General features: G+C 30.6%; 50 protein-coding genes (2 of these 50 running past the window's edge). 48 read left to right on the top strand and 2 right to left on the bottom strand.

Annotated features, from left to right (window positions below; genetic code table 11):
• The 13 genes from CLOPA_RS17145 to CLOPA_RS17085 all read left to right on the top strand — a co-directional run.
• Window positions 1-587, top strand: partial view of a pseudouridine synthase gene (locus tag CLOPA_RS17145; protein ID WP_015616693.1) — the 3' portion only. The gene continues 94 nt to the left of window position 1, outside the view; 587 of the gene's 681 nt are visible here — the last part of the coding sequence; its start codon lies off the left edge, out of view; its stop codon occupies window positions 585-587.
• Window positions 588-988: 401 nt separating this feature from the next.
• Window positions 989-1,531: a DUF5317 domain-containing protein gene (locus CLOPA_RS17140; protein ID WP_015616692.1), complete on the top strand. Its 543-nt coding sequence runs from the start codon at window positions 989-991 to the stop codon at window positions 1,529-1,531.
• 71 nt (window positions 1,532-1,602) lie between these two features.
• Window positions 1,603-2,091 (top strand): hypothetical protein, encoded by a 489-nt coding sequence (locus CLOPA_RS17135; protein ID WP_015616691.1) that lies wholly within the window; start codon window positions 1,603-1,605, stop codon window positions 2,089-2,091.
• On the top strand, window positions 2,072-2,734 hold the full coding sequence (locus CLOPA_RS17130) for an accessory gene regulator ArgB-like protein (RefSeq protein WP_015616690.1): 663 nt from the start codon (window positions 2,072-2,074) through the stop codon (window positions 2,732-2,734). Before CLOPA_RS17135 ends, CLOPA_RS17130 begins: the two co-directional genes overlap by 20 nt.
• 1 nt (window position 2,735) lies before the next feature.
• Window positions 2,736-2,861 (top strand): cyclic lactone autoinducer peptide, encoded by a 126-nt coding sequence (locus tag CLOPA_RS17125; protein ID WP_015616689.1) that lies wholly within the window; start codon window positions 2,736-2,738, stop codon window positions 2,859-2,861.
• Window positions 2,862-2,918: 57 nt separating this feature from the next.
• A complete protein-coding gene (locus CLOPA_RS17120; RefSeq protein WP_015616688.1) occupies window positions 2,919-4,607 on the top strand; it encodes a bifunctional diguanylate cyclase/phosphohydrolase in 1,689 nt (562 codons plus the stop codon).
• Between the two features lie 301 nt (window positions 4,608-4,908).
• Window positions 4,909-5,997 (top strand): iron-containing alcohol dehydrogenase family protein, encoded by a 1,089-nt coding sequence (locus CLOPA_RS17115; protein WP_015616687.1) that lies wholly within the window; start codon window positions 4,909-4,911, stop codon window positions 5,995-5,997.
• 47 nt (window positions 5,998-6,044) lie between these two features.
• Window positions 6,045-6,764, top strand: a complete 720-nt coding sequence (locus CLOPA_RS17110; RefSeq protein WP_015616686.1) for a type 1 glutamine amidotransferase domain-containing protein — start codon at window positions 6,045-6,047, stop codon at window positions 6,762-6,764.
• Between the two features lie 212 nt (window positions 6,765-6,976).
• Window positions 6,977-7,657, top strand: coding sequence for a ribose 5-phosphate isomerase A (gene rpiA / locus CLOPA_RS17105; protein WP_015616685.1), 681 nt, complete (start codon window positions 6,977-6,979; stop codon window positions 7,655-7,657).
• Between the two features lie 279 nt (window positions 7,658-7,936).
• Window positions 7,937-8,641: an ABC transporter ATP-binding protein gene (locus CLOPA_RS17100; RefSeq protein ID WP_015616684.1), complete on the top strand. Its 705-nt coding sequence runs from the start codon at window positions 7,937-7,939 to the stop codon at window positions 8,639-8,641.
• A 2-nt stretch (window positions 8,642-8,643) separates the two neighbouring features.
• Window positions 8,644-11,994 carry an ABC transporter permease gene (locus CLOPA_RS17095; RefSeq protein ID WP_015616683.1) on the top strand — a complete coding sequence of 1,117 codons (3,351 nt, stop codon included), beginning with the start codon at window positions 8,644-8,646 and terminating at the stop codon, window positions 11,992-11,994.
• A gap of 350 nt (window positions 11,995-12,344) precedes the next feature.
• On the top strand, window positions 12,345-12,941 hold the full coding sequence (locus CLOPA_RS17090; RefSeq protein WP_015616682.1) for a zinc dependent phospholipase C family protein: 597 nt from the start codon (window positions 12,345-12,347) through the stop codon (window positions 12,939-12,941).
• Window positions 12,938-14,086, top strand: coding sequence for a glycosyltransferase family 4 protein (locus CLOPA_RS17085; protein ID WP_015616681.1), 1,149 nt, complete (start codon window positions 12,938-12,940; stop codon window positions 14,084-14,086). The genes CLOPA_RS17090 and CLOPA_RS17085 overlap by 4 nt, the downstream gene beginning before the upstream one ends.
• A 209-nt stretch (window positions 14,087-14,295) precedes the next feature.
• On the opposite strand, the gene CLOPA_RS17080 is transcribed toward CLOPA_RS17085, so the two are convergent.
• Window positions 14,296-15,354 (bottom strand): 3D domain-containing protein, encoded by a 1,059-nt coding sequence (locus CLOPA_RS17080; protein WP_015616680.1) that lies wholly within the window; start codon window positions 15,352-15,354, stop codon window positions 14,296-14,298.
• Window positions 15,355-15,954: 600 nt separating this feature from the next.
• Complete coding sequence (locus tag CLOPA_RS25675; protein ID WP_015616679.1) at window positions 15,955-16,107, bottom strand: hypothetical protein; 153 nt, start codon at window positions 16,105-16,107, stop codon at window positions 15,955-15,957.
• 478 nt (window positions 16,108-16,585) lie between these two features.
• Between CLOPA_RS25675 and CLOPA_RS17075 the strand changes: the two genes are divergently transcribed.
• The 35 genes from CLOPA_RS17075 to CLOPA_RS16905 all read left to right on the top strand — a co-directional run.
• Entirely contained in the window at window positions 16,586-16,927 is a 342-nt protein-coding gene (locus CLOPA_RS17075) for a hypothetical protein (protein ID WP_015616678.1), read from the top strand.
• Between the two features lie 209 nt (window positions 16,928-17,136).
• Complete coding sequence (locus tag CLOPA_RS17070) at window positions 17,137-17,727, top strand: hypothetical protein (protein ID WP_015616677.1); 591 nt, start codon at window positions 17,137-17,139, stop codon at window positions 17,725-17,727.
• Between the two features lie 194 nt (window positions 17,728-17,921).
• The gene (locus tag CLOPA_RS17065; RefSeq protein WP_015616676.1) at window positions 17,922-18,275 is read left to right on the top strand and encodes a DUF6514 family protein; all 354 of its coding nucleotides are present in this window, start codon (window positions 17,922-17,924) and stop codon (window positions 18,273-18,275) included.
• A gap of 580 nt (window positions 18,276-18,855) precedes the next feature.
• Complete coding sequence (gene acpS, locus CLOPA_RS17060) at window positions 18,856-19,230, top strand: holo-ACP synthase (RefSeq protein WP_015616675.1); 375 nt, start codon at window positions 18,856-18,858, stop codon at window positions 19,228-19,230.
• A complete protein-coding gene (locus CLOPA_RS17055) occupies window positions 19,231-20,730 on the top strand; it encodes a bifunctional ADP-dependent NAD(P)H-hydrate dehydratase/NAD(P)H-hydrate epimerase (RefSeq protein ID WP_015616674.1) in 1,500 nt (499 codons plus the stop codon). It abuts the gene before it with no gap.
• A gap of 299 nt (window positions 20,731-21,029) precedes the next feature.
• Window positions 21,030-21,635, top strand: coding sequence for a germination lipoprotein GerS-related protein (locus CLOPA_RS17050; protein WP_015616673.1), 606 nt, complete (start codon window positions 21,030-21,032; stop codon window positions 21,633-21,635).
• 34 nt (window positions 21,636-21,669) lie between these two features.
• A complete protein-coding gene (gene alr, locus CLOPA_RS17045) occupies window positions 21,670-22,830 on the top strand; it encodes an alanine racemase (RefSeq protein WP_015616672.1) in 1,161 nt (386 codons plus the stop codon).
• Between the two features lie 119 nt (window positions 22,831-22,949).
• Complete coding sequence (locus CLOPA_RS17040; protein ID WP_015616671.1) at window positions 22,950-23,270, top strand: CopG family ribbon-helix-helix protein; 321 nt, start codon at window positions 22,950-22,952, stop codon at window positions 23,268-23,270.
• Window positions 23,236-23,586: a type II toxin-antitoxin system PemK/MazF family toxin gene (locus CLOPA_RS17035; RefSeq protein ID WP_172638624.1), complete on the top strand. Its 351-nt coding sequence runs from the start codon at window positions 23,236-23,238 to the stop codon at window positions 23,584-23,586. Before CLOPA_RS17040 ends, CLOPA_RS17035 begins: the two co-directional genes overlap by 35 nt.
• 297 nt (window positions 23,587-23,883) lie before the next feature.
• Window positions 23,884-24,705 carry a transketolase gene (locus CLOPA_RS17030; RefSeq protein WP_015616669.1) on the top strand — a complete coding sequence of 274 codons (822 nt, stop codon included), beginning with the start codon at window positions 23,884-23,886 and terminating at the stop codon, window positions 24,703-24,705.
• 85 nt (window positions 24,706-24,790) lie between these two features.
• Window positions 24,791-25,753: a transketolase family protein gene (locus CLOPA_RS17025; RefSeq protein WP_015616668.1), complete on the top strand. Its 963-nt coding sequence runs from the start codon at window positions 24,791-24,793 to the stop codon at window positions 25,751-25,753.
• Window positions 25,754-26,141: 388 nt separating this feature from the next.
• On the top strand, window positions 26,142-27,194 hold the full coding sequence (locus tag CLOPA_RS17020; RefSeq protein ID WP_015616667.1) for a LacI family DNA-binding transcriptional regulator: 1,053 nt from the start codon (window positions 26,142-26,144) through the stop codon (window positions 27,192-27,194).
• Window positions 27,195-27,383: 189 nt separating this feature from the next.
• Window positions 27,384-28,472, top strand: coding sequence for an ABC transporter ATP-binding protein (locus CLOPA_RS17015; RefSeq protein WP_015616666.1), 1,089 nt, complete (start codon window positions 27,384-27,386; stop codon window positions 28,470-28,472).
• A 58-nt stretch (window positions 28,473-28,530) separates the two neighbouring features.
• Window positions 28,531-29,946: an ABC transporter substrate-binding protein gene (locus CLOPA_RS17010; RefSeq protein ID WP_015616665.1), complete on the top strand. Its 1,416-nt coding sequence runs from the start codon at window positions 28,531-28,533 to the stop codon at window positions 29,944-29,946.
• Between the two features lie 100 nt (window positions 29,947-30,046).
• Window positions 30,047-30,976, top strand: coding sequence for a carbohydrate ABC transporter permease (locus tag CLOPA_RS17005; protein ID WP_155242007.1), 930 nt, complete (start codon window positions 30,047-30,049; stop codon window positions 30,974-30,976).
• Window positions 30,977-30,997: 21 nt separating this feature from the next.
• Window positions 30,998-31,870 (top strand): carbohydrate ABC transporter permease, encoded by an 873-nt coding sequence (locus tag CLOPA_RS17000; protein ID WP_015616663.1) that lies wholly within the window; start codon window positions 30,998-31,000, stop codon window positions 31,868-31,870.
• Between the two features lie 6 nt (window positions 31,871-31,876).
• On the top strand, window positions 31,877-33,196 hold the full coding sequence (locus tag CLOPA_RS16995) for a CehA/McbA family metallohydrolase (RefSeq protein WP_015616662.1): 1,320 nt from the start codon (window positions 31,877-31,879) through the stop codon (window positions 33,194-33,196).
• On the top strand, window positions 33,183-35,243 hold the full coding sequence (locus tag CLOPA_RS16990) for a DUF5054 domain-containing protein (RefSeq protein ID WP_015616661.1): 2,061 nt from the start codon (window positions 33,183-33,185) through the stop codon (window positions 35,241-35,243). Before CLOPA_RS16995 ends, CLOPA_RS16990 begins: the two co-directional genes overlap by 14 nt.
• Before the next feature lie 30 nt (window positions 35,244-35,273).
• Window positions 35,274-36,458, top strand: coding sequence for an MFS transporter (locus CLOPA_RS16985; protein WP_015616660.1), 1,185 nt, complete (start codon window positions 35,274-35,276; stop codon window positions 36,456-36,458).
• 430 nt (window positions 36,459-36,888) lie between these two features.
• Window positions 36,889-37,740 (top strand): YitT family protein, encoded by an 852-nt coding sequence (locus tag CLOPA_RS16980; protein ID WP_041711571.1) that lies wholly within the window; start codon window positions 36,889-36,891, stop codon window positions 37,738-37,740.
• Between the two features lie 323 nt (window positions 37,741-38,063).
• A complete protein-coding gene (gene ftsE / locus CLOPA_RS16975) occupies window positions 38,064-38,747 on the top strand; it encodes a cell division ATP-binding protein FtsE (protein ID WP_015616658.1) in 684 nt (227 codons plus the stop codon).
• Entirely contained in the window at window positions 38,737-39,642 is a 906-nt protein-coding gene (gene ftsX, locus CLOPA_RS16970) for a permease-like cell division protein FtsX (protein WP_015616657.1), read from the top strand. Before ftsE ends, ftsX begins: the two co-directional genes overlap by 11 nt.
• 344 nt (window positions 39,643-39,986) lie before the next feature.
• Window positions 39,987-41,195, top strand: coding sequence for a S41 family peptidase (locus CLOPA_RS16965; RefSeq protein WP_172638652.1), 1,209 nt, complete (start codon window positions 39,987-39,989; stop codon window positions 41,193-41,195).
• A 283-nt stretch (window positions 41,196-41,478) separates the two neighbouring features.
• Window positions 41,479-42,792, top strand: a complete 1,314-nt coding sequence (locus tag CLOPA_RS16960; protein WP_015616655.1) for a PDZ domain-containing protein — start codon at window positions 41,479-41,481, stop codon at window positions 42,790-42,792.
• 153 nt (window positions 42,793-42,945) lie between these two features.
• Window positions 42,946-44,967 (top strand): excinuclease ABC subunit UvrB, encoded by a 2,022-nt coding sequence (gene uvrB / locus CLOPA_RS16955; RefSeq protein ID WP_015616654.1) that lies wholly within the window; start codon window positions 42,946-42,948, stop codon window positions 44,965-44,967.
• Window positions 44,968-45,001: 34 nt separating this feature from the next.
• Window positions 45,002-47,824 (top strand): excinuclease ABC subunit UvrA, encoded by a 2,823-nt coding sequence (gene uvrA / locus CLOPA_RS16950; protein ID WP_015616653.1) that lies wholly within the window; start codon window positions 45,002-45,004, stop codon window positions 47,822-47,824.
• A 67-nt stretch (window positions 47,825-47,891) separates the two neighbouring features.
• Window positions 47,892-48,368 (top strand): FHA domain-containing protein, encoded by a 477-nt coding sequence (locus CLOPA_RS16945; protein WP_155241933.1) that lies wholly within the window; start codon window positions 47,892-47,894, stop codon window positions 48,366-48,368.
• Window positions 48,369-48,375: 7 nt separating this feature from the next.
• Window positions 48,376-49,590: an FtsW/RodA/SpoVE family cell cycle protein gene (locus tag CLOPA_RS16940; RefSeq protein ID WP_015616651.1), complete on the top strand. Its 1,215-nt coding sequence runs from the start codon at window positions 48,376-48,378 to the stop codon at window positions 49,588-49,590.
• Entirely contained in the window at window positions 49,583-51,034 is a 1,452-nt protein-coding gene (locus CLOPA_RS16935; protein ID WP_015616650.1) for a peptidoglycan D,D-transpeptidase FtsI family protein, read from the top strand. The genes CLOPA_RS16940 and CLOPA_RS16935 overlap by 8 nt, the downstream gene beginning before the upstream one ends.
• 88 nt (window positions 51,035-51,122) lie before the next feature.
• Window positions 51,123-51,734, top strand: coding sequence for a metal-dependent hydrolase (locus CLOPA_RS16930; RefSeq protein ID WP_015616649.1), 612 nt, complete (start codon window positions 51,123-51,125; stop codon window positions 51,732-51,734).
• An 11-nt stretch (window positions 51,735-51,745) separates the two neighbouring features.
• Window positions 51,746-53,623, top strand: coding sequence for an excinuclease ABC subunit UvrC (gene uvrC, locus CLOPA_RS16925; RefSeq protein ID WP_015616648.1), 1,878 nt, complete (start codon window positions 51,746-51,748; stop codon window positions 53,621-53,623).
• A 238-nt stretch (window positions 53,624-53,861) separates the two neighbouring features.
• Window positions 53,862-54,794 carry a UDP-N-acetylmuramate dehydrogenase gene (gene murB / locus CLOPA_RS16920; RefSeq protein WP_015616647.1) on the top strand — a complete coding sequence of 311 codons (933 nt, stop codon included), beginning with the start codon at window positions 53,862-53,864 and terminating at the stop codon, window positions 54,792-54,794.
• Window positions 54,795-54,827: 33 nt separating this feature from the next.
• Window positions 54,828-55,748 carry a ketopantoate reductase family protein gene (locus CLOPA_RS16915; protein ID WP_015616646.1) on the top strand — a complete coding sequence of 307 codons (921 nt, stop codon included), beginning with the start codon at window positions 54,828-54,830 and terminating at the stop codon, window positions 55,746-55,748.
• A gap of 393 nt (window positions 55,749-56,141) precedes the next feature.
• Entirely contained in the window at window positions 56,142-57,026 is an 885-nt protein-coding gene (gene rapZ, locus CLOPA_RS16910) for an RNase adapter RapZ (protein WP_015616645.1), read from the top strand.
• A protein-coding gene (locus CLOPA_RS16905; protein ID WP_015616644.1) for a gluconeogenesis factor YvcK family protein crosses the window boundary here: on the top strand, window positions 57,023-57,671 show its 5' end (the start). It continues 698 nt past the right edge of the window; the window shows 649 of its 1,347 coding nt (coding positions 1-649); it begins with the start codon at window positions 57,023-57,025; the stop codon falls past the right edge of the window. Before rapZ ends, CLOPA_RS16905 begins: the two co-directional genes overlap by 4 nt.

The following is a 57,671-nucleotide window of genomic DNA, read 5'->3' as shown; positions in this document are numbered from 1 at the left end:
GACTTTGTGAACTGGGGCAATGGGTAGAGGAGAAGGATATTATCCTCATTGATAATAAGCCTATTCCTATGAAAGATAAAATTTATATTGCATTAAATAAACCGGTGGGAATTACCTGTACGGCAGCAAAGGAAGTAGAAAGCAATATAATTAATTTTATGAATTATCCAGAATATATTTTCCCTGTTGGCAGATTAGATAAAGCATCTCAAGGGTTAATATTAATGACAAATGATGGGAAGCTAGCCAATAAAATTTTGGAGTCAGAAAATAAACATGAGAAAGAATACATAGTAACTGTTAATAAGCCCTTTGATGATTTTTTCATGAAAGTAATGTCTGAAGGAGTGAAAATTTGTGGGGTTAAGACAAGACCTTGCAAAGTGAGCAGAGTTAAAGGAGATACTTTTCGTATTATTCTCACACAGGGACTGAATAAACAAATTAGAAGAATGAGTAAGGTTTTTGGATATACAGTTGTGCAACTAGAACGTATTCGAATTATTAATATAAAAATTGATGGTATAGATATGGGTAACTGGCGTAATCTTACAGAGGAAGAAGTAGCAGAATTAAAGAAACTGTAATATTCATTAAAAAAATTCAATACGGTTTTCAAGCTAGAATTATACAAGGTCAATTGTACTATAACATTAAAAATAAAGATTTCTGAGAATATTTGCTTGACGTAAGCAAAAGTTTAATAATAATTTCTAACATACATATTAGCATGATTTTTGGATAATTTAGCAATTTAAACAGCAATTTCTATGTGAAATTTTTAATCTAGTGTTAAATCAAAGTAAATTAATCACTAATGAGTATTATAAAATAAAAAAGAAATAGCATTTAATAAAAAATACTGTTATAATATAGCTAATTAGAGCGAAAATAACAAGTTCATAATCTTATAATTATACATGAAATTATTTAATAAAAATAAACTATCAATATTAAGAATATGACAAAAGATTGAGGGACATGTATTATGCTAGAAACTATACTCATAGCTATGTTGGCGGCAAAAATAAGAGGGTACAAGCTGAAACCATTTTTTATGTCTTGGGAAGTATATCCTGTATTAGCATTTATGGTTATATATATTTTTTTAAATATGACAGTGTTCTTTGAAAATTATAATTTTATAAAATTTGCTGGTATATTAGAACCCATTTATATCTGTACATTTTTAATTTTAATTATTAAATATAAACAATATTTCAGCGCCATTATAGGGTCAGCTTGCATTATTACAGGCACTATACTAAATAAGATAGCAATTTCAGCTAATGGTGGTAAAATGCCTGTGTTTCCAACATTATCATATTTAACCGGTTATGTTAAACCGGATGTCTTCATAAAAGTTAAGGATATACATGTTCTGGGAAATGAAGCCAGTAAACTAAAATTTTTAACTGATACTATTGATTTAGGATACAGTATTTTAAGTATTGGAGACATATTTATAAGACTTTTTACTTTTATAATTATTTTTAATACCATAAAGAGCATTAATAAAATTAAAAACTAAGTTCCTAAAAATACATTTTATATTGGTCTTAAAAAATAAGATTTTAACGATTTACTGAGGAGAAGAAGAATATGTTAAAAGTATCATTCTTAGAATTTATAATGAGAGGAATTCCTGAGGGATTATTATTATTTTTAGCAGCTTATGCCTTTACAAAAAATAAGATTCAATTAAACAGATACTTAATTTCCGTTATATTACTATCTGTTATTGTATATCTTATTAGACTTCTTCCAATTGAAAATGGAGCAGATTCTATGCTAAACCTAATTGTTTTTATTACATTGGCAATTTTTGCAAATGGATTTCCTGTTATTCAATCTATCAAAGTATGTATTGTCATAATGCTTCTTGAGTTTATATGTGAATTAGTAAATATTTTTTTTCTTCAGTTTATATTGGGAAAAGATTTAAATTTTCTTTTTAGAGATCAAATATTAAAAATATTATATAATAGCCCATCATTGCTGATTTTTGGTTGTATAGTAATAGTGTATTATATTAGATTATGTAAAAGAAAAGAGTTGAAATATATTTCATATGGAAAAGTTAACGAATAATATTGCTAATAAAGTTGCAGCAGAATTAAAGCTTGATAATAATAGTAGAGAGATAATTGCCTATGGGATGTTTGCTTTAATTCATATAGCTCTATCTATAATTCTTGTTATTATTTTTGGTCTCATGTTTCATGTTACAATAGAGGCACTTATTGTTTGCTTTTCGGGGAGCATACTGAGAAAATATTCTGGTGGTGCTCATGCAAGTTCCCCAGGTAAATGTGCTACTATAGGTACTATTATTTGTATTGGACAAGCATTGCTGTTATTATATTTATTTGGTTCTGTAATTAATCTTAAATTATTGTTATTTCTAGGCATTGTGATTTTTGTATGGTCTTATTATTTAATTTATAAATTAGCTCCGATAGACAGTCCAGCAAAACCAATAAAAACAAAGGAAAAAAAAATCAGGATGAAAAAATGGTCTGCTTTTGTTTTAAGTACTTACATGATAATTGTTGTGATTAATGTTGCTATCTATATTTTCTTCAGAGATACGAGGTTTTTGATTTATTCTCTATGCATATATGGAGGTACAGCTTGGCAGATATTTACTCTTACTAGAGTTGGACATAGCACAATGAATAAAATCGATGCTTTTTCAAATCATATATTAATAATTAAAAAAGGAGGTAATTAAAATGAAAAAAAGATTATTAACTTTGCTTGCTTCTGTTGCAACTGTAGTTGCTGCTGTGGTAGCTTCATCAGCATGCTTTATATTTTTTTATCAGCCAGAAGAACCAAAATGCTTAAGAGAAGAGTAAAGAGGGGTCGGTTTTACCGGCCTTACTATTTTTAGATTAATATAAGGTAGTGAAAGTATGAATAAAATTGATAATAAAAGAAAGCAGATAAATGATATAGTATCTGTAGTAAAATTAACTTCGCTATTATTTTCAGGTATGGGATTCTATAACTTTATTTTTAATAAGTATAAAATAAATATAAGTAATTTTAATTATACATTAACAATAGATGTAATCTTATTTGGAGTACTTGTATTAACTCTGGTTTACTCTATATGGGCATTTTCTACCACTAAGAAATTTAATGAAAAATACGTTGCTAGAATTCAGATAATTGAAAATTATTCATTTGTTTTAATATTCTTTGTTATTGTATTTCTTACAGGTGCACATAAAAGTGAATTTAAATTTTTATTTTTATTTATTATAATAACCACGACTATACAATCTGGAATAAAGCAAGGAGTAATAATTGCCTGTATTTCTTCAATCATAGTATTAATAGTAGACCTAGTATATGGTCCCTATTCAGGTGAAAATATATATTTTGAAAAAGATTTGATAATGGCGGGTGTTTTTATACTTACAGCATGGCCTCTTGGGTTCTATGTAAAAACTGAAAGTGACCATATCAAGAAACTTGAAAGCCTGGCAAATGAAGATGGACTTACTGAAGTGTACAACCATAGGTATTTTCACGAGGCTTTAAGAGAGAAAGTAACATCATATGAAAAGGATAATAAGCCTATTTCGTTGATATTTATAGATATAGATCATTTCAAAAATTATAATGACTTATATGGACATCAAAAGGGTGATGAGGTGCTTAAAATTATAGGATTATTGTTAAAGAACAATGTGAGAGATGGGGATGTTGCAGCAAGATATGGTGGAGAGGAATTTGCTATTATACTGCCTGATACCTCAGAAGAGGATGGAATAAAAATAGCTGAAAATATAAGATGTAAAATTGAGGAGACTCATTTTGATGGTGAAGAAAATCAGCCAAAAGGGAAGCTAACTGCCTCAATAGGGATATCTACTTTTCCTGATAAAGCTAAGAGTGATGTTGAACTTATAAAGAGCGCAGATGATGCACTTTATAGAGCTAAATTCTTTAATAAAAACAGAGTTGAAACCTATCATTCTATACTGGATGAGTTAAAAGAGGACATAGAAGATAGGCATATAGATCTTGTTACGTCTATAAAGACATTAATAAGTGTTATTAATGCAAAAGATAGATATACTTACGGTCATGTTGAAAGGGTAGTTATTTATAGCAGATTACTTGCAGATAAACTTAAACTTAGTGAGGAAGATAAGAAAAAACTAATATATGGAGCTTATATGCATGATATTGGTAAAATCAATATTTCAAAAGAAATTTTGATTAAAAAGATGCCATTGACTAAAGAACAATGGGAAATATTAAAGCAGCACCCGGAAAATGGAGTGGAAATTATAAAGCCTGTTGAATCACTGAAGAATATTTCTCCACTAATATTACATCACCATGAAAGATATGATGGGAAGGGTTATCCTGGAAACCTAAAAGGAGAGAATATACCCTATCTTGCCAGGGCTTTGACAGTTGTGGATAGTTTTGATGCCATGACATCTAACAGGCCATATTCAAAGGTAAAAACTTATGACGAAGCAATGGGAGAATTAAAGAAATGCAGCGGTACTCAATTTGATCCTTCTATTGCTAATGCATTTATAGAAGTTATTAAAGAAAATAAAGATAATATTAATTATTAAAAAAAGAGGGGCTGTTTCACAATATATCTATACATTGTGAAGCAGCTTCTTAACTATTTTACTACTAAAAATAATTATTAAAATCTGATTTTTAACAAATAAATGAGGACGTTCTCAAATTTAATGAATATTTATTCCTTTTGAGGCAGCCCCACTTAAGTTGTAATACAAATATGAATTAGTTATAATAATTATGTGAGTAAGATAAATTAATAATTTTAAATTTCTGAAAAACAAATTTTATTACAAATAAAGTATTAAAAATTAGTAGTTAATTAAAAATAATAGAGGGATGATTAATATGAGTTATAGTGTTTTTTTACCAAGTTACAGTATAGGAACAGATGTTTATGATAAAATAAAGGAACTCTGTCCAAGTTACGGTAAAACTGTAGTTGTTATTGGTGGCAAAACTGCTATGGAAAAAGCAAAGGAAAAGATAAAAACTGCTGTTAAAGACAGCACACTTGAAATTCTGGATTTCATTTGGTATGGCGGAGACTCTTCTTTTGAAAATGTTGAAATGTTAAAAGAGAATCCTTTAGCACATAAAGCAGATATGATATTTGCTGTTGGTGGTGGTCGTGCGATAGATACTTGTAAAGTGCTTGCGCATCATTTAAATAAACCTATATTTACCTTTCCTACCATTGCTTCCAACTGTGCACCTTGTACATCCGTATGTGTTATGTATGATAATAAAGGTGTTTTTAAAGAGTTGTATTTTAGAGATAAACCAGCTAATCACACTTTTATATGTACCCAAATAATTGCAGAAGCACCTAAAGTATTTCTATGGGCAGGTATTGGTGATGCTTTAAGCAAAAAATATGAATGCACTTTTTCCTCTCGTAATGATGAACTTGAGCATTTCAATGCATTAGGAGTTCAAATTAGTAAAATATGTACGGAGCCTTTGTTGAAGAATGGTAAAAAGGCTTTAGAGGACTGCAAAGCAAATATTGCAAGTTATGAATTAGAACAGGTTGCTCTTGACATTATTATTAGTACAGGGCTTGTTTCCAATCTTGTTATTAATGATTACAATAGCTGTCTTGCTCATTCTATATACTATGGTATGACAGTATTAAAACAGATTGAAAAAAATCACTTACATGGAGAAGTTGTTGCCTATGGCGTATTGGTATTGCTATTGTGCGATAAACAATTTGATGAACTAGATAAAGTGTACAAGTTCTGCAGGAGTGTAGGTTTACCAACAAGACTTGCAGATCTGGAGGTTACAAAAGAGGAACTGGAACCAGTAATCAATAAAGCCTCACAAACAGGAGATATAGTTCATGTACCTTATGAAATTACTTATAAAATGATAGAGGATTCAATCTTGGAATTGGAGAAATATGATTATAAATATACAAAAGCCTTGTAAATCACACTTAGATTTTTACATTTGTGAAAACTAAGGGGGTGTAGATTATGAATAAAAAAATTTTGATTCCCATACCAGATGAAGGTTTCTGTCCTACAGAAGTAGCTGTAGCATGGAGGGATTTTTATGAAAATGGATTTCAAGTTACTTTTAGTACGGAGACAGGTAAAATAGGAAAAGCTGATCCGCTACTTTTAAGTGGTGTTATTTTTGGTAAATTAGGAGCAAAACCAGAAGCAATAAGCGCCTATGAACAACTTAATGAGGCCTCTGAATTTCTTAAACCTATTCAATATTCAGATATTACTGTTAATGATTATGACTGCATTTATTTACCGGGTGGACATGCAAAGGAAATGCGTCAGTATTTAGAAAGTGAAATATTAAGAGAAAAAGTATTGAGTTTTTATAAACAAAAGAAATTAATAGGAGCTATTTGTCATGGACCTATTATACTTGCAAGAACAATTGATCCAAAAACAGGCAAAAGTATTTTATATGGCCATAAAATCAGTGCTTTGCCAAAAATATTAGAGAGAGGTGCATATTACGCTACCTTCTGGAAACTTGGAACCTACTATCGTACATATCCTGAATATGTAGAAGATGAAATAATTAGGGTATTAAAAAATAAGAAGGATTTTATAAGGGGAAAATCCTTGACTAATCCTTTTTGCGTTGAAGATAACCAAATTATCTCAGCACGTTGGCCCGTTGATGTACATTTTATTTGTAAGGTCATAGTAAAAAGATTAACAGAAAGTTAATTAAAGACATTATTAAAAAATTATTGTTGTAAATTACAATAGCTTTTAGTAATGTTTTTTAGTATATACATAAATTAAAAAATAAATTTATATAAAAAAATCATAGAATATGAAATTTAATTTCATATAAAAAGTGTTGACGAAAAAATAATATTATACTATTATGAATTATAGAATATAAATAGAATTTTTAGATTAAGGAGGAAAAACAGTTGAATGGTGACGATTTAAAAAAAGAATGTGCAAAAGAAGCTCTAAAATATATAAAAACAGATACAGTAATAGGTCTTGGTGGAGGTAGTACTATATCTCATCTAATAGGCTATATAAAGGAAAACAAAGCTTTAAAAGTTAAGGTGGTTACGCCTTCCTTTAAAACGAAATTGCTTTGTATAGAAAATGGATTAGAAGTTTTGCATACTTTTTCTGTGGATAAAGTATCAGTGGCCTTTGATGGTTGTGATGAAGTGGATGAAAATTTAAATGCATTAAAAAGTGGTGGTGGAATTCATACTAGGGAAAAATTAATTGCAAGTATGTCTGAAAATTATATACTACTTGTAGATAAAGCTAAATTTTCAAAAACATTAACCTTTAAACATCCAGTAGTATTGGAAGCCATACCAGATTCTTTGAAATATGTTGAAAGAAAGGTTAAAGAATTAGGTGGAATACCAACACTTAGAACCAGCAGTGCTAAGGATGGAGGAACGATAACTGAAAGTGGAAATTTCCTGATTGATGTAGCTTTTAAGGATGTAAAAAATATTGAAAAACTTGAACAGGACTTAAATGATATTACTGGAGTTATTGATATTTCCTTATTTACTAAAGTAGTTACTAAGGTTTTAATTACTGATGAAGAAGGTACTAGAGTAATTTCTAAAAATTGATTAGACTTATACTGAGATAACTAATTTGAGCTTAATGAGAGAAGTGACTTTCATTAAGCTCAAATTTTTTTATAATTAGTGCTTTTTTATGTATATAGGTTGCAATTAAAATTATACATTTTATTAAATTTAGGATAGTCCCTTTTAAATTTCCTATGTTAGCTTGCATATAATTGGGAACGATATCAATTACATTTTAAAATTGACTAGTATAATAAGGTAAATGTTGAGGAATTTTATTATTGATGAATACATCATAAGAGTGGGGAGAAATGTAATATGAGAAGCTTCATAGAACTAAAAAATGTGAAGAAAAGTTATAACATGGGAGAAGTAGTTATTAAGGCTGTGGACGATGTTTCCTTCTCTATAAATAAGGGAGAATTTGTAATAGTGCTTGGTGCTAGTGGAGCAGGAAAATCTACTATACTCAATCTACTAGGAGGCATGGATCATATCACCGAAGGAAGTATTTATGTAGATGGAAATGAAATAAGTAAATATAATAAAAAAATGTTAACAAAATATAGAAGAGAAGATATAGGCTTTGTGTTTCAGTTTTATAATTTAGTGCAAAATTTAAATGCAGTAGAAAATGTAGAGTTAGCAGCAGAAATATGTAAAAATCCAATGGAAGCGGTACAGGTACTTAGAAATGTTGGTCTGAAAGATAGATTACATAATTTTCCTTCACAGCTTTCAGGAGGAGAGCAGCAAAGAGTATCCATAGCTAGAGCATTGGCTAAAAATCCAAAACTGTTACTATGTGATGAGCCTACAGGAGCTTTGGATTATAATACAGGTAAGGCTATACTGAAATTATTAGTTGATACATCACAAAAATATAATATGACTGTAATAGTTATAACTCATAATTCGGCTATAGCACCAATAGCAGATAAAGTAATAACTGTGAAAAGTGGTAAGGTTGAAAATATAGAAAAAAATCCAAATCCAGTATCCATAGAAAGCATAGAGTGGTAATTATGAAAAAGACGGTTTTAAAAAATTTATTTAGAGATATAAAAAAGACTTTTTCAAGGTTTTTATCAATAGTAATAATCATAACTGTTGGTGTATCTTTTTATGCAGGGGTAAGAGCTACTAGTCCGGATATGAAAAAGTCAGGAGATTATTATTTTTATAAAAATAATCTTATGGATTTTAAAGTCATTTCTACCCTTGGCATTACTAAAGATGATATAGCGGAAATTGAAAAGTTAAATGGTGTAACAAAGGCAGATGGTTCTTATTCTATGGATGGAGTAGTTGAAAAGGATAACCGTTCAATAGTACTTAATGTTAATTCATTACCCAAAGAAGATAGTATGAATAAAATAAATATTCTTAAGGGGAGAACAGCTAAAAATGATAGAGAAGCTGTAGTTGAAGAAAAATTTCTTGAGAAATATAAATCTAAAATAGGTGATAAAATAGTACTTCAATCTGATAATGATAGTGATATAAAAGATAAGCTTAAGAATAATGAATTTCAAATTGTAGGTACAGCAGAGTCACCACTGTATATTTCTGCTCAGAGGCAGCTGAGTTCTGTAGGAGATGGGGATGTAAACGGGTTTGTATACATAATTCCTGAGGATTTTAAAAGTGATGTCTATACAGAGATGTATGTGAGATGTAATAGTGAGGAATCTAAAGCTAGTCTTTTAAGTAATGATAAATATAAAAATGTAACATCCGGAATAGAAAAAGAGCTTGAGGGTATAGGGATTAAAAGGAATGAAATAAGATATGCTCAGGTTTTAAGGGACGCTAATGATAAAATACAAGCAGCGGAAGATAAACTAGGAAATTCAAGGCGAGAAGCAGAAGATAAAATTGCAGAGGGACATAGACAGCTAGATGACGCAAAAGTCAAATTAGAACAGGGAAAATCAGAGTTTCAAGAAAATCAAATTAGTTTTGATAAAAAAATATCCTATGGTGAAAAACAAATATCTCAGGGCAAAAGTCAAATTGAAGCTGCAGAGAATGAGATAAATTCAAATACAGTAGATATACAAAATGGCAGGCTACAACTTGCTAAGGCCAAAAATCAGCTTACTGAAGCTGAAAATAAGTTAAATGCAGGTAAACAGCAAGCTGCTGCTAGCATATCAGAAGGAATGGAAGTAAAAGTGGCAGAAGCAAAAAAGTATATGGATTCTTTACCAATTAATCCAGTATATATAGCGCAATATAATTCTTTAAATGAAATTTATGAGAAAGACATAAAGGGAAAAGACTTTGACAATATGTATGATGCTTTAAATAATGATGGAGCCGTAAAACAGCTTAATGAATATTTTGATATAAAGAGTTTAAAGATTACTTTTGATAAAGCCTATTTGGATATAAGTTCAGGTAGGAAGCAAATAACTGCTAAGAATAAGCTGCTACAGGATGGAGAGGCAAGGCTTGCAGCAGGAAGAGCGGAGATTGAGGAAAATAAAAAAAAGATAGCTGATTCAGAGAGAGAGCTCAATAAAGAAAAAAAAGAGGGAATTATAAAGCTCAATGACGCAAATGCACAGCTTGTAGAGGGGCAAAAAATTATTGATGAAAATACTCAAAGGTTAAATAGTGAGGAGTCAAAAACAAATTCACAGATTAACTCTGGAGAAGCCCAGCTTCAGCGTAATAGAGATAAAATTAAGAATATAAAAAAGCCAGAATGGTACGTGCTTGGAAGGACTCTTAATGTAGGCTATGAAAATTACAGGCAGGATAGTCATAGAATTGATAATATAGGAAAGGCATTTCCACTAATATTTTTCTTAGTAGCTGCTTTGGTTAGTCTTACAACTATGGCCAGAATGGTTCAAGAAAATAGAATTGAGATTGGAACATTTAAGGCCCTGGGATATTCTAGACTTGCTATAGTTTCCCATTATTTAATATATTCACTTTTAGCTAGTGTCATAGGCAGTGTAATAGGAATATCCTTTGGTTTCAGATTATTTCCACCACTTATAATGAATGCTTATAGTTCTCTTTACACAATTCCTTATGCATTAATACCATTTAACACAAAACTTGCAGTAGAGTCATCCTTAATAGCTGTATTATTTACAAGCTTAGCAGCTATAGCAGCAACCTTAAGTGAACTAAGAGAGGTACCAGCTTCATTAATGAGACCAAAGCCTCCAAAATCAGGTAAAGTTATATTATTAGAGAAAATAACTTTTTTATGGAAAAGACTTAGTTTTACAAGAAAAGTTACTGCAAGAAATATATTTAGATATAAACAGAGATTTTTTATGACAGTAATAGGAATAGCTGCTTGCACAGGCTTGATGATAACGGGTTTTGGACTTAAAGAAGGCATAACAGGTGCTATGAATAAGCAGTTTAGTGAGATATATAAATATAATATGCAGGCTAGTTTTATTAAAAGTATAGATAGTGGAGAAAAAAATAATATAAAGAATAAGATTATTAAAGATAATAATATGAAGTCTATACTATTTACTTATTCAAAAAATGCTTCTGTAAATAAAAAATCTGGTAGTGAAGATGTTTATATAATAGTACCTGAAAACAAAGGTAATCTTAATAAATATATAAATCTTACTATGAAAAACAATAGTTTAAAACTTGAAGATAATGGTGTAATAATTACTGAAAAGCTTTCTAAACTTATAAATAAAAAAATAGGGGATAGCTTTCAAATTACCATAAATAGTAAAGTGATAAATGCTAAAATATCGGCTATAACGGAGCAGTATGTTCAGCATTATATTTATATAAGTTCTGATTACTATAAAAAAATCGCTGGAGAAGATATACAATTTAATAGTTTTTATGGACTCCTAAAGGATACTTCAAACAGTGCACAAAATAATACATCAAAAATATTAACTGATATAGACGGCATAGGATCCGTAAGCTTTAAAAATAATCTTCAAGTGAATTTTAATAAAGGTATAAATAGTATAAATTCAGTAGTATTGGTGCTTATAGTATCAGCAGGAATTTTAGCTTTTGTGGTAATATATAATCTTACAAATATAAATATTAATGAAAGAAAAAGAGAACTAGCTACCATAAAGGTCTTAGGATTTTACAATAATGAATTGGCATTTTACATATACAGGGAAAATATAATATTAACCATTATAGGTAGTTTAGTAGGAATAATATATGGAATTCTCATTAATAGGCTTATAATAAGTACTGCAGAAACAAATGTAATGATGTTTTTAAAGACAATTAATCCAATTTACCTTTTGTATTCTGCTATGCTTACAATATTGTTTTCCTTTGTAGTGAATTTAGTGATGTATAGAAGATTTGACAGAATAGATATGATAGAGTCACTTAAAAATGCAGAATAAAATTTTGTTTTTCAATTAATAGTATTTATAGATATATAAGAAGCTGTGCATAGAAGGCAGCTTTTAACTATTCTGATATTAAAAATAAGTATTAGAAGATGATTTTTAATAATTAAATAAGCCATTCTCAAATTTACTTAATATTTATTCCTTTTGAGAGGGCCTTATTTGCGTTGTATAAATTTATAAAATATTACTTTTATTTAGTAAAAATAAATACAAATATACACATTAATTTGATTGTTAACTATTTTTTTAAATTTTTATCAAAAACTTAACATAAATATGTAGTCAAAAGGCACCTATATAAATATTATTATATTAGGAGTATAAAGAAAGAGGGATTAAAGGTGATAATAAATACACATATATTATTTTCTAAAATTGTATATAAACATTGTTTAAAAGAACTAAATTTTAAATTAAACAAAAATATTTTTATGTATGGAAATATTAAGCCTGACATTTCTCCTGATACCTTTAAAAGTTCCCATACTTTAAAGGATAGTATAGGTATTGTGTCTGAATATTTTAATGAATTATCTAATAATAAATTAGATATTAAGCAGTTCTCAATGATTCTAGGGATGATATGCCATTATACAGCAGACTATTTTTGTATATATCATACTGAAGAATATAATAAAAAAAATATTTTTAAACATATAGTCTATGAAATAGCTCTTCATGTTAATCTAAGAATTCTTCTTATAAAAGGTAAACTAAAAATAATTGATAGCAGAAGTATACCTCAAAGAAATGTAGTATCAATTATTTTTAATATGCAGGAAAAGTATTTTCAAAAAAAGAGGTGTTTTTTGACGGATATAATTTATGCGCTATCAACCATCACTATGGTAACAGAATCAATAATTTATTTTAATATTAATGAATTTGAAAATATAGAAACCTATAAACTATCAAAAAATATAGGAGGGATAATATGAAGATAGCTGTTTTTACAGATACTTTTTTGCCTCAGATAAATGGAGTTACTAATACCTTAAATAATCTTATGGAATATTATGAAGCAAATAATATTGAATATTTAATATTCGCACCAGATAATGATATAAGGAAGAACGAAAATTATAATATACAAAGATTCTTTAGCATAAAATTTTTTCTCTATCCAGAATGTAGAATAGCTTTTCCAAATGCATTTAGATTAAATACCTCATTGTCTAGTTTTAAACCAGATATAATACAAATTATGACTGAGTTTAACATAGGGAGAGCAGGATTGAGGTATGGAAAAAAACATGGAATACCAACTATTTCTAATTATACAACCAATTTTTCACAGTACTTAAATTATTATAATTTAGATTTTTTAAATAATTATATATGGAATTATATGAGATGGTTTCACAATCAAAATGATTTAACTTTATGTCCATCAGAGGAAATAAGAAGGTCTCTTAAAAAGGAAGGAATATCAAATACAGGTATTTTTTCAAGAGGTATAGATTCTAAAAGCTTCAATCCAAAGCTAAGAAGTGAAGAGTTAAGGAATCAGCTTGGTATCAATGATAAATTAGTGTTTTTATATGTAGGAAGAGTTTCACCTGAGAAGGATTTAGATATTTTAATTGATGCTTATAAAGAAATTTTTGAGAAATATAGAGATAAGATAGCTCTCATTATAACTGGAGAAGGTCCATACTTAGAAAAGTGTAAGAATGATTTTCCTAAAGGTACCATATTTACTGGCTTTAAGAAGGGAAAAGAATTGGCACAAATTTATGCATCTAGTGATGTTTTTGTTTTTCCTTCCTCTACAGAAACCTTTGGGAATGTAGTACTTGAAGCTATGGCTTCTGGTATTCCAGTTATAGGTGCTGATGCTGGTGGAGTTAAAGAGATTATTAAACATGGAGTTAATGGTCTTAAGTTTAAGGCAAGGAATGTTAACGAACTAATTAACTCTATGGCAGAATTAATTCAAAATAAAGATTTAAGGAATACATTAAAGATAAATGGCAGGAACACTGGATTAAATAGATCATGGAATAAAGTTTTTCATGGGCTTATGGATAATTATAATGACGTTTTAATTAGCAAAAAGAACAATAGTGTTATTAGTGCTTGATATGTTTTAAAGAAAGCATTAGTATAATGGTCATAGCATAGGCAGTGGATACATTAGGAATATAAATATAACATATATCTGAAAGTTTTTATATAAGAGAATTTTTACACCTAAGAATAATAATGCTATAAAAACATAATAAGAAAGCACATAGATAGTATAAAAGAAATCTATGTGCTTTTTTCTTCAATAGAAGTAAGGAAATTTTGTTAATTTCCAACAATATAAACTTTTACAGATCTTCTGCCCCAATTATTTGCCTCATCATTTGAAGGTAGAAATAAGTCTATTATATTTCCCTGAATAGCACCACCGGTATCACAGGCAATAGCATATCCATAACCTTCTACGTATACTTTAGAACCTAAAGGTATTACTCTAGGATCTACGGCTATAGTACTGTAGCCATTTGGATTTCTGCTTGTTCTATAACCACTTGCAGTAAAACCATCATCTGAATAAGCAGTAGCTTCCATATCTAGTACTTTTGAGAATCCTATTGGAGAGGAACCACCACGATTTATTGCAATAGGGGAACTTGTACTATTAGGATTGTTGCTAGCTATTTGTTTAGATGCGTTTGCAGCTTGCTGTGCTGCTAATTCTCTTGCCTTTTCTGCGGCTTGTGCAGCAGCTTCTTCTGCTTTTTGTTGTGCTATTAAAGTATTTTCTTTTGAAGTGGCTTGAGCAAGCAATTGATTTTGTTGTTTTATATCATTACTTAGATTAGCTAGAGTAGCTTCATTACTTGATTTTAAAGCTGATAATCTGTTGTTTTCATAATTCAAAGCATCTTTTTGCTTTGTTATGGTATCCTTCTGTTCCTGTAGCTGAGAAGCAAGATTATTATCGTATTTCATTATTGTAGAGATTGAATCTACAGATGATATGAAATCACTCAAAGTTTTAGAACCTAGAATTACGTCCAAATAGTTACTGCCGCCACCACTTATATATAGCGCTCTCAGCCTCTTTTTAAATAAGTCATCCTGCTCTTTTGAGTGCTCCTCTAGATCTTTCAATTTAGCTTCTGTACTTTTGATATTCTCATCAATTTTATTCATATCACTTTTGTTTTTATCGACACTTTTTATAATATCATCGATTTGTTTATTTAAAGTATTAACTTTTCCCTGTATTTGTTTCTTATTATCTTGAGTTTGTTTTAGTTCAGCTGATTCATCAGTGGTCGGTGCAGCAAATGCATTACTGCTTATGGTGATAGTTAATACTAACATCATAACGATAGACACCGCTTTTTTATTCAATATCCTGTTCCTCCTTAGACTGGTTATCAACCTATTTTTGTGTTTAGAAATTGTTACTGTTTTATATTATAACACAAGATGGTATAAAAATAATGTAAAAAAATGTAAATGAAATTAAAGCATCATTGTAAATATTTTTTTTTGGCAGAAAATATTTTGTTTATAAATTGATTTTTAGTTTTGCGAAGTTCCCATCATAGCTAGTTTTACATAAAAAAAGTATAAGTAGTTTTTGTAATAGAAAAATTAAAAATTATTTAGAAAATAAAATTAATTTTTTTTGTAAAATTAAAATTTTTCTTTAACATACGACATTATATTTAGTGAGTAAACGTTTTCTTAAATTTAATTATATCAATTAGCATTATATATGTCAATATTTTAACTGGAGTAGTATTAAGAGTCTATATTTTCAAACTTGAATAGTAGAACAAAATAATTGACATATCAACTAAATCAGAGGAAGAAATTGACGTAGAAATAGAAGAAATAGTATAGATAATAAAAACACTATGAATTCATAGTGTTTTTATTATCAGATTTATTTATAAGCTTTCACGGGAGATATTTTTATACATGTCTCTGTTTTAATTTACCATATTATTTTTCATTAACATGATTTTTTATAGTTGATGTCCATTGATTGTCAGTAGCTGTTTTTTCTTGTTTATGAGAAGAATTTATTTTTTCTGGTGACTCTTCAGGAATTGATGCCCACTGATTATTAGTAGCTGTTTTTTCTTTCCTTACCATGGATAAAGCCTCCTTTTATTTTTTACAATCAGTAAAAATTATTAATAATTATAGTTTGCTTTAAATAAAAATTTTAATTCAAAGAAATATATGTAAAATGATGTTTTTAAAATAAAAATAGGATACCTAATTTAGATATCCTATTTTTATTTTAAAATTTTAGGTTGATTTTATGGTGGTAATATTATGATAAAAGTTAGCTCATCCATAATTCTTGACAATATATATTTTTTTAAACAATAGTGAGTAAAAATATTTTAACAAAATTAATATAAAATTTGATAGATGAATACTAAAGAATAGATTATTATTAGAAAAATAAGAATACAATTTAAATTTTAAAATTCCTATAACTAGCAACATTTCTATTTGGTGGAATAAAATAAGTATAAAATATGAAAAAAGGGTTATTTTAATAATAGACACAATATACAGAATTTAGAATATTATACCTTTAATAATATAAGGGGGTTATATAATGAAATTTCCCATATTAAGTAAAAATAGTTCTTTAGATGTGGATAATGATAAATATACTCTAGAGGAATTATCTAAAAAGTTAGAGATTGAACAAAAAGAATTGGATAATGCAATAAAAGGTGGAATGAATAAGGGATATATTGCAGAAGAATTATTTGATACTATGCAGATGTGCCTTGGAATGCTTAATAAATTATCTCAAGAAGGTATAGATATGAGAAGGGTAGCACTAAGACATGAGAAAAAATTAATTAAACTTGGATGGCGTTGGAAGGGATATATTGAATTTAACACTATAGTAATGGAGCAGAAAAATCTAAAGAGAATAAATGAAGATTAAAATTATTAAATGTACAATTAATAATTAAAAAATCATCACTATCAAATTGTTATATATAAATTTGATAGTGTTTTTATTTACCTATAAAAATTACAAATTTAAATGAAGTCTTGTATTTATTTGAGTAAAAAAATTTTTAAAGGGAAGTATATAATATTATTTAAAACAGTGGATGTAGTTGAAATTAAGAGAGGATGTGCTGCATAATTATGAATAATAAAGATTACATGGGGAAACTTTTTAAAAATTTTTACGATTTTATTTCTTTAGCTGCTTCCAGGGAGTTAGAATATGTTATTTTTGATGCAAGATATACCACTTACTTTAATAATAAGATGAAAGAGCTATTAAATGATATTAAAAAGCAAGATGAAAAAGATTTGGAATTTTCTATAATGTTTAATACAAAAGGTGAAGTTGCAATTATTGATTCAAAAATTGTAGGCAAATACATAGGAAATTACTATAATATTCAAATGGAACAGTACTATAAAGGTGCAAAGCTTAACAAAATAGTATGGGATATAATAAATGGCAAAGATAAAATAAAGCAAGATTTTATAGTTGTTTCCTATAAAATAATTTATACAGTTTTAAATGAAATATATATGGATATAAAATATAATGGAAGAATTTTAGATGAATATAAAAGTGGATATGGCTTTGGTAATTATATGGGAAAAGACATTTCTATAATCATTATTAGCATATTGATATTAGAAGACATATGCAGTTATATAGGAATTGAAGATAGGATTTTATTGGGATATTTTAAAAAAATATATGATGAAAATATATAGAAATCGACATTAATCTTATTAAAAGTATAAGATTAATAAGATATAAATATATATTATATTGTTTTAAAGAAATATTTATAATAATACTGTCATTTTAAAAGGATAAATAATTATTACCCCATAGCACAAATTGACACTTTTCTCTAGTTATCAGTGTTAGTATAATTTTAACAAGTACTGGGGGGAATATTATAATGGAGATAGTGGATACTTTTAGTAAATCAACGTTAAATGGGGACACTGAATATAAATATGAGTATAGAATAACAAAATCTAATATAATTCTTTATGATTATGGTGTAAATAGTGATGTACAATCCTATGGAATTGAAATTGAAAGAATGGATATTGTAAATGGAAAAACTGTTAATTTAGAAAGAGACGGTGTATATAACATAAGTCCGCAAAGATATAAAGTACAAGAATTAGTGAAATTATTATATAATAACGATGTATCTCCAATAAATGCAATTGAAATTATTGGAGATTATGTTGATGAATATATTGTTGATTTTGATGATGCACTTAAATCAATTTCTATTGGATAGAGAGGGAAACCTCTCTTTCGTTTTTTTATTAATTATATTTTTACAAATAATAGCTTTATCATAGCTTGTCATATATATTATAATAAATTTATCCGATAACTAGTAGCTGTAACACTTCACCGCACTCTGTGAAAGTGATTCACACAAAATCAAAATTTTGGTTCTCTACTTGCACTCTGTGAAAGCGAACAAATACAAAATAAAATTTTGTTTTGCCTGCTTGCACACAGCGAAAGCGATTCACACAAAATCTAAGATTTTGGTTCTCTGCTTTTCTAAAAGGTGGAGATAGCAGCCACACGTTCCTGGATAATTCATCTAAATTTAGTGGGAATGCAAACTCCCACTAAGTAGATCAATTGATAATCAAATTTGAAATAGAATAACATTTGTACAAGCAGTAATATAATATAGGCATATAAAGGTAAATAATATGTTGAAGCTGTGACATATTATTTATGTGACATCTGAAGACAGATTTTGTGAAAAAATTTGTTGCTGATGATGTATGATATAAAATGGACTAACATAACAACCTAATTAGCTATTTTTTAAGATGTCTTAAATGGGAGGATGCTAAATGATATTAGGAGTAGGCGTAGATATAGTAGAGATACAGCGGATAAAAGAAGCTATAGACAAAAATTCATTATTTTTAGAAAAGGTATATACTGAAAATGAAATTGAATATTTAAGAAGTAGAAATTTTAGACCAGAATATGCAGCAGGAAGATTTGCGGCCAAAGAAGCTATAGCAAAGGCTCTTGGAACTGGCTTTATGCAGTTTAGTATTCGTGATATAGAAATAGACAGAAATGTTAAGGGGAAACCATTAGTAGTATTAAAAGGTAAGGCAAAGCAAATAGCAAATAAATTTGGAAAGTATAAAATACATTTAAGTATATCTCATAGCAAAGAAAATGCAATAGCATATGCTGTTTTAGAGGTGATTTAATTGAAGTTTGCATCAAGTGATGTCATGAGAAAAATTGACAGCTATTGTATAAACGAATTAGGTATTTCAGAACTTATCTTAATGGAAAATGCCGCTTTAAAGATTATAAATAATATAGATTTAAAAAATAATATGTCCTTTACTGTAGTTTGTGGTTCTGGAAACAATGGAGGAGATGGACTAGCAGTAGCAAGACATTTAATCTCTCTTGGTAAAGCGGTACAAGTATTTTTTGTTGGTAACATAGATAAAATGAGTGACTCCTGTAAAGTTAATTATTTAATTTTAAAGAATATGAAGATCAATATTATTAATATTATAAGTTTAGAATATATTGAGGCATTGAATTTAGCTGTGGCCCGTTCAGATATTACTATAGATGCACTTCTTGGCACTGGTATAAGTAGAGATGTACAGGGAATCCATACCTTGGTTATATCTGTTATAAATGAAAATACAAATTTCACATTAGCTATAGATGTTCCTTCGGGACTAAATAGTAATAATGGCAATAAAATGGGTAATTGTATTATAAGTAATAAAACTGTAACCTTTGAATTTTATAAGAGTGGATTTTTGAATTATGACTCAGAAAAATATACAGGTGAAATCATAGTTGAAAAAATAGGTATACCACAATTTGTAATAGATAAATATCATGAAGGTGGATTTATTACAGAAAGATATATGTTTAAAGAAAATGTTAAACCTCGAAATAAATATGCTCATAAAGGCAATTATGGAAGAGTTTTAATTTTTGCGGGTTCAAAAAAATATACTGGTGCAGCTTACATATGTACAGAAGGAGCGGTAAGAAGTGGAGCGGGACTTATAACACTATGCTGTGATGAAGATATACTTCAAATTTTAAAAAATAAGCTTGCAGAGGCAATGACTATATCCTCTAAGGATAATGATGGTATAGATAAGCTTTTGTTAAATAGTAATTGTATTGCCATAGGACCTGGAATGGGTAATAATGAAAATACATTTAAAATTGTAAATTATGTATTAAAAGCCAGCAATTGCCCGGTGGTTATAGATGCTGATGGAATAAATGTATTAAGTAATAATTTAGGTATATTGAATAATGTAAAAGTACCTGTAGTATTGACTCCACATTTAGGAGAAATGGCTAGACTTACTGGTTTTTCTATAGAATACATAGAGCAAAATAAAATGAAAGTTGTAAAAGATTTTGCAATAACTTATAAAGTTATTGTGCTCTTAAAGGGGTATAATACTATTATTACTGATGGAAATATAGCTATAGTAAATCCCACAGGTAATAGCTCCATGGCATCTGGGGGGATGGGAGATTGTTTGACAGGAATAATAACTTCATTTATAGCTCAGGGGCAAAAGCCTATTATTGCTGCTATGACAGGTGCATTTTTACATGGATACTGTGGAGAAATGTTGTCAAGAGAAATGTTTAATGTAAGTGCTACTGACATACTAAATAAAATTCCATACATAATAAAAGAATTACAAAATTAATAATTAAATATGAATTCTTGGGACAAGGATTGAATAGTATTAATAATAAGGCATGTGAAAATAAATAGTAAGTCAAAGATGCGACGAATATTTTGAATCATACAAGGAAGGTGACCAGGATAGTGGGCTATCTGAGGGCTCTGCTGACGCAGTAGGATTCAAAATAGGCTAGCATACTGACTAGTTATTTATTTAAATATGCCTAAAGTTGAATAATTAGCATATGAAAAGAAATAGCAAGTGAAATATAATACATATTAGCTGTATATTTCTTTGAAGATGACTCATTTGGAGGAATTATGAAAAAGATATTATTAATATGTACATTCTTTGTTTTTATTATATCTGTAACTGGATGTGGGTCTAAAAATAAGGGAGAGAAAGATACTTTAGTATATTTAAAAAATTTAAAAAGCTATAGTGCAGATATGAATATTGAAGTTAAAAATGATAAACAAAAGTTGAATTACAGTGGTAGACAAATATATTCTTTAGGGTTAGGATATAGATTAGAGCTAAATAAGGAAAGAGTGCTTATATACAGGGAAGATAAAATTTATGTTACTGATTTACAAAATGGACAAAAATATACAACTGATATGAGTTTTGATGATGTATATAAACTAAGTTTTTTAGGAAATTTTATTGATCTGCTATATACAAATGAAAGTATAAAAACTTCTTTTGAAACTATAGATAATGATCAATATGAATTAGTGAATACTGATATGCCTGATAGCAATAGGAATATAGGCTATGGTGTTCTATATATTGAGGTGGATAAGAAGCTTCCTGAAAAGTTAATTATATACGATAAAAATGGAAAAGAAAAATTTATAATAACGTATAAAAATTTTATACCTAACTGTAATGTAGATAAAACTCTTTTTGAGTTTAATCAATAAAAACTAGAGGATATATTTGGAAAGGTGATGCACTTTGTTTAAACATTTAAGACCTGTTTGGGCAGAAATTAATCTTGATAATTTGGAATTTAATATGAAGGGTATAAAAAAACTTGCTAAAAGCACCGAAATCTTTGGCGTAGTAAAGGCCGATGCCTATGGACATGGAGCCATTGATGTAGCACCTGTACTTTTAGAAAATGGTGCTACTAGGTTAGCTGTAGCAGTTATAAGTGAAGCTGTAGAACTTAGAAGAGCTGGAATTGACTGCCCAATTATGATTTTGGGATATACACCTTTGAGTTTAGCTGATGATATATTGAAATACGATATAGAACAAACTGTATTTTCCTATGAATATGCATTAGAACTTTCTAAAGTGGCTGAAAAGAGACACATAAAAGTTAAAATACATATAGCATTGGATACAGGGATGGGGAGAATTGGATTTTTACCTGATGAGAAAAGCGTAGAAGACGTATATAAAATAGGCGAATTGCCAAATATAGAAATAGAAGGATTATTTTCTCATTTTTCTACGGCAGATGAAGATAATAAAGACTATACGTACAAGCAATATAATAATTTTAATTGGTTTTATGAAAAACTCAAAGATAGAGGTGTTTCAATAATGGTAAGGCATGTAGCTAATAGTGCTGCTATCATGGATTTACCGGATACCCATCTTGATGGAGTAAGGCCTGGAATAATACTCTATGGATATTATCCCTCTGAGGAAGTAAATAAGAAAAAGTTAGAATTAAAACCTGTAATGACTTTAAAAACCAATATAGTACACATAAAAACTCTTAAAAAAGGGGAATATATAAGTTATGGCAGAAAATTCAGATGTGAAAAAGACAGTGTTATTGCCACTCTTCCTGTAGGGTATGCTGATGGATATACAAGACTTATGTTTGGAAAGGCAAAAGTTATAATAAATGATGAATTTGCTCCTGTAGTTGGTAGAATCTGCATGGATCAATGTATGGTAGACATAACTGATATTAGTACAGCCAAGGTTGGAGATGAAGTAATCCTTATGGGAGAGTCTAAAAATTGTAAGTTTAATGCAGATGATATAGCTGAACATATAAATACTATAAATTACGAAGTGGTTTGTATGATTGGAAAAAGAGTTCCTAGAGTCTACATAAAAAATAGAAAAGTTACAAAAATAAGGAACTATGTGTAGCATATACATAAGAAAAATGTAGATAAATAAAGTAAATCCTTTGACATATTGACAAATTTTAAATTATAATGGGTACATACATATTTTCGTTTTGGTAAATAGGAGGTATTAATTGTCCAATGTCAAGCTCAAAGAGATTAGTAGTAAACCTCACAGATGCACTTTGTAGTGAATTTGATAAAGCACTAAAGGAAGATTGTAAAAAAAGAAGTGAATTTATTCGTGAAGCAATAATATTATATATAGAAGAGAAGAAAAAAATTAATTTTATGGAAGAAATGAAAAAGGGATATATGGAAATGTCAGAATTAAACCTAGAAATTTGTGAAATGGGCTTTTGTTCTGATATAAAAGAATTAAAAGAATATGAAGTTAAGCTTTCGGAGAGTGATTTGCCTGATGACGATGGTGGTGAAACGAGGAGATATATTCTATGCTGACTTAAGTCCAGTAGTTGGATCAGAACAGGGTGGAATAAGACCTGTTATCATTATTCAAAATGATATAGGTAATAAATACAGTCCTACAGTAATTGTAGCTGCAATTACTTCGCAGATAAATAAGGCAAAACTTCCAACTCACGTTGAAATTTCTTCAGAGGAATATGGATTGAATAAGGATTCGGTAGTTTTGTTAGAACAAATAAGAACTCTTGACAAGAAAAGGCTTAAAGAAAAAATAGGTCATATGACAGATAGTGATATGGAAAAAGTAGATAAGGCGCTGCTGGTTAGTATATCACTTAAATGTGATTAATTTTTTAAGCCATTTTAAAATTATAAATTTGAAATAGCACTCTAGTTTATTCTGGAATGCTATTTTTTAGTTGCATAATATTAAAGATCATTCTAAAGATAGCTATTGTATTGCTAAAGATAGAATGCTTTTTTTATTTGATTTAATAAATAGTATAGACTAAGTATATAGATTACGTATTTAATCAACATATATAAAATAATTTTTTTGATATATGTTGTTTTGCTTATATATGTGTTACAATATATACATAAATGTGTTATACTAATACATAATGATAAACTCGGAGGTAAAAATATGAAAAATGATCTAAGGCTTCTTAAGAAAACTGCTATAAGTATTAGAGAAGATATCATAACCATGTTGACTGAATCAGCTTCAGGCCATCCAGGAGGTTCTTTATCTTCAGTAGAAATAATGACAACTTTATATTTTAAAGAGATGAATATAAATCCTGAAAACCCAAAGGATGAGAATAGGGATAGATTTGTGCTATCTAAAGGGCATGCAGCACCAGCTCTCTATAGTACATTGGCTGAAAGAGGTTATTTTAATAAAGATGAACTGAAGGGGCTTAGAAAGTTTGGGTCTATATTACAAGGTCATCCTAATATGAATTATGTACCTGGAGTAGACATGTCTACAGGATCTTTAGGACAGGGGATTTCAGCAGCAGTAGGAATGGCTCTTGCAGGAAAGCTTGATAAAAAGGATTATAGAGTCTATGCATTACTTGGAGATGGTGAACTAGAAGAAGGACAAGTTTGGGAAGCTTCCATGGCGGCTGCACATTATAAACTAGATAATTTAACTGCCTTTGTTGATCATAATGGACTTCAGATTGACGGAAAATGTGAGGATGTAATGTCGCCGGAACCAGTAAGTAATAAGTTTAGAGCCTTTAATTGGAATGTAATTGATGTAGATGGACATGATTTTAATGCTTTAATAGCTGCAATTGGTGAAGCTAAAAATATTAAGGGTAAGCCTACAGTAATTGTTTGTAAAACTGTAAAGGGGAAAGGTGTAAGTTTTATGGAAAATGAAGCATGTTGGCACGGAACGGCACCAAACCAAGAACAATGTAATAAAGCTTTAAGTGAAATTGGAACTGAATAATTTAACTAATTACTCAGTTAAGGAAGCTGAAAGGAAATAATAAGTCAAGGACACCTAAGTATAAAAGATATAGGAGGTTAAAATAATGTCAAAAAAAGTAGCTACTAGAGAGGCCTATGGGAAAGCATTAGCTAATATAGGGTTAGAAAATAAAAAAATTGTTGTATTGGATGCGGATTTATCTAAATCTACAAAAACAGCTGAGTTTAAAAAAGAGTGCTCTGATAGATTCATTAATATGGGTATAGCAGAGGGAAATATGATGTCAGTAGCAGCTGGTCTTGCTGCCTGCGGTAAAATTGCTTTTGCCAGTACTTTTGCTATATTTGCAGCAGGAAGAGCTTTTGAACAAATAAGAAATTCTATTTGCTATCCTAAATTAAATGTAAAGATATGCGCTACTCACGCAGGACTTACAGTTGGAGAAGATGGGGCTTCACATCAATCTGTAGAAGACATATCTTTAATGAGAAGCATACCAAATATGACAGTAATAAGTCCTAGTGATGCAGTTGAAACGGAGGCGGCTATTAAAGCTATAACTGAATACAATGGGCCTTGTTATGTTAGACTCGGAAGAGCAGGGGTAAATATTATAAATGATACACCTGATTATAAATTTGAGCTTGGCAAAGGTGTTGTATTAAGAGAAGGCACAGATGCTGCAATTATTGCCACTGGTATTATGGTAGATGCAGCTTTAGAAGCTTATAATATTTTAAAGACAGAGGGAATAAGTGTTAAAGTAATTAACATACATACGATAAAACCTATAGATACAGATATAATAATTTCTGCTGCAAAGGAAACAGGTGTTATTGTAACAGCTGAGGAGCATAGTATAATTGGAGGACTGGGTTCAGCAGTTTGTGAAATTACCAGTGAAAATTATCCTGTTCCTGTATTTAGAGTTGGTATTAAAGATGTATTTGGGGAAAGTGGAAAACCGGATGAGCTTTTAAAAGCTTATAATTTAACTGCTGAAGATATAGTGGGCCAAGTTAAAGAGGGAATAAATTTAAAAAATAATCAGTTATTATTTAAGTAATAAGTATTTTTTTCATCAATGATGCTATATAAATTTATCCAAATTTAATGGGAGTACAAATTCCCATTAAGTAAGCTTTATTGATATGATGCTAGGCTTCCACTTTTAAGTGACTGCCTAATATATTAAAAGGAGCTGTCCACATAATAGAAAGTGATTTCTGAGGTGTGGATAGCTCTTTTTGCATTTATTTTCAGATACCTAATTATATTTAGAAAATTATAGATTATCACTAGTGCTTAATTATATAAAGTACTAAGATATTGTTAAACCGGTTTACTATATAAAAATAGCAATTAGAAGTGTATATGGGATTTATATGAATATAATTTTAAATTAACGGGAAGTTAACGCGATTATTATATGTAATTAACAAAACCGGTTTAATATGTCCATAGAGGTGATTATTATTACAAATATAAATGATGTAGCAAAAGAAGCTGGTGTGTCTAAAAGTACAGTTTCTAGTGTTTTTAGTGGAAAAAGACCTATCAGTAATAAAGTTAAAGAACATGTTTTTCAGGTTGCTAAAAAGCTAAATTACAGACCAAACTATTTGGCAAGAAGTCTAGCTATTAAAGAAACGAAGATCATTGGATTAAATATGCAGGGTGAAAATGTGAAATTTAGCCAGTTTCATTTATCTCTCTTGAATGGTGTGCTTAAAGTATGCTATGAGAGTGGCTACAGGGTTCTAGTAAATCATTTGTCACCTCGATATGATAATCATATACAATTTCAGACAACGGATCCTGTTGATGGAGAAATACTGCTTGATCCAGCAAAGAAAGATCAGAGAATTGTTGAAAGATTAGAGAAAAATATACCAATGGTTGTCATAGGAAGACCAGAAAAAGAATATGAAGATAAGGTTTTTTATGTAGACAATGATAATGTAAATATTGCAGCCAAACTTACCGACTATCTAATGGGATTGGAGCATAAAAACATTTTATTTCTAAATTCATTAGAATCACGGACCGTAAGTCAAGATAGAGCAAAAGGTTATTTAGAAGCCTTTAGAACCTTAGGTCTTGATGCAAATAATGATTACTTAGTTTTTAAACCTGATGAGATGACATCTATTGAATACGGTTATCTGTTTACAAAGGAAATAATATCAAAACATCGAGATGTTACGGCTATAATTGCAGACAGTGACAAGGTGGCACAGGGAGTATATAATGCATTACACGAATTGGGTTTGGCAATTCCAGAAGATATTTCAGTTGCAGCCTTTAGTGATGGCTCGGAAAGTACGCTTTCACCAACATTAACTTGTGCGAACTTAAATTCAGAGATTTTAGGAGAAGAAGCTGCTAAGTTGCTTATTGAACAATGCAAAAACAAAGATACCATAGTAAAAAAATTGATAATATCTTCAAAATTAATATTAAGAAAATCAACAAAAAACATTTTTCGTCATGACCCATTGGGTTAGGCATGTTCAAAAAATAAACTAGTCAGTATGCTAGCCTATTTTAAATCCTACTACGTCAACAGAACCCTCTAATAGCTCACTATTTTCGGAAACTGTTTCCTTGTAAGATTTAAAATATTCGTCGCATCTTTGACTCCTTATTTATTTTCACATGCCTTAGTAAAAAATATCGAGAGGAAGATAGAATTCATGGCATATTTAGAATTCAGGAATCTGGTAAAGGTGTATGATGACTCTAAGAAAGGCAAATTCTATGCTGTTAATAACTCAAATATTGAAGTTGAAAAAGGTGAATTAGTGGTTTTTGTTGGACCATCTGGGTGTGGAAAATCCACTTCGCTCCGTATGCTGGCAGGGCTTGAAGAACCAACTAGCGGAGATATTATTATTGATGGACAAGTTGTAAATGATATGATACCAAAGGAAAGAGATATAGCAATGGTATTTCAGGATTATGCACTTTATCCTCATATGAAAGTAAAAGAAAACTTATCCTTTGGCCTTGGTAATATGAAAGTAGCCAAGAAAGAAATTGATAAAAGAGTGGAGACAGCATCAAATATGTTGGAATTATCAGAACTTCTAGATAGATTTCCAAAGCAATTGTCAGGAGGGCAAAGACAGAGGGTAGCTTTGGGTAGGGCGCTTGTACGAGAGCCTAAAGTATTTCTGCTTGATGAACCTCTTTCAAATTTAGATGCAAAGCTGAGAGTTCAGACCAGAAAGCAAATTGCAGAACTTCATAAAAAGTTAAATGCCACAATGGTATATGTAACTCATGATCAGATAGAAGCCATGACACTAGGAGATAAAATTGTTGTTATGAATAAAGGTGAGATACAACAAATAGCAGATCCAGAAACACTTTATAATTATCCTGCTAATATTTTTGTGGCAGGATTTATTGGAACTCCACCTATGAATTTGTTAAATGCTGTATTGATTGATGAAAATACTGTAGAAATAAGTGGGCTTAAAGTTTTGATGCCTGAGGAAATATTAAATAAATGCAAAGAATATATTGGAAAAAGGATTATATTAGGCATCCGCCCTGAACATATTACCATAAATGACAATGCAAATGTTGTATATTCTTCAAAGCCAAATATCATAGAATTTTTAGGAAGTGAAAACTTACTGTATTTTAATATTGGAGATCAGGAGTTAATTGCAAAAGTAAATGTACAGAGCAAAATGAATGAGGACAGAGTCTATGATATAGGTTTTATACTTGAAAATATAAACCTATTTGACGGAGACACTGGAGAGAGAATTTAACATTGTTGTAATTTTAAATTACATAAATAATTAAAAATCAAGGAGGATAAGAATAATTATGTCAAAGAAAAGTATATTAACCTTTGTGGCAGTAATTAGTATTTTGACTACCTCAATTTTTACAGGGTGCAGCAATAATACAAAACAAGCTGCTAGTACAGCTGATGCACCGATAGCTAAGAAAGAGGTAAGGATTCTTACAGGTGGACCTGGTGGTAAAGATGATCAGGAAATGAAGCTTTTCACTGAAGCAATAAACAAGGCAACAGGATTACAGGTAACAATTGATAAGCCTGCTTCTGATTATGATAATGTGATGATGCAAAAGCTTCAAGCAGGCGAAAAATACGATTTAGTGTATTTTACTCAGGACAAGCTTCCAGCCCTTGTAAATCAAGGTGCCCTTACGGATATTACTAGTTATGTTAAAAAATCAAAGACTTTATCAGATACCAATGTTATACCACAATCTGAATGGGATGCAATAAAAGTTGACGGAAAATTGTATGCTGGCTTCAACAAGAAAGAAGTAGAAAGAGTTGTAAATGTAAATTCAGTTATAGCTCAAAAAGCTGGTGTAGAGGCTGCAAATATAAATCCTACACTTGATGGTTACTATGAAGCATTTAAGAAAATGAAAGCCTATAATGACAGCAATGGAGGTGCTAAGGATTTCTATCCATTTAACCTAGCAATTACTCAGATGTATGACATGCAGCCTTGGTTTTCAACAGTTGGACTGCAAGGTGGAATAGTTCCTGACAAAAGCGGAAATAAAACAGTTCCCTGGTCTACAGATGAAGCAGCACCGGTATGGGACTGGCTTCACAAACTATATTCTGAAGGGTTAATGGATAAAGATGCTCTAACGGATACAACTAAGCAATTAAGAAATAAGTTTCAAACAGGAAAAACGGGCACAGTTACTGATTGGGCTGCATGGACTGGTCTCTATAACAAAAACGCAGGAGCTCAGTATCCAAATGATTTCAAGGCTTATCCACTTCCAGGAACCAAAGGAGCAGACGGAAAGTATATGTTAACAAGAGGTGGGGCTTCCTTATGGGGTATACCGGCTAATGCTGAAAATGTACAAGGTGCCATGAAGGTTCTTGAGTATTTCGCAACTCAAAAGGGCGGGGAATTATTATCTGTTGGTATGGAAGGAAGCGATTATAATATAGTTGATGGAAAATATGTTTTAACTGATACAGGTGTAAAACATGCTGGAGATCACGGTGCACCATTACCTATTGATGCTCAGTTTAAAAATCCTATAGGATGGAATCCTGGATTTGAAGATGCTTTGAATTATATTAAATATGCAAAGATTGAAAATTCATACCCTGAAACAAGCAAGTATACAGAAATTGTTGGTAAATATGCAGTAAAAATAATAAAAGGTGATGTAAGCACACAAGATGGACTTGCTCAAATGAGAGCTGAATTAAAGCAAGCTGGAGTAATCCAATAATATTAACTATACAAGAAGAGTTTTACTCTTCTTGTAGTTTATTATAATACAAGTTCTAAAGGGCTTGCATTACTTTAGAGAGGGTGATAAGGTGAAGCACATGGAAGTCAAGAAATCTATCTTATCAAAATTTAATAATCCTTTTAATAAGAATACTTTGAGGCAGATAAAAAAATATAAGGCCATATATTTTATGATGATTCCTGTGGTATTATATTTTGTGGTTTTTTCATATTATCCTCTTATATTGGGAATAATTCAAAGCTTGCAGAAAAATAAGCTGCTAGGAACTCCAGAATTTACGGGTATTTCCAATTATAAAGAGGTTTTAGGAGATTACCAATTTCATCAGGCATTTCAAAATTCATTGACAATAGGCATAGGAACTCAAATTATTAGCATTATTTTAGCACTAGTTCTTTCACTGGGAATAAATGAAGTTAGAAATAAATTTGCTAAAGCTTCAATGGAAACAGTTACCTTTATTCCATATCTACTTTCATGGACTGTAGTTGGTGGTATGTGGGTATTTGTGCTCTCCGGCAATGGTTTAATTAATAATATATTATCATTAATAGGTGGCAAATCAGTGCAATTTTTAGCTGAAGAAAGATATGCACAGTTAATTTTCATATTAGCAGATACATGGAAATCAATAGGATATTATTCAATATTGCTTTTAGCAGGAATAGTTTCTATAAGTCCTAATTTATTTGAAGCTGCTCAGATAGATGGAGCGTCAAGGGAAAAGCAGATAAGAAAAATAATAGTACCACAGCTTGTGCCGACTTTAAAGGTTATTATAATGTTGGGAACTATGGGATTACTGAGAAATTTTGATCAGGTGTTTGTTATGGGTAATGTTGCAATTATGGATAAAGTAAGGTCATTACTGCTCTATATCTATACAGAAGGTATTACGCAATTCAAGATTGGTAAAGCTACTGCTGCTGCAACAATGGTGCTTATAGCAACTTTAGTTTTAGCGTCTATAGTGAGAAAGCTAATCAGGTATGATGATGTCTATTAATTAGAAAGGTGATAATTTAAAATGTTTAAAAAGAAAATAAAATACAAAAATTCCATGATACCAGGGATAAGAGTACTAAACTATACTATGCTTTTAATTCTCTTTATAACCATGGCAGTTCCCATGATTAATGTTTTAGCTATATCCTTCTCAACTAAATTGGGGTCTATGCAGCCAGGGATTAGACTGTTTCCTGACCGTTTTACACTGGAAGGCTATAAAGATGTTTGGACAAGGGTCCAGCTGTGGAGGCCATTCTTTAATTCACTCTTTGTAACAATATTGTCCACCTTTATTGAGATAATTCTTTCCTCAATGGCAGGTTATGTGCTAATACAGAAGGATTTGCCCTTTAAAAAATTAATGACAACCTTAATTATAGTAACAATGATGATTCCAGGGGATTTAACCTTAATATCAATATATTCAGTTAATAAACAATTGGGATTGCTTAATACATATACAGGATTAATAGTAAACAGCTTGGTTTCCGGATTAAGTATTTTATTAATGAGAAATTACTTTCTTTCGGTTCCGGAGTCTTTGGCAGAGGCAGCGAGGCTTGATAATACTGGTGAATTTAAAATATTCTGGAGGATATATCTTCCGCTTTCAGTTCCAGGACTTGCAACTGTCACATTTATAGAATTTATAAATAAATGGAATAGTCTTATGATTCCAACTACCTTAATAACTCAGCAGGATAAATATACCCTTCCACTGGTGATAAGGGCACTGGTATTTAATCAGGCAAGCCAATCGGGTACGGATTTTATAGCACCAAATACCATTATGGCAGCAATGGTAATTTCCATTATTCCATTAATTCTAATATATATATTTGCTCAAAGATTCCTCATATCAGGAATGACAATTGGAGCTTCAAAGGAGTGATGAATTATGCCAAGCATACTTGAGGTAAATATAGAAAGATTAGTAGCAAAATGTGAAGAAAAGACTTACTTTGAAATTACTTTTAAAGTACCAGAGAATGTTTCAAAGATTGAGGTATCCTATTCATATAAAAGAAGAGAAATCAAACGTGATGAAACAGGGGATGAATTTAACAGAGAAATTAACGTTGTGGATATAGCTATAAGAGATGAAAGTAAAACCTTTAGGGGCTGGTCAGGTTCTGAAAGATTGTATTTTTATATTACGGAAAATGAATCTACTCCTGGCTACATAAGAGGAATTATTAATGAAGGTGAATGGGCAATAATTTTAGGAGCCTATAAAATACAGGAAAAAGGATGTAGAGTAAGTTTAAATATTAAATTTACTTTAAAAGAAAGAATACTTTTAAAAGGAGACCTTCATGTTCACTCAATTCATTCAGATGGTAAATATGAAGTTCCTGATTTGATAAAACTAGCCAAACTACATGAAATGGATTATATGCTCCTTACTGATCATAATACATTTTCTCAATGTGAAGAGATAAAAAGCAGTGATTCCCTTGTAGTGATTCCTGGTATGGAATGGACTCACTATAATGGGCATTGTAATTTCCTTGGTGTAAAAAATCCTATAAAGAATTTCGTTTCAAATGATAAAGAGAAAACTATAGAGATAATGAATGAGGCAAAAGCAAGTGGTGCACTTGTTATTTTAAACCATCCACATTGCCAGTATTGTGGTTGGAAATGGGGGTTTGATGTTCCTTTCCATGCTGTTGAGATTTGGAACGGACCAATGAAAAAGTCAGAATATGATACTGTGGAGTGGTGGAATTCTAAACTTATTGAGGGAGAAAGAATTCCAATTGTTGGAGGAAGTGATAGCCATAAAAATGAATTGCTTAGAATGATAGGTACTCCTACTACATTTTTATATAGTTATTCAAGAGGACAGTCGGACATCTTAAATGCCATTAAAAATGGACATTCATTTGTAAGTTACAAAGTAAATGGTCCCATAATGGAATTTTCTGTTGGGAAAGATATTATGGGTGATTGTATAGATTTAAAAGAAAATAAGATTGGATTAGTTAAGGTAGAGAACGTAGGTTTCAAAGATGAAATTAAGTTGATTTCAGATAAAGGTATAGAAAAAATATATGAGGTTAATGAAGAAAGCACAAAGACTTTTACATTTGAAGTTGAGAAGAGAAAATTTTATCGTATTGAGGTGTGGAGAGAAATTCTTCCGAAAATGCTGACGTTGGTTTCCATTTCAAATCCTATTTATATTAGGAAGTGGATAGATGAAAAATATTAATAAAGTACATGTGATATTTAAGACGCATTTAGATGTGGGTTTTACAGATTTAGCTGAAGAAGTAATAAATGAATATGTAAAAAATTTTATTCCTAAGGCTGTGAAATTGGCGAATGATGTAAATAAACATGAGAAAAATAAAAAATTTGTATGGACGGTTGGATCATGGTTAATAGATGAATATTTAAGAAGGACAAATGGAAAAGCGAGGGAAGAGTTTGTGAATGCCATAAATAGTGGATATATAGTATGGCATGGTCTTCCATTTACAACTCATAGTGAACTTATGGACGAGGAGTTATTTGATTTTGGGATTTCCATAAGTAAAGAATTAGATAAGAAATTTACAAGAAAAACCATTGCAGCAAAGATGACAGATGTTCCAGGACACACTATAGGTATAGTTGAACCCCTTTGTAGAAATGGTATTAAGTATCTTCATATAGGAGTAAATGAAGCATCACAAAAACCAGATTTAAATGATACATTTATATGGCGGGATTCCAAAGGAAATGAAATAATAGTAGGGTACTGCCAGGGCTATGGCAAAAGTACTTTAGTGCCTGGTTTTGATGAGGCATTGGTATTTGTGCATTCAGGTGATAACTCTGGGCCTCCTACTAAAGCAGATATTTATAAACAAATTGAAAAAATACAAGAACAGTTTAAAGGGGCAGAAGTAAAAGCTTCTACCTTGGACGATTATGCACGAGCTCTTATAAATTTTAAGAAGGAATTGCCGGTGGTAACAGAGGAAATAGGAGATACATGGATACATGGTATAGCAACAGATCCATATAAGGTATCAGTTTTCCTTGAACTCTTAAGATTAAAACATAAGTGGATAAAGGAAGGAAAACTAGAGAAGGATAGTAAGATCTATAGGAATTTTATGGGAAATTTGCTTATGATACCAGAGCATACCTGGGGACTTGATTTTAAAAAGTATATGGCAGATTATAAAAATTGGAGAAAGCAAGACTTTTTGAAGGCAAGAAATTTAGATAAATTAAGTGATAGTTATATTCCGGAAAAATATGACCAATATGCTAGGTTTGCTAGAAATGAGTTTAAAGCACAGATAAAGCATATGGGGTGGAAGGATAGAAGCTATTCTTTTTTTGAGTCTTCTCATAGAGAGCAAAGATATTATTTAGATAATGCAATAAAAGTACTATCAAAGGATTTAAAAGAAGATGCACAAAAGGCTATAAAAGAGCTTACTGAATATCCTGAAATAAACCACAAATATAAAAAAATAAATTACAATGAGGAATGTGAAATAAATGGCTATAGTATTGCTGTATTGGAGGATGGGAGTATCAAAGTTCATGGGCATAGTCTAAGTAGGCCAGTTATTTTGGGAAAAGCTACATATCAATTATTTGGGGCCAGTACATTTAATAAATGGAAAAAAGAATATATGGTTAATTTGGATGCTAATAGGCTGTGGGCTATACCTGATTTCTTTAAACCAGGAATTGAAGAAGCTGGAGCACCACAACACAATATTCACTTCTATTCCAAAGTAGAAAACTGTACTATAAAAGAAAAGGAACTAATTATAGAGCTAAGATTTAATGATAGTGAATGTGAAGAATATGGATGTCCTAGAAAAGCAATCATGAAATATATATTTGATGACAAAGAGATTTATATGTCTTCTTATTTCTTAAATAAAGATGCATCCAGACTGCCGGAAGCCCTATGGATTTCACATTTTGTAGATAATGATTCGATTAGAGAGATTAAGTTTAATAAATTAGGTGAGATAATAGATCCATTCAGAGTTGTGAAATATGGAAATAGAAATTATCATTCCATAAAGGAAGTAGAATTTAAACTGGATAATGTAAACTGCAGCATAACACCAATGGATTCCACATTAGTTTCATTGGGAGAAATGCGTTTATATGATTTTAATCAGGAATATGCAGATCCGAAAGGTGGCTTTCACTTTAATCTATATAATAATTTATGGGGAACCAACTTTAAAATGTGGTATGAAGAAAACATAATAAGTAGATTTTCTATAAAGATAAACTAATTTTTAAAAATTGCAAAGGATATTTATGATATGAAATTTAGTAAGGAACACAAATTATTTCTTGCTTCCAACACAATTGTAGCTTTTTCAATGGCTATTTCATCAACTTTTTTTAATATATTTGTATATAGGTATACTTCAAGTTCCATAGAAATGATGATATTGTTCAATGCTATAAAGTATTTAACTGTACCAGGTGTCTTTGTAATAGGATCTTACTTAACTAAAAGAATAAGTTTGATAAGAATTTTTGGTATAAGCATGTTAATATATATGTTTATGCTCATAGCTGCTATCACTTTAAGCTCATATAAAGTTATAGATTATGTACCTTTTGTTTTACTAATAGGAATATTGTGGGGAATGGGAGATGGACTTTATTGGATGTCCTTTAATTCACTTCAGCAGATTCTAATGAAGGGAAAAATAAGGACAAGATTCATAGCAATATATTCAAGTTTGAGTGGTGCAGCTTCTATTGCAGCACCAACCTTCTCTACAATGTCTATTGGCTTGTTTGGCACAAAAGGATACCTATTTATTTTTAGTACAATATTGGTTTACTACATAATAGCCTTTATTCTTGTGTTAAAAATTAATTTGCCGAAGGACGAAAATATTAATATTGACTTTTTTAATAAAGTCGAACACAAAAAATATACAAAATTAAAGTTCAATTTTGTATTAAATACGGTGGTTGGTTTTAGAGAAGGTGTTGGTATTTCTTTTTTAAGTCTTATGTATATAAATGCTTTTAATAATGATGATATTTTTTATGGCTCATTTACAACTGTTATAGCAATACTTTTAGTATTTTCTAATTATGCTGCTGGTAGAATATATCATAGTAAGCATAAAAATATTTTTTTTATAATTTCATCTTCTATGCTGGTTATAGCTTCCTGTTTTTTTGGAATTGTAAATTCAAAGCTGTCAGCAGTGGCCTACGGGATAATTTATAATCTGATATTTCCCATGTATTATATACCAATAACAGTATTGTCATTTAGTATTATTGATTACTGTTCAAAAACAAGAGGCGAAATATATGTAAATATGACCGCCAGAGAAACTGGAATAAATTTTGGAAGGTTGATAGCAATGTTGACAACTCTCCTTTGTGTTAATTTATTTCACAACGGATTGAATTTTGCTTTTACAGTAACAAATTTAGCTATAATAATAGTATTATTGCTATGCTATACTTATCAATGAATCTTACTCATTGGGAATTTGTACTCCCAATGAGTTTAGATGAATTATCCAGGAATGTGTCGCTGTTATCTCCAACTTGTAGCAGGTGGAGTGTTACAGCGACTAGTTATCGGGTAAAAAAATAATAATATTATAGACTGTGACTAAGGTGATTTGATGTGATTTTTATCTTTGTTACAGTCTCTTTATTTGTCTTTGCATTTTATTTTTCATCAATAAGTACACTTTCTTGTTTTTTATATTCGAATCTCTAATTTATTTATCAATGTTTAGTTTATTTTGTGGTATACTTTTCAAAGAATATAATAGTATAAATATTGTACATTTGTAGGAAAAATATATGAGACATCTGAAAATAAATAACAATATTAAAGTACTAACCATTTATTTTTTAATATGCCTAGCAATAAATAACGATAAGGGTGATGAAATGAAAAAATTAAAAGAATATGTATTAATAACTATTGGATTTTTAATTGTTGTTCTCAGTATAAAGTTTTTTTTAGAACCAAACAAAATAGCAGCAGGTGGAATTATGGGAATAGCAATAATAGTTAATGAAATTTTCCCTAAACTGTCTGTAGGGCTTTTGATGACTGTGATGAATTCAGCTTTGTTTATAGTAGCTTTTAGTGCTATAGGAGGAAAGTTTGGGGCTAAGACCATATATTCAAGCTTAGGGCTTTCAGGTGCAGTTTGGATTATGGATAAATTTTTCACTTTTGGAACTATAACTAACAATATATTGCTTGCAACCTTATTTGGAACTCTTTTAAGTGGTATAGGAATGGGGATAGTTTTTAATCAGAATGCATCTACTGGGGGAACTGATATTATTGCAAAGATTTTAAATAAGTTTTTTCACATTGATATTGGTAAAGCTTTACTAATTGTAGATCTTATTATAACACTTTTTGCAGGTGCTACTCTTGGTGCTGATCTTGGTATGTTTTCATTGCTGTCTGTTATACTCCATGGCTTTATAATAGATATGGTAATTGAAGGTTTTAATGTATGTAAACAAATAATGATAATAAGTAAAAAAAATGATGAGATAAGTAAATATATTATAGAAAAACTTGATAGAGGTTGTACTGTGTTCAATGGTAAAGGTGGGTATACCTGGGAAGATACCTTTATACTATACACAGTACTTAGCAGAAATGAATTTATAAAATTAAAAAAATACATAAAGGAAATTGATCCAAAAGCATTTATAACTGTAAGTGATGCACGTGAAGTTCTAGGAGAAGGATTTAATAACATAGTAGGTGAAGATTAATTAGTAATCAATTTCTAAAATAGTATAATGAATTAAGGATACTATGTAAGTTATTTAGTTTCAAGTAAATAATTTACATAAATCCTATATATGTAAGTGTATAATTTAAATTATATTATATATTTATGAAAATTTTGACTTTAAATGAAAAAATATTTTGTAGAAAAAACTTAAATTATTAAGTATTATAATGTATAGACATATTTATTCAATAAAATTAATACAATTTTAATAAAAATATGACTTTAGAAAACCTTTAAGTATGCTATAATTAATACATACATGTTTTACAAGAAAAACAATATAAATTGGGGAGAAAAATAATGATCGAGTTTAAAAATGTCAGCAAAGTTTATATGAATGATGTTGTTGCACTTTCAAATATTAATATAACTATTAAAAAAGGAGAATTTGTTTTCTTAGTTGGACCAAGTGGAGCTGGTAAATCCACTTTCGTAAAATTGTTAATGAGAGAAATTGAGCCTACTGCTGGTTCTATTGTGGTAAGTGATACTGATATTACTACTCTGTCAAGAAAGCAAATTCCATATTATAGAAGAAAGGTTGGCATGGTGTTTCAGGATTACAGACTTATACCTACACTTAGTGTGTATGAAAATGTAGCCTTTGCCATGAGAATTATTCAGTCAAGTCATAAGGAGATAAAGAAAAGAGTTCCTTTGGTATTGGCAATGGTTGGTTTATCCCATAAGTATAAAGATTTTCCAAATCAGCTTTCGGGTGGAGAACAGCAAAGAGTTTCTATAGCTAGAGCTATAGTAAATAATCCTTCTATACTGATAGCGGACGAGCCTACGGGAAATCTTGATCCAGATACTGCTAATGACATAATGAATATATTAAGTGATATAAATAGGGCTGGAACTACTGTTTTAATGGCAACTCATGCTAAAAATATTGTTAACGATATGAAAAAAAGAGTGCTGGCTATTGAAAATGGAATTTTGGCTAGAGACGAACAAAGGGGTAGATACGATGAGGATTAGTACAATTAAGCTATTTATCATGGATGCTTTAAAAAGTATAAGGAGAAATGCTACAATAAGTTTGGCATCGGCAGCCACCGTAATGGCTACGCTTTTTATTCTAGGGGCCTTTGCTATGCTTCTCTTAAACGTTAAGGTAGGTATAACTGATGTGGAATCTCAAATTGAAGTTCAGATTATTTTAAAAGATGATATTAAAATAGACCAACAGCAGGCTGCCTACAATAAGATAAGTAAACTGGATGGAGTAACTAGTGTTACATTCAAAAGCAAAAAACAAGCATTGGAAGATTTAAAGCAGCAATTAGGGGATAAAAATAAAGGTTTAGTTGCGGGGATGGAAAATGATAATCCTCTTCCAAATTCCTATATCGTAAAGGTTAAGCAGCCTGACTATGTGTCTAAAGTTGTCAGTGCGGTACAGCCTGATGGTAAATATATGGATGGTATAGAACAGGCCAAGGATGGACGTGATATAGTTAATAAAATTTCATCTATAACTAAAACTGTACAATGGGTTGGAGTTGCTTTATTTGTTATATTAATAGGAGTTTCATTATTTCTTATAGGTAATACTATTAGACTTGCAGTATATTCAAGACGTAGAGAGATTAATATAATGAAGTATATAGGAGCTACAGATTGGTTTATAAGATGGCCTTTTATTATCGAAGGAATGGTAATAGGACTATTTGGGGCTATTATATCAGTTTTACTTTTATACTACGTATATGGATTAGCTTATTCTAAAGTAACTTCTTCTGTATCTATGATGATGAAATTTATAAGTCCTATATATATATTGACCAACATATCATGGGCATTTATTCTTATTGGAATATTTATAGGAGCAATGGGAAGTATAATAGCGATTAGAAAATTTCTTATTGTTTAAAAAAATAAACATATGCTGTATAATACTTATTTTTATGAGAAAAATTAAATATATAATTTCGGCATGCAGAGGTCAGTTTATTATGCATGCCACTTTATTTTATCATTGAATCTATTTAATGGGAGTTTGTAATTTGGGCAAATTTGGAACAATTATACAGAAATGTATTGCGGTTAATTATAAAATAAACAGAGTTTTTACATTTTAATAAAATTTTCATTTGTTTGAAATATTCTTGAATTTTGAAAAGAATTTTGCAATTTATTTTTTTATAGTGTTATAATTAATTCATATTTACATAAATAATAAAAGAGTACTAGCAAATGAGGGAGTGAATATTGTTGATAAATAATAAAAGAAAATGGGTAATATGTACTGTAGCCATATTAATAATAACAAATATACTGGCCTTTAGCATTGGAAATAGAGTTTCTTTAAGCTTACCTAATGGAAATGTAGAGATAAGCAAAGCCAATTTAGATGAAGTGCTAAAATTTCAAAAATTGTTTGCAGTGAGAGATCAATTATATAAATATTATGATGGTAAAATTGATGATAATGCATTGCTAAATGGTGCTATTAAGGGTATGACTAATGCACTTAATGATCCTTATACAGTATTTATGGATGCCAATGAAACTAAATCATTTAATACTCAAATTCAAGGCCAAGAGTATGTGGGAATTGGTATTCAGGTAGAAAATAGGGATAATAAAGTAACTGTTAATGCCGTGTTCGATGGTTCCCCAGCAGAAAAAGCTGGTATAAAGGCAGGGGATGCTATAGTTAAGATAGATGGAACAGCCATTGCTGGAGCAGATCTTAATAAAGCGGTTTCTATGATGAAAGGTAAGGAAAATACAAACGTAACCTTAACTATAGCAAGAACGGGAAGAGATAATTTTGATGTTATTGCCCAAAGGAAAAAAATTGCGTATAATACAGTCACTGGACAGATGCTGTCAAATAATATTGGATACATAGATATATCTATGTTTGATGAAAATACTGGAGAAAATTTTGATAAGAAATTACAGGAACTTAAGGCTGCTGGTATGAAAGGTTTGATTTTAGATTTAAGAGATAATGGTGGCGGAGTTTTAGATGATTGTTTAAAAGTTGCATCAAACTTTATAGATAAGGGAAAGACTGTAGTCTATACTGTGGATAAGAATAATAAAAAACAAATTTATAAATCAGAAGGCGGAAGTACTGTGGGCATTCCACTGGTAGTACTTACAAATGGTAATACTGCCAGTGCTTCGGAAATATTTTCTGGTGCAATAAAAGACTATAAAGCGGGTACGTTAATTGGTGAAAAAACTTTTGGTAAGGGCGTAGTTCAAACTACCTTTAATACTGGAGATAATACTCAATTAAAAGTGACAATATCAAAGTGGTATACTCCATTAAATGAAAATATAAATCATAATGGATTTCAGCCTGATATTGAAGTGAAGTATCCACAGGATCTACTAAATAAGCCTTATGATAGGAATTCAGATCCACAATTTCAAAAGGCTTTGGAAGTAATCAATAGTAAAGTTAAGTAATTTATTCAGCTAAAGCTGAAATAATGACTTCAGATGCTATAAACATTTTCATCTGAAGTCATAGATATAGGCATCTTCAAATAATAACTAGCCAGTATGCTAGTCTATTTTGTATCATACTACGTCAACAGAATCCTCTGATAGCATCACTATCATCAGAACCTGTTTCCTTGTACGATACAAGATATATGTTGCATCTTTGACTTGTTATTTATTTTCAGATGCCTTAATTGTGAGATAATCACAGGGTAAAGTAGTTTGGTGAGAGGGGAATTTTATTTTCATGGATATTGCATTATATGTACTTAGATCTATTTCTCAAGTAATAATTACACCACCATACGTTTTTATACTTCTTATGTTAGCATTTATACTATACACAAGAAATAAAAAGACTGTTATGATGCAGAAGATGATAATAGGTGAGAAAATGAACTCATCTTTTGAATTAACTATATCTCAGATAGTACTTGGTATACTTGCAGGCACTGTGGCCAGTTTGATAATTTCTTATTTGGGAATAGTATTTATTAGTGAAGCAACTATAGCTTTATTGTTTATGATATCTATCATACTGATGGTATTTGGAAATAGATTTATATGTTTTTCCTATTCTGCTGGAATACTGTCACTAATAAGTGTTGGTATACAGTTTATAGAATCAGTCTATCACATAAGTATACCTCAATTTGATTTTTTAAAGGTAGATGTGGTAATGATAATTTCGCTTGTGGCTGTATTACATATGATAGAAGGAGTACTTGTAATTATAGATGGAGATAGAGGAACCATACCTGTGTTTACTAATAAAAACAATACTATAATAGGCGGTTTTGCCATTAAGAGATATTGGGTAATACCTGTAGCGTTAATGTTTATTATGAATAGTCAAAATATTTCAGGCGGATCTGAGACAGCTATACCAACCTGGTGGCCCATAATTAGATCCATCAGTTATAATTTAATAAAGGACGCAGTCATTGGATTTTTTGCCTTCTATGGTGTAATAGGATACAATTCTATAACTTTTACAAAGACCAAGAAAGAAAAAGTAATATCATCAGGAATGGGAATATCAATTTATGGTATTGTGCTATTATTAGTCTCACAGTTGGGAAAAATAAATTTAGGCGCTGAATTTTTAGTTGCTATTTTTGCACCGGTGGCTCATGAAATAATGCTTAAAATTCAAGATTATATAGAAGCAAAAGGGAAGCCGAGATATGTAAGTACAGATGATGGACTTATGGTATTAGAAGTAGCCCCCTTTTCTCCAGCTTTTGAAATGGGAATTAAAAGTGGAGATGTGCTGGTGGAAGTAAATGATAAAAAAATAGTAAGTGAACAGGATATGTTGGAAGCTTTAAATAATGTATCCACATTTATATGGCTTAAGATAAAAACTGTTCAGGGAAAATTGGAACAGGTAAATTATAATAAGATGAACAAAAGTAAAAGATTAGGTATAGTTTTTGTTCCAAGGATGATTCCAAAGGATAGTATAGTTATGAAGTTTGATAGAAGTTCCTTTCAAGACACTTTGGAAAAAGTAAAAAAAGAAAAAGAAGATAAAGAAGATAAAGAAGATAGAAAATAATTATATGGGGGGATGTGCTCCCATTAATTTTATATAATTTTAATTTGTAATAGTGAGAAAAGACGAATTAAGTAACTTCATATAAATAATTTGACAATATTATATTCAGAGTGTAAAATTATTGTACGAACAAACGTTCAATGGAGGTTATATATGGGTGAATTTAAGATACATTCAAAATTTAAGCCTACTGGAGATCAACCAGCAGCCATAGATAAATTGGTAGAAGGAGTTAAGAATGGTAATAAATTTCAAACTCTTCTTGGGGTTACAGGTTCAGGAAAAACTTTTACCATGGCTAATATAATTGAAAAATTGCAAAAACCAACTTTAGTTTTAGCACATAATAAAACTTTAGCAGCACAGTTGTGCTCTGAATTTAGAGAGTTTTTTCCGGATAGTGCAGTGGAATATTTTGTATCCTATTATGATTACTATCAGCCAGAGGCCTATGTTCCTCAAACGGATACCTATATAGAAAAAGATGCATCCATAAATGATGAAATAGATAAACTTAGGCATTCGGCTACATCTGCCCTTTTTGAGAGAAAAGATGTGGTGATTGTAGCTTCAGTTTCCTGTATTTATGGACTGGGTAATCCTGATGAATATAAAAAATTATCTATTTCTCTAAGAGAAGGCATGGAAAAAGACAGAGATCAGGTATTAAAGAAACTTATAGAAATTCAATATGAGAGAAATGAGATAAATTTTATAAGAGGAACATTTAGGGTGAGGGGAGATACCTTGGATATTTTTCCTGCATCTTCTACCAACAAGGGTATAAGAGTGGAATTTTTTGGTGATGAGATTGACAAAATAAAAGAGTTTGATGTGTTAACAGGAAATATAATAGGAACATTAAAGCATGCAGTTATTTTTCCTGCATCTCACTTTGCTACTTCAAGAGATAGATTAGAAATAGCTATAAACAAAATAGAACTCGAGCTGGAAAAGAGACTTAAAGAACTTACAGCAGAAGATAAGCTTTTAGAGGCACAAAGACTTAAGCAGAGAACGAATTTTGATATAGAAATGATGAGAGAGGTTGGTTATTGTACTGGCATTGAAAACTATTCCAGAATCATGGATGGTAGAACGGCAGGGGAACCACCTAAGACTCTTATAGACTATTTTCCAGAGGATTTCTTACTTTTTATTGATGAAAGTCATGTAACCCTTCCACAGGTTAAAGCTATGTATGGTGGAGATAGGTCAAGAAAAAATACTCTTGTAGACTATGGATTTAGACTTCCTTCTGCTTTTGATAATAGACCACTTAGATTTGAAGAATTTGAAAAAAAATTTCATGATATAGTTTTTGTAAGTGCCACACCAGCAAAATACGAATTAGAACATTCAACTAATATAGCAGAACAGGTAATAAGACCTACTGGATTACTAGATCCTGAAATTGTTGTACTGCCTGTTAAAGGCCAGATAGATGATTTATATGCAAAGATAAATGAAACTATAGACAGAGGATTTAGAATATTAGTTACCACTTTAACTAAAAAAATGGCTGAGGATTTAACAGATTATTTAAAGGGAATGAATATTAAAACTAGATATATGCATTCTGACATAGAGACTATAGAGAGAATGAAAATAATTCAAGGACTTAGAAAAAAAGAATTTGATGTTTTAGTTGGAATAAATCTTCTAAGAGAGGGCCTTGATATACCTGAGGTAGCTTTAGTGGCAATATTGGATGCAGATAAAGAAGGATTTTTAAGATCAGAGACATCACTTATTCAGACCATAGGAAGAGCAGCGAGAAATTCTGAAAGCAAGGTTATAATGTATGCGGATACCATAACACGATCTATGGATAAAGCTATAAGTGAAACTAATAGAAGAAGGACTATTCAGATCCAATATAATAAAGACAATGGAATTATACCTACTACTGTAAAAAAGGCCATAAGAGATATATTGGAAATATCTAAAGTCGCAGAAGAAAAAGCTGAATATAATAGTTTAGAAGAAGCAGTAAGTGCAAATAATGATAATATCGAGAAACTTATTAATAAGTACGAAGATGAAATGAAGCAGGCAGCTAAGGATCTTCAGTTTGAGAGAGCTGGGGAACTTAGAGATATAGTTTTTGGGCTGAAAAAAAAGCTGAAGAAAAGTGAAAACAATATGAGAAGAACTAATAAATTAAAAGGTTAGTACTTTTTCATTACTGAATAAGGAGTGAAATACTTTGCAGGATAAAATAGTTATTAAAGGTGCTAAGGTAAATAATTTGAAAAATGTAGATCTTACGATACCTAGAGATAAATTTGTTGTGTTTACGGGACTATCAGGATCAGGAAAATCTTCCTTGGCTTTCGATACACTTTATGCAGAAGGACAAAGGAGATATGTGGAATCTCTGTCTTCCTATGCAAGACAGTTTTTAGGGCAAATGGATAAGCCTGACGTGGAATACATTGAGGGACTTTCTCCTGCTATATCCATTGATCAAAAGACTACAGGCAGGAACCCTAGATCTACAGTTGGAACGGTTACAGAAATATATGACTATTTAAGACTCCTTTATTCTAAAATAGGTACACCTCATTGTCCTAAATGTGGTAAGGAAATAAAACAGCAGACTGTTGATCAAATGGTAGATAGGATTTTGGAATTTCCCGAGAAGACAAAAATACAGATATTAGCTCCTATAATAAGAGGAAGAAAAGGGGAGCATGCAAAGGTATTTGAAAATATTAAAAAGAATGGTTTTGTAAGAGTAAGAGTTGATGGAGAGATTCAGGAAATTGAAGGAGAAGACATCAAACTGGAAAAAAATAAAAAACATTACATAGATGCTATAGTAGATAGAATTGTAGTTAAAGAAGGGATAGAGGGAAGACTTACAGATTCGTTGGAAACAGCCTTAAAACTTGCAGAGGGTATGGTTATAGTAAATATAGTGGGTGAAGAGGATATGCTATTTAGTGAGAACTTTGCTTGTACAGATTGTGGAATCAGTATTGGAGAACTTGCTCCTAGAATGTTTTCCTTTAATTCACCCTTTGGAAAATGCGACAGATGTGATGGACTTGGTACTCTTATGGAGATTGATGAAGATTTAGTTATACCAAATAGAGAGAAAAGTATAGCAGAAGGTGCTATAGCTCCCTGGGGAGAGGGAAGATTAAAAGAGGACTCATGGACTTACAGCATTCTCACAGCTCTTCAGAAAAAATATAATTTTAGTATTGATACACCTATAAAAGAGTTGGATCCTAAGATAGTGGACATTATACTTCATGGAACCAAAGGTGAAAAGCTTGTGGTTTATTATAATAAAGATGATCAGAACATGCAATTTAATCATAAATATGAAGGTATTGTAAATGAACTTAGAAGAAGATATATGGAAAGTGGCTCTGATTATATAAAAGGTGAAATAGAAAATTATATGAGTGACAATCCATGTCCAAAATGTAAAGGAGCCAGACTTAAACCAGAAGTATTGGCAGTTACTGTAGGTGGTAAAAATATATTTGAATTTTGTAGTTTGCCCATTAGAGATGAACTTGCTTTTATAAATAATATTGAGTTAAGTGAAAAAGATAAAATAATAAGCAGTCAGATAGTAAAAGAAATACAAAGCAGGTTAAAATTTTTAATTGATGTAGGTTTAGATTATTTAAATCTTACAAGAGCAGCTAGAACACTTTCAGGGGGAGAATCTCAGAGAATTAGGCTTGCAACTCAAATAGGATCAAGTCTTGTGGGGGTTCTATATATACTTGATGAACCCAGTATTGGACTTCATCAAAGGGATAATGATAAGTTAATAGCAACTATGAAGCATTTAAGAGATATAGGAAATACTCTTGTAGTAGTTGAGCATGACGAAGATACTATAAGGGAAGCCGATTTCGTAGTTGATGTAGGACCAGGAGCCGGTGAGCATGGTGGAGAAATAGTTGCAGCTGGCACTTTGGAGGATATTAAAAAATGCAAAAAATCTATAACGGGTCAGTATCTTATTGGAGATAAAAAAATAGATGTGCCACAGAAAAGAAGAAAACACAATGAAGATTTTATTAAAGTGATTGGTGCTAAAGAAAATAATCTGAAAAATGTAAAAGTAGATTTTCCAATAGGAATATTTACCTGTGTAACTGGTGTTTCTGGTTCAGGAAAGAGCACGCTTGTAAATGAAATATTGTTTAAAGGACTTAATAAAAAGATAAATAATAGTAAAGCCAACCCTGGAAAGCACAAGGAAATACAAGGGATAGAAAATATTGATAAAATAATAGATATAGATCAAAGTCCTATTGGAAGAACGCCAAGATCTAATCCAGCTACATATACTGGCGTATTTGATATAATAAGAGAATTGTTTTCTGTGACTAACGATGCCAAAATGAGAGGCTACAAACCTGGAAGATTTAGTTTTAATGTTAAAGGTGGAAGGTGTGAAGCCTGTAAGGGCGATGGAATTATAAAAATAGAAATGCAGTTTCTCTCAGATGTATATGTTCCCTGTGAAGTATGTAAGGGAAAAAGGTATAATAGAGAAACACTAGAGATAAAATATAAGAATAAGAATATAGATGATGTACTTAATATGACTGTAGAAGAAGCTGTAAAATTCTTTGAAAATATACCTAGAATTAAGAATAAATTAGAAACTTTGATGGATGTTGGAATGGGATATGTAAGACTTGGCCAGCCTTCCACACAGCTTTCCGGAGGAGAGGCTCAAAGGATAAAGCTTGCCTATGAACTTTCAAAAAGAAGCACGGGAAAAACTCTTTATATATTAGATGAACCTACCACAGGGCTTCATATAGATGATGTAAATAGACTCATTGCAATACTTCAAAGACTTGTGGATGCTGGAAACACTGTTGTGGTCATAGAACATAATTTAGATGTAATAAAATGTGCAGATTATATTATTGACTTGGGACCAGAGGGTGGAGAAAAAGGTGGGAACATATTGTGCACAGGTACTCCGGAAGACATAGTAAAAAATAATTTATCCTATACAGGACAATATTTAAAAAAAATGCTATAATTGTACTAGGACTAGCATGAATAATTATGCTAGTCCTTTATATTACAACTGCAAGAAGGTGAAATGTTTGTTACTAAATAATTTATACATAGGAGCGTTATTAGATAGCTCAGGCCTTAGTAAATTAAGTTTAATCTTTAAAATAATCATTATTGCAATAATATACTTAATAATTGCCTTTGCACTTAGGATAATGTATAAGGATATGAAAAATGGTGATAAGAAGCAGGCGAAAAGTAAAAAGACCTTTGGATTAGAAGTTATAGATGGTGGAATGAGTAATATGATGAGAAAGGGTTCAGTAATACCGATAAATAGGGAAGTTACTATTGGAAGGAAAGAGGATAATACAGTTGTTCTTTCTGAAGAGTATATATCGGGACATCATGCTAAAATTTACCTGAAAAATAATAATTACATACTGGAAGATTTGAAAAGTACAAATGGTACAACAATAAATGGTGAAAAGGTATATGAAAAAGTGTATATTCGTTCAGGAGACAGAATAGAGATAGGAACTATTGTATTTAAGGTAATAGGATAGGTGAGTTATGGATAGTATAAAAGAAGAAAAAAGATTACTTAGAGTCACATATCTTTTTTGTATAGTAAGTTTTTTAAATTTATTTTTAATAAAAACTCCTTTTGACAAATCAGCGCTAATCATAGGTGCAGTTATATGTGTACTAATGGGTTATGCCAATTTTATAGTAAGAAAGTTTTTCCCGGATGGTGATAAATATGTTCTTATCTTTGCCTGTATACTTTCCAGTATAGGTATGGTGATGATATATAGATTAAAACCTACGGATGCCATAAAGCAAATTGTATTTTTTGTAATAGGTATTGTATGTTTTATTCTAATAGTAGTGCTATTGCCAGAACTAAAAAAATATGTAAAGTTCAGATATGCTTATCTTGCTTTAACTTTGATATTTATAGCTATGCCTACTTTTATAGGAGCAGCTGATATAAATGGGTCACAGAACTGGGTTCATTTTCATGGATTTAGTTTTCAGCCGTCGGAGTTTGCTAAATTATTTTTAATTGCCTATTTAGCATCGGCCTTCAGTAAGTATAAGAACTTTAAGCAGCTTATTGAACCTGCATTTATAGTTATGGTTACACTTGGATTTTGTGTATTGCAAAAGGATCTTGGTTCAGCTTTGATATTTTTTGCTATATCTGTAACTATGTTATACATTTGTACCTCTAAATTTAAGTATATAATAATTTGCTTCATTCTATTTGCTGTAGGAGCTTTTATAAGCTATAAACTATTTGCTCATGTTAGACTTAGAGTTATGATTTGGCAAAACCCTTGGCCGTATAAATCAAATCAAAGTTATCAAGTAGTGCAATCAATGTACTCAATAGCTTGGGGAGGTTTATTTGGAACGGGTTTGGGACTTGGATATCCAGGCTTTGTTCCTATAAATGATTCAGATTTTATATTTGCTTCCATAAGTGAAGAAATGGGTGTACTTATGGGATTTGCCATAATGATTTTATACTTTTTGCTCTTTTACAGATGTATGAGAGCAGCCTTATTTACAGAAGATAAATTTTCAAGGCTTTTAGCTGTAGGATATAGTGCAATGATAGGAGCTCAGGTATTAGTAATAGTGGGAGGCGTTACGAATATGATTCCCCTTACCGGTATTACGCTACCTTTAGTAAGTTATGGAGGAACTTCTATGATTATCACCTTTATGGCACTGGGAATACTGCAAAAGATTTCAGAAGGAGGAGATAGAAGTGAATGATATTTCAATTGGAATAAAGAAGGTATTGTTTGTTTTTCTATTATTATTTGTAGTTGTTATATCATATGTTGCTTACTTTGAAATATATGTGGCTCCTAAAATTGTTAATAATACGGATAATAAAAGACTTTGGGCTAAGAGAAATGAAGTTCTGAGAGGAACTATTTACGATAGGAATAAAGTTGCACTTACAAAAAGTTCAAGAGTCAATGCCTTAACTCAAAATAGGGAATATACTGGTGGGGCCGTATTTGCACATGTATTAGGTTACGTTAATCCAAGCTATGGAATAACTGGTCTTGAAGCAAAATATGATCAGTATCTTATGGGTGCTAATGATTTAAGTATTAGTCAGTACTTACAGGAGCTTATAGCCAATAAAGGCTCAATGAAACCAGAAGATAAAAAGGGCGATGATCTTATAACTACCTTGGACAGTAATGTGCAAAAACAGGCTTATAATTTATTGTCAAATAGTGGTAAAAGAGGCGCGGTGGTTGCACTTAATCCTAAAACTGGTGAAATATTAGCTATGGTATCAGCACCCTCCTTTGATCCAAATGATAGCGCATTGACCAAAGAGTGGAAATCAATAAATAGTGATAAAAATAGACCGCTGTTAAATAGAGCTGTATCCGGTCTATATCCACCTGGCTCTACCTTTAAGACAGTTACAGCTATAAGTGCATTGGAAAATATTAATGGTGTTATGAATCAAACCTTTAATGATACTGGTGGACTTAGATTTAATTCAAAGTATGTACTTAGTAATTTTAATGGAGAAGTATTAGGAAATTTAAGCTTCAAAGATGCCTATGTACATTCCAGTAATCAGGTATTTGGAACTATAGGTCTAAATTTAGGTAATAATAAATTAAAAAAGACTGCAGAAGATTTTTATTTCAATAAGGATATACCTAGTGATGGTATTGTTATAGATAAAAGCAGATTTCCTACCTTTGCTTCTAATGAACAGGGAAATATTGCACAAAGTGCTATAGGTCAGAGTCAGGATCTTGCTACTCCAATGCAGATGGCATTGATAGCAAGTACTATAGCAAATAATGGAGTAATGATGAAACCTCATCTTGTTAATTCTGTTATATCCAGCACGGGAAACACTATAATGACCTATAATCCTGAAAGTATAGGAACTATTACTACGCCACAAGTAGCAGCCACTATGAAGGAGTTTATGAGAGGTGTTGTAACAGATGGTACAGGAGTGAATGCAGATATAAGTGGATTAAATGTTTGTGGAAAAACTGGTACAGCAGATCATCAAGATACGGAAAATGCAAGCCCACATTCATGGTTTATTGGCTTTGCACCAATGGAAGATCCTAAGATTGCAGTAGCTGTAATAGTTGAAGATGGAGGTCAGGGCGGTATTCAGGCGGCTAAAATAGCAGCTGGAGTTATAAAGACATCACTTTTAAAATAGACTAATAATAACACAAGGTATCCTTGAATAAATAACTAGCATTATTTAACTGTTATTTATTTACGGTGCTTAAACAAAGGAGAAATACATGACGGGAAAGACTCATGCAGGAGTGGGAGCAGCTGTGGGAATTGCATTGAGCAGTGAGATACCTGGCAAACTAAGTATAATGGCTATAGTAGTTGTAGTTATTTCTGCACTTTTGCCAGATATAGATCATCCTAAGAGCATATTTAATAGATATATACTGCCAGTAAAAAGTAAACTGGTAAAAATAATTGTATACGGAAGTATAGGATTGGCATTGATAATGTTTAATACATTTTATATAAATATACCCGAACTTACGGTGACTGGAATAGTACTAGTTATTGTTGCATTTTCATCGCATAGGACAGGATTTACACATAGTATAGTAGGTATGATAATATTAGCATTTATAGCAAATTATATGAGTTCAAGATATAATCATATATATTTAGTGTATTATTTTATTGTAGGATACAGCAGTCATATTATAGGTGATATGTTTACTAACAGAGGTGTTCCTCTGTTTTATCCTTTAAAGAATAAAAATATAAAATTTCCTTTTACATTTAGAGTTGGTTCAAATAATGGAAAGTTTATTGAAGACGCTATAATTATTGTTTCAGTTTTATATATAGTTTATAGGCTGCCAATGCTTTTGAAGCTAAAATAGGGGGTAGACCAATGTTTGATTTCAGTTATCAGTTAAAGCTTTTGCCTGATAAGCCAGGAGTCTATCTTATGAAAAACTCTCTAGGTGAAATTATATATGTAGGTAAGGCTAAAATTTTAAAGAATAGAGTTAGACAGTATTTTCAAAGTTCAAAAAATCATTCTGAAAAGGTAAAGGCTATGGTAAAAAATATAGCTGAATTTGAATATATTGTTACAGACTCAGAAATAGAAGCTTTGATTTTGGAATGTAATCTTATAAAGAAATACAAACCAAGATATAATATTTTACTTAAGGATGATAAACACTATCCATTTATAAAAATAACTACAAATGAAGATTTTCCAAGAATATTTGTAACAAGAATTATTGCAAAGGATGGAGCAAAGTATTTTGGACCCTATGTAGATGTTTCGGCAGTATATGAAACTATGGAGCTTATAAAAAAGATATTTCCCATAAGAACCTGTAAAAGAGTTATAAAGGAGAAGGGTGATATCACAAGACCATGTCTAAATTATCATATAAATTTGTGCACTGCTCCTTGTGCAGGATTTATAGATAAAGAAGATTACGGTAAAACCGTAGCAGAAATTACTAATATTTTAAATGGTAAGGATAGTATGGTGCTTAGGCAGCTTAAAGTTGATATGGAGAAGGCTTCAGAAGAACTGGAATTTGAGAAAGCGGCTGCTTTGAGAGATAAAATTGCTGCTCTAGAGAAAATAAGAGAAAAACAGAAGATAATGACAGGAAGTTTTGAAAATGAGGATTTCATAAATCTGGACAGTGATGAAATGGATAGCTGCGTAAATATATTTTTTTTAAGAAATGGAAAGATAGTCGGAAGAGAGCATTTTATGCTTGAAAATACCTCTGGAGAAAACAAAGCGGTAATTATTTCACAGTTTATTAAAGAGTTCTATGGTGGAACGGCTTTTGTACCTAAAACTATATATGTACCAGAGATATTGGAAACAGAACTTTTAGAACAGTGGCTTACCATGAAAAGGGGATCAAAGGTGGAACTTAGAATTCCACAAAAGGGTGACAAAAAGAATTTGCTGGAGATGGTAAAGAAAAATGCCACTGCCACTCTGGATCAATTCAAGTTAAAGCTAATGCAAGATAAAGCACTACATAAAGAAACTTTAAAGGATTTAGCTCATATATTAAATCTTGAAGATTTACCGCATAGAATTGAAGCCTATGATATTTCTAATATTCAAGGAGTTGATTCTGTTGGTTCCATGATAGTGTTTGAAAATGGAAAAGCAAAAAATAGTGACTATAGACGTTTTAAAATTAAAACAGTTAAGGGTGCCAATGATTATGATAGTATGAGAGAAATTCTTACAAGAAGATTTAAAAGAGGCCTGGATGAAGTTAAAGCTATAGAAGAGAAAAATTTAGCATTAAGTGCAGGTAAATTTTGTGTTTTCCCTGATCTTATACTTATGGATGGTGGACTTGGACAAATTAATATAGCCTTAGAGGTTTTGAGAAATTTAAATATAGATATACCTGTCTGCGGTATGGTTAAGGATGATAAACACAATACAAGAGGACTCATATACAATAATGAAGAACTATACTTAAAGAAAAGCTCTAATGTAATACATTTTATCACAAGGATTCAAGATGAAGTTCACAGATTTGCTATAAGCTACCATAGAAGTCTTAGAGATAAAAGGATTCTTCACTCAATATTAGAGGATATACCAAATATAGGGGCTAAGAGAAGGAAGGAACTTCTAAAAAAATTTGGAAGTATTGAAAATATAAAGAAGGCTTCTTATAAGGAGTTAGTGGATACTGATTCAATTGATACAAAGGCAGCAAATAGTATATTAGATTATTTCAATAAGGCATCTTCGAAAAATGATTAGCTAGTATGATAATCTATTTTACGCCATACTGCGTCAATAGAATATCTTGTTATTTATTTTCAGATGCTAAATCAAAATAGTTGAAATTATCGTAAAAGGTCTAAAAAGGTATAATTATAAGTTAAATTAAACAATAAATTATTTGGGAAATAAAATAAATTTAAAGATTTTATCCTTGATTACAATAGAAGTATAGATTATACTATTTTTTATATAAATATTTTTGAGGAGATTCAATATGAAGCATTTAAATGATTTTTTGATTAAACTACGCAGAATAATAGATGAAAAAAACATAGAACTTAATGCTAAAATGAAAGAACATACTTCATTTAAAGTAGGCGGTCCTGTAGATGTACTTGTTACCCCTATTGATTATAATGAAATAATTAATATAATAAAATTATGCAAGGATTATAAGGTTCCTTTTTATATAATAGGCAATGGATCCAATTTATTAGTTAAGGATGGGGGTATTAGAGGAGTCGTAATTAAACTTACAAAATTAGATAAGATTTCTGTAGATGGTGAAAAAATAAATGCCCAGGGGGGCGCTACCATAGCAGGAACAAGTAGGGTGGCTAGAGATGAAAGTCTTACTGGATTAGAATTCGCCTGCGGAATTCCAGGAAGTATAGGTGGAGCTTTGGCTATGAATGCAGGTGCTTATGATGGAGAAATGTCTATGGTTGTAGAGAGTTCATTAGTATTAGATGGACATGGAAATTTTTTGCATTTAAATAAAGAACAATTGGAACTTGAATATAGAATGAGTGCCATATTAAAAAATAATTATGTAGTTTTAGAAGTTACTTTCCAACTTAAGAAAGGTGATTATAAAAAAATTAAAAATAGAATAGATGAACTTATGCAAAGAAGAAGAGAAAAGCAGCCCTTGGAGTATGCTTCAGCAGGAAGTACCTTTAAAAGACCAACTGGACATTTTGCAGGAAAACTTATTCAGGATAGTGGACTAAAGGGAAAATCAGTAGGAGATGCTGAAGTATCGATGAAACATTCTGGATTTATAATAAATAAAGGTAATGCTAAAGCAAGAGATATACTTGATTTAATAGAAATAGTACAGAATACTGTTAAAGAAAAATTTAATGTAGAGCTTCATCCAGAGGTAAGAATAATTGGAGAAGAGGAAGATGAAAAAAGCAATTGAATTTTTACAATTAATAGGCTGGGAGGTTGTATAATGGGGAAAATAAAAAACATATCATTGATAGGATTAGGAGCTATTGGCTGTGCTTATGGCAGCAAGCTATATGACATGAATCCTGAGGCTGTAAAAGTTATAGCAGGTGGTGAAAGGGCAAAAAAATATAGAGAAAATGGATTTTTTATTAATGGTAAAAAATACGATTTTCAATATGTAACCCCAGAAGAAAAGTGTGAGCCAGCAGATTTAATTATAGTAGCTGTAAAGTCAAACCAGTTACATAAGGCCATAGAAGATATTACAAATCATGTGGGTGAAAATACTATTATTTTATCATTATTAAATGGAATCACCAGTGAAGAGATAATTGGCAGCACCTTTGGAATGGATAAAATATTATATTCACTATGTGTTGCTATTGATGCTAATCGCGATAAAAATAATATCAATTTCTCCAGTTACGGAAATATAACCTTTGGAGAAAAAAGTAATACTAATTATTCACAAAGAGTTATGGCAGTAAAAGAACTTTTTGAAAAAGCTAGTATACCCTATGTAATTCCAGAAGATATGATGCACGCTCTATGGTGGAAATTTATGATTAATGTTGGTATAAATCAATGTTCAGCAGTATTAAAGGCTAAATATGGTGTTTTTCAAACTAACATTGAAGCAAGAAATCTTATGGATTCAACCATGATGGAAGTAGTAAAATTATCAGAGAAAACAGGTGTAAATTTAAATAAGGATGATATTAAAAAGTGGTATGAAGTATTATATAATATGAATCCAAACAGCAGAACTTCAATGCTTCAGGATATTGAAAGCGGAAGGAAAACAGAAGTAGATATATTTGCAGGTACGGTATGTGAACTTGGAAATAAATATAAACTGGATACTCCTGTAAATAGAACATTGTATAATATAATAAAGGTAATTGAAAATAAAGAAAATTAATTGAAGGGTTGTTCTTAATATGAAAACTTTAAGGATAACCTTTATTTTGTATTTGTTAAAAATTCTTTTATGGCTGTGGAAGTGCTACAGCAGGTAGCCGTCAGACAAATAACAAGTTAAAGATGATTAAATTTAAAAAATATAGAATTTTCATGGTTAGTAGGTTTATGTTATAATTATAAGGCAATTATAATATTTTTATTTTATAAATAGATTAATTAAACAATATACAATTAATACATATATAGTTTATTGTAAATACACAATAATATAATAGCAATTAATAAAATACATGGATATTAAATAAGTAAAGATAGTATTAGGAAGGCAGGTGAAAATCCTGATTTATTAATATCAAATAAAGTTTATTTGATATTAATAAATCAGGCCTTTATGAGATTTGTAATTGTTACAGGATTATCAGGAGCGGGAAAAACTCATGCAATAAGAAGTTTAGAAGATTTGGGATATTTTTGTGTAGATAATTTGCCACCTACGCTAATATCAAAGTTTGCAGAAGCCTGTTTTCAAGCCGAAGGGAAAATAGATAGAATTGCATTAGTTATAGATATAAGAGGTGGAGAATTCTTTCATGACTTATTTGACAATCTTAGCAAGCTTGAAGATGCAGGATATAAATATGAGATATTATTTTTAGATGCCAGTGACGAAGTGCTTGTAAAAAGATATAAGGAGTCAAGAAGAAAACACCCTCTTGCACCCCAGGGAAGGGTTATAACAGGTATTGAACTGGAACGATTAAAATTAAAACAAGTAAGAAATAGAGCCAATAATGTCATAGACACTTCTAATCTTACTACTCGAGAACTGCGTGAAAAAATAACTGAAATATATGAGCAGGAAGGACAAATGGAGACACAGCTAATTGTAACAGTATTGTCTTTTGGCTTTAAATATGGAATACCTGTGGATTCTGATTTGGTTTTTGATGTGAGATTTTTGCCAAACCCATTTTACATACCAGATTTAAAAAATTTCTCGGGAAATGATAAGCAGGTAAGTGATTATGTACTTGGTTTTGAGGAAACCAGAGTATTTATTGATAAACTCTCTGATATGCTTGAATATTTAATTCCACATTATTTAAAGGAGGGGAAAAGACAGCTTATAGTTTCCATTGGTTGTACTGGTGGGAGGCATAGATCTGTTACTATAGCAAATTCTATTTATGAAAAGCTAAAGGCTGCCAATTATAACGTCAATGTAGACCACCGGGATATCAATGAAGATGTAAATAAAGGTGGTAAAAAATTATGAAGATAATAGATTGGATTAGACCAGGTATTAAGGTCAAAAGATGGGTAATGCTTGGAATCATGGGCATTATGCTTATTACCTTTGGTTTAGCTGAAATTATCAATAAAAGCAGATTCTACAGCTATGAATATTCGGCATATTATATATTTTTAGTAATAAGCGGGGCTTTTATACTTTATATGTCAGTGACTCAGGGAATGAAATCTATTATTGCCTTAATAAACAAAGGATATTTAAATGTATCTTTAGATTCCAGAAAACTCGGGAATCTCATATATGAAAAAAGATTACTTGTAAAAGGACCTAAAATTGTTGCTATTGGTGGAGGAACAGGGCTTTCTACCATGCTTAGAGGTTTAAAATATTATACCTCCAATATAACTGCTATTGTTACAGTGGCAGATGATGGTGGCGGATCTGGAGATTTAAGAGAAGATCTTGGTATGCTTCCACCAGGGGATATAAGAAACTGCATTTTAGCCTTATCAGACACCGAACCTTTAATGGAAGAACTTTTACAATATAGGTTTAAAGATGGTAGACTTAAAAACCAAAGCTTTGGTAATTTATTTCTTGCAGCTATGGACGGATTGTCAAGTAATTTTGAAGAGGCAGTAAGAAAAATGAGCTCTGTTTTGGCAGTAA

This window comes from Clostridium pasteurianum BC1, from assembly GCF_000389635.1.
In the GTDB taxonomy this organism is placed as follows: domain Bacteria; phylum Bacillota; class Clostridia; order Clostridiales; family Clostridiaceae; genus Clostridium_I; species Clostridium_I pasteurianum_A.
The sequence above is the reverse complement of the archived record's forward strand: the minus strand, read 5'-3'. Positions and strand labels throughout refer to the sequence as shown.

Coding starts and splice junctions, on each gene's coding strand:
- CLOPA_RS17030 (WP_015616669.1), top strand. CDS start 23,884: ATGAAAAATGATCTAAGGCTTCTTAAGAAAACTGCTATAAGTATTAGA.
- CLOPA_RS17140 (WP_015616692.1), top strand. CDS start 989: ATGCTAGAAACTATACTCATAGCTATGTTGGCGGCAAAAATAAGAGGG.
- CLOPA_RS16960 (WP_015616655.1), top strand. CDS start 41,479: ATGGATATTGCATTATATGTACTTAGATCTATTTCTCAAGTAATAATT.
- CLOPA_RS16995 (WP_015616662.1), top strand. CDS start 31,877: ATGCCAAGCATACTTGAGGTAAATATAGAAAGATTAGTAGCAAAATGT.
- ftsX (WP_015616657.1), top strand. CDS start 38,737: ATGAGGATTAGTACAATTAAGCTATTTATCATGGATGCTTTAAAAAGT.
- CLOPA_RS17095 (WP_015616683.1), top strand. CDS start 8,644: ATGAAAAAGACGGTTTTAAAAAATTTATTTAGAGATATAAAAAAGACT.
- CLOPA_RS17005 (WP_155242007.1), top strand. CDS start 30,047: ATGGAAGTCAAGAAATCTATCTTATCAAAATTTAATAATCCTTTTAAT.
- CLOPA_RS17015 (WP_015616666.1), top strand. CDS start 27,384: ATGGCATATTTAGAATTCAGGAATCTGGTAAAGGTGTATGATGACTCT.
- CLOPA_RS17040 (WP_015616671.1), top strand. CDS start 22,950: ATGTCAAGCTCAAAGAGATTAGTAGTAAACCTCACAGATGCACTTTGT.
- rapZ (WP_015616645.1), top strand. CDS start 56,142: ATGAGATTTGTAATTGTTACAGGATTATCAGGAGCGGGAAAAACTCAT.
- uvrC (WP_015616648.1), top strand. CDS start 51,746: ATGTTTGATTTCAGTTATCAGTTAAAGCTTTTGCCTGATAAGCCAGGA.
- CLOPA_RS17025 (WP_015616668.1), top strand. CDS start 24,791: ATGTCAAAAAAAGTAGCTACTAGAGAGGCCTATGGGAAAGCATTAGCT.
- CLOPA_RS17070 (WP_015616677.1), top strand. CDS start 17,137: ATGAATAATAAAGATTACATGGGGAAACTTTTTAAAAATTTTTACGAT.
- CLOPA_RS17020 (WP_015616667.1), top strand. CDS start 26,142: ATGTCCATAGAGGTGATTATTATTACAAATATAAATGATGTAGCAAAA.
- CLOPA_RS17100 (WP_015616684.1), top strand. CDS start 7,937: ATGAGAAGCTTCATAGAACTAAAAAATGTGAAGAAAAGTTATAACATG.
- CLOPA_RS16980 (WP_041711571.1), top strand. CDS start 36,889: ATGAAAAAATTAAAAGAATATGTATTAATAACTATTGGATTTTTAATT.
- CLOPA_RS16930 (WP_015616649.1), top strand. CDS start 51,123: ATGACGGGAAAGACTCATGCAGGAGTGGGAGCAGCTGTGGGAATTGCA.
- CLOPA_RS17050 (WP_015616673.1), top strand. CDS start 21,030: ATGAAAAAGATATTATTAATATGTACATTCTTTGTTTTTATTATATCT.
- CLOPA_RS16915 (WP_015616646.1), top strand. CDS start 54,828: ATGGGGAAAATAAAAAACATATCATTGATAGGATTAGGAGCTATTGGC.
- CLOPA_RS17115 (WP_015616687.1), top strand. CDS start 4,909: ATGAGTTATAGTGTTTTTTTACCAAGTTACAGTATAGGAACAGATGTT.
- CLOPA_RS17135 (WP_015616691.1), top strand. CDS start 1,603: ATGTTAAAAGTATCATTCTTAGAATTTATAATGAGAGGAATTCCTGAG.
- CLOPA_RS17000 (WP_015616663.1), top strand. CDS start 30,998: ATGTTTAAAAAGAAAATAAAATACAAAAATTCCATGATACCAGGGATA.
- murB (WP_015616647.1), top strand. CDS start 53,862: ATGAAGCATTTAAATGATTTTTTGATTAAACTACGCAGAATAATAGAT.
- acpS (WP_015616675.1), top strand. CDS start 18,856: ATGATATTAGGAGTAGGCGTAGATATAGTAGAGATACAGCGGATAAAA.
- CLOPA_RS16940 (WP_015616651.1), top strand. CDS start 48,376: ATGGATAGTATAAAAGAAGAAAAAAGATTACTTAGAGTCACATATCTT.
- CLOPA_RS17125 (WP_015616689.1), top strand. CDS start 2,736: ATGAAAAAAAGATTATTAACTTTGCTTGCTTCTGTTGCAACTGTAGTT.
- CLOPA_RS17010 (WP_015616665.1), top strand. CDS start 28,531: ATGTCAAAGAAAAGTATATTAACCTTTGTGGCAGTAATTAGTATTTTG.
- CLOPA_RS25675 (WP_015616679.1), bottom strand. CDS start 16,107: ATGGTAAGGAAAGAAAAAACAGCTACTAATAATCAGTGGGCATCAATT.
- CLOPA_RS17075 (WP_015616678.1), top strand. CDS start 16,586: ATGAAATTTCCCATATTAAGTAAAAATAGTTCTTTAGATGTGGATAAT.
- CLOPA_RS17120 (WP_015616688.1), top strand. CDS start 2,919: ATGAATAAAATTGATAATAAAAGAAAGCAGATAAATGATATAGTATCT.
- CLOPA_RS17130 (WP_015616690.1), top strand. CDS start 2,072: ATGGAAAAGTTAACGAATAATATTGCTAATAAAGTTGCAGCAGAATTA.
- CLOPA_RS17110 (WP_015616686.1), top strand. CDS start 6,045: ATGAATAAAAAAATTTTGATTCCCATACCAGATGAAGGTTTCTGTCCT.
- CLOPA_RS17065 (WP_015616676.1), top strand. CDS start 17,922: ATGGAGATAGTGGATACTTTTAGTAAATCAACGTTAAATGGGGACACT.
- uvrB (WP_015616654.1), top strand. CDS start 42,946: ATGGGTGAATTTAAGATACATTCAAAATTTAAGCCTACTGGAGATCAA.
- CLOPA_RS16990 (WP_015616661.1), top strand. CDS start 33,183: ATGAAAAATATTAATAAAGTACATGTGATATTTAAGACGCATTTAGAT.
- ftsE (WP_015616658.1), top strand. CDS start 38,064: ATGATCGAGTTTAAAAATGTCAGCAAAGTTTATATGAATGATGTTGTT.
- CLOPA_RS17085 (WP_015616681.1), top strand. CDS start 12,938: ATGAAGATAGCTGTTTTTACAGATACTTTTTTGCCTCAGATAAATGGA.
- CLOPA_RS16985 (WP_015616660.1), top strand. CDS start 35,274: ATGAAATTTAGTAAGGAACACAAATTATTTCTTGCTTCCAACACAATT.
- CLOPA_RS17035 (WP_172638624.1), top strand. CDS start 23,236: ATGGTGGTGAAACGAGGAGATATATTCTATGCTGACTTAAGTCCAGTA.